This window comes from Nonomuraea sp. NPDC050404, assembly GCF_040655495.1.
In the GTDB taxonomy this organism is placed as follows: Bacteria; Actinomycetota; Actinomycetes; order Streptosporangiales; family Streptosporangiaceae; genus Nonomuraea.
In genome coordinates this window covers 57,672-112,363 of record NZ_JBFAKB010000035.1, presented here as the reverse complement: position 1 = coordinate 112,363, position 54,692 = coordinate 57,672, and the positions used below count along the sequence as shown (strand labels likewise).

Genomic DNA, 54,692 nt, shown 5'->3' with positions numbered 1-54,692 from the left:
GCGGGTCGGACGCATGGCGGGTCGGACGCATGGCGGGTCGGACGCATGGCGGGTCGGACGCATGGCGGGTCGGACGCATAGCCATGAGCGGCGTGGTCATCGGCGAGTGGTGCGCGTCGCGTGACGCTCACCACGAGTGAGTGGTCAGCAGATCGAGGAACAGATCTCAGGCCCGGTGGTGCCGAGCGGCGCTGTGGTGGTACTGGGTGCCGTGGTGGTGGCGACGGCCGCACGAAGAACGGTCGTCGCCACCACGTTGATCGGCCTGTCCGCGGCATTCGAGTGCGCCGCCTCGCGGACCCGGCCGGAAGGGTTCCGTCCCCCTGGCACGGTGTGGTCTGCGTAGTTGTGCCGGCCGCGTGGCCGGTCGCTCCGTTACCGATCTTCTCACCGTATCGGGCATGACGTCGTGGGTTCGTCAAGAGCGGTGTGGGGATATGAGGGCTGGCTTTGCCGTACAAGGTGATCGTACGGCGTGTGGGTGGTGGATGCCGAGAGGGTGGCTGCTCAAATGTGTGCGAACCAGTCAGGGCGGCGGCCCAGATAGGCGAGGAGATGGTCCTGCGCGGGTGCGCCTGCGGGCACGATCACCGGTGCTGCGAACCTGGCGGGACGGTCCTCGCGCGTGACGAACAGGAGGGCGAGGTCGAACAGTTCCTCTGCCAGGAGTGGGGGGATGGGATGGCGCTCGCCGCAGGATCTGGCCACGTCCCAGGCGTGGACGACGATCTCGATAGCGCCGACCGCGGCCACCATCGGGCGGGTCAGGTGGCGGTCGGTCATGGGGGCGTGGTCAGCATGGGTGAGCAAGGCGGTCCACCGCCCGAGCACTTCCAAGGCGCTGTCCCGGAGGGGGAGAGCGGGGTTGCAGCCTCGGGAGGGGTGCTGAGAAGAGCCGCAGTTCGTGGCGGAGTGCTGAACGAAGTTGCCGTCCGGGAAGGGATTCTGAGCACCAGAGGTACGGTTCCGAGAGTGGCTCTGAGCAGGGTCGCCGTCCCGGGAGCGGCCTTGGGCAGGGTGGCCGTCCCGAGAGCGGCTCTGAGCAGGGTCGCCGTCCCGAGAGCAGGCTTGGGCAGGGGTGCGGTCCCCGGTGGGGTCGTGGGCGGGGTTGATGTGCCAGAGGTCTTGAGCGGGGTTGAGCTCGTGGGAAGGGGCCTGAGCAGGGTTGCGGAATTGGGAGGAGGGTTGCGTGGGTGGCTGGGGCGGTCGGGTTTGGGGGGTGGGGATGTGGTTGGTGGTGGCTGCTTCGTTCAGGGTTTGGAGGGAGTCGTTCATGTGTTCCAGCAGGCGCAGGAGGTTCCAGTCCGCGCAGGGGGTGGCGCGGCAGAGTGCGGCCGGGGTGACGATGCGCAGGCTGCCGAGGGCGTAGTCGATCGACCGCTCCAGCAGTGCCACAGCCGCCACCAGCGCCGTATCCGGGCCTGCCACCGGCTCGGAGTTCTCGCCGCCCAGTCCTGTCGTCAACCTCTCGCCCCGGCCCACCACCGACTCCAAACCCCTGCCGTCTCCACCCGCTGACACCGCCCCATCCTGAGCCGCCCGAGCGGGCCCATTCCGGAACTCCCCATCCCAAGCCTCCCGAGCGGGCCCGCCCCGGGACTCCCCATCCCAAGCCTCCCGAGCGGGCCCGCCCCGGAGCTCCCCATCCCGAGCCGCCCGTGCAGTCTCATCCCGAGGCGCCCGAGCAATCCCACCCTGGGCCACCGGATCCCAAGCCGCCCGATACTGAGCCATCGGATCCCGAGCCACACGGCCCCTAACCGCCCGATCCCGGACCACCCCATCCTGGGCCACCGAATCCCAAACCGCCCGATCCTGAGCCGCATGGCCCCGAACCGCCCGATCCCGAACCGCCCCATCCCGAGCCACCCGATCCCGAACCGCCCGATCCAGGACCGTCCCGTCCCGGACCTCCCGGTCCTGAACGGCCCTAGCCCGGACCGTCCCGAGCCCAGGGAGCTGGCCTTGTCCTAGTCCTTCAGGCCAGTTCACCACCGGCTCCGGAGAACCTGCGCCCACAGCCAACGCTCCGTACCGATCCGCCATCGGCTTCAAACCCACATCACCCCCGTCCGCTAACACCGCCCCGGCCCGAGCCGTTGCAAGCGCCGGGCCGTGATCGTGGGTCGGCGTCCGGGTCTGGTTTGCCACCTGCTCCTGGTTCCCCTCCAGCGGGTTCGGGTGCTCAGGCGTCGGCGCCTGATCCCGTTCCTGGCTTGTGGGTGCCGGTGGTGGTTTCTGGTCGTCCATGGCGCCTCCTCAAGGATGCAGACCCAGGGGGAGGTGAGAAATCATCGGCTTGGCCGGGCGTGCTCGGGGAGGTGTCCGGGTATGGGCAAGTTTGTCCGGAAGCGGGGGTCGTACGCTTGGGCGGAGCGAAAGGATCTGCGATGGGCATGCTCAGCAGACTGTTCGATCGATACCTCGGCCTGCCCGAGGCCACGACTCCCGACATCGAGATCACCCACGACCTGCGCGTCACAATGCCCGACGGAGTCGTGCTGCTGGCGGACCGTTACCGGCCGCGCGGGTCGGAGCCGCTGCCCGTGGTGCTGATGCGCACGCCGTACGGAAAGCAGCGGCTTGACGTCAAGGGCACCGCGCGCGTGCTGGCCAGGCGGGGCATGCAGGTCGTCGTGCAGAACGCCAGGGGTACGTTCGGCTCCGGCGGGCAGTTCTCCGCCTTCCACCAGGAGAAGGAGGACGGCCTGGCCACGGCCGCCTGGTTGCGGGGGCAACCGTGGTGTGACGGGAGGCTGGCGATGGCGGGGGCGAGCTACCTCGGGTTCACGCAGTGGGCGGTCGGCCCTTATCTGGACCCGCCGCTGGAGGCGATGTGCCTGGGGGTGACCGCCAGCGAGTTCAGGACCACGTTCTATCCCGGCGATGTGTTCGCCCTGCACAACTCGCTGACCTGGTCGGCCTTCCTCGGTACGCAGGAGTCGGCGCGGCTGGGCGGCCTGCTGCCCGACCCGCGGCAGGCAAGCCGGGTGCGGCGCGCGATGGCGCACGTTCCTGTCGGCACCTCCGACGTGGCCGCGATCGGCAAGCAGGTGCCGTTCCTGCGGGAGGCGTCCGCGCACACCTCGGCGGCCGACGCCTACTGGTCTGACGTCGACAACAGCGCAGCCGCCGTGAAGATGACGACGCCGACCAGCATGGTCACCGGCTGGTGGGATCTGCTGCTGCCCGCCCAACTGCGCGACTACGCCGCGTTGCGGGAGGCCGGGCGGCGCAGCAGGATCGTGATCGGCCCCTGGGGGCACGACTTCGGCGCGATGCGGGCGCTCCTGGCCGAGGAGGTGTCGTGGTTGTCGGCGCACCTGCTCGGCGACTCCGCGCAGCTCCAGCGCTCCCCCGTACGGCTCTACCTGCAGCGGGCCAACCGTTGGCTGGACTTCGAGAAGTGGCCGCCCGCGCAGTCCGCGCCGACCCGGCTGCACCTGCTGCCGTATCAGCGGCTCGGCTGGGACGCGCCCGGCGAGCCCGGAGCCAATCCGTCCGCGTACGCCGCCGACGTCTTCACCTACGATCCCGCGCGGCCCACGCGCTCGCGGGGCGGGCCGCTCCTGGACTCCAGGGAGGCGGGGCAGCGCGACAATCGCGACATCGAGGCCCGCCCCGACGTGCTCGTCTACACCGGGTCGCCGCTCCCCCGCCATCTCGACCTGATCGGGCCGGTCTCGGCCACCGTGTACGTGCGGACCGACACCGGGCACGGCGACCTGTTCGTACGGCTGTGCGACGTCGATCCCGCCGGCGTGTCGCGCAACGTCACCGACGGCATCCTGCGCCTGCCCGAGACCAGCGAGGGGGATGTGGTCAGGGCGGAGGTCGAGTTGCATCCGACGGGGTACCGGTTCATGCGCGGGCACCGGCTCCGGGTGCAGGTGGCGGGCGGGGCCTTTCCCCGGTTCGCGCGCAATCACGGCACCGGGGAGCCGGTGGGGCGGGCCGTGCGGACCCGGTCCACGCGGTTCGAGATCTTCCATGATGCGGAACATCCGTCGTCGCTCACGCTGCCGGTCTTCGGAAGGGAGGGCGGGAACGATCGTGGAGATGTTCCCGGCTCTTAGGACGGCCCGGTGCGCCGGACTCCGCTCGGGCTGACGCCCCGGATCCGCATTGCTAAGCTACGAGATCGACCCGCAACTGCACCTCAACGGCGGCTACTACATCCAGTACGCCGACCATGCGCGCTACGCGTGCGTCCAGGCGGCGGGCATCTCCGTGGAGGAGCTGGTCGGCGGCGGCATCGGTCCCGTCAACCTGGAGACCGTGATCAAGTATCACCGGGAGCTGCGCGGCGGCGACCAGGTCGAGGTCACTTGCGCGTGGGAGTGGGGCGATGGCAAGACCTACCGCGTACACCACCTGCTGCGCCGCCTCGACGGCACGGTGGCCGCCGAGGTCAGCCACGTGAGCGGGCTGCTCGATCTCAGGACCCGCCGCCTGGTCGCGCGTCCCGACCGTGAATGGCGGTCCCGGGCGCGACAGCCCGAGCTGCTGGGGCTGCCCGAGGGCGAGGCCGCTACTTCCTGACGGCGAGTGCGCGGTCGATGAAGGACGTGACGTCGTCCAGGACCTCGTCCTTGTTGGTCTCGTTGAAGACCTCGTGCCTGGCCCCCGGGTAGATCCGTTCGGTCAGGTCGCCGCCCCTGACGGCCTCGATGCCGCCCCTGCTGCCCGGCAGCGGTACGAGCTGGTCGTCGTCCCCGTGCACCCACAGCGTGGGCAGCGCGCCGAACGTGCCGCCCTTGGCGATCGTGTCCAGCGCCGTCGCGAACGCCTCCAGCGTCGGCCGCTTGAACGCCCCGTGCCACACCAGCGGATCGTCGGCGTACGCGGCGCCCACGGACGGGTCGCGGGAGAGCGTGTCCGGGTCGATCGGCACCTCCGGCGGCTCCTCGAAGGCCAGCAACTGGGGCACGACCGCCCATTCACCGATCACGGGTCCGGACAGGACGAGCGCGGCCAGTTCCGAGCCGTACCGCTGGGCGTAGCGGGCCGCGATCATGCCGCCCATCGAGTGGCCGATCAGCACCACCGGTACGCCCGGGTGCCCGGCCGCGGCCTGCTCAGCCATGGTGTGCACGTCGGTGACGACGTCCTCGAAGTCCGTCACGAGCACCCTGTCGCCCTCCGACCTGCCGTGGCCCATGTGGTCGAGGCCGTGCACGGCGGCGCCGTGGCCGACGAGCCGGTCGGCCACGTACTCGTAGCGGCCGATGTGCTCGCCGTACCCGTGGACCAGGAGGGCGAGGTAACGGGGCAGGTCGCGGGGCCATTCGCGGACCGTGTTGCGGCCCTTGACGCCGGTGAAGGTGTGCTCGCGTGAATCCGCCATGTCCGGCTCACTCCTTGCTCATGGGTTGCGGTGAGCGTACGACGTCCATTCTTGATCGTCTCGGGCCGGGCGCAAAAGAGGGTGCCGCGATGTCCGAAAACCGCCGACCTGAACGGGGGCCGCGGTGTTGAAGAGAGTATGGATATCTACACGACGATCGACAGCCCGGTGGGTGAGATCCTGCTCGCCGGGGACGGCACTGCGCTGACGCGCGTCTCGTTCGACGTGGCTTCGGTACGGGCGGGGCAGCGGCGCGAGCCGCTCGCGTTCGCCGAGGCGGAGCGCCAGCTCGGCGAGTACTTCGCGGGCGAGCGCACCGACTTCGACCTGCCCCTGGCCACCCACGGCAGCGCGTTCCAGGAGCGGGTCTGGGCGGAGCTGGCCACGCTCCCGTACGGGACCACGACGAGCTACGGCGCGCTGGCCGCGCGCATCGGCGCGCCCGCCGAGCGGGTCCGCGCCGTCGGCGCCGCCATCGGCGCGAACCCGCTGCTCGTCGTCCTGCCCTGCCACCGCGTCGTCGCCGCCGACGGCGCGCTGACCGGGTACGCGGGCGGCCTCGAACGCAAGCGGGCCCTGCTCACGCTGGAAGGCGTGCTGCAGCCCCAGCTCTGGGACGTGATGTCATGAAGACCGCGACTATGGATCTGGACTGGCCGAAACTCACGGCCGAGCTCGACGCCTACGGGTGCGCGCTGACGCCGCCGGTGCTCACGCCGCAGGAGTGCAAGGAGATCTCCGCCCTGTACGACGAGGTCGACTTCTTCCGCTCCACCATCGACATGGAGCGCTACCGGTTCGGGGCCGGGCAGTACCGGTACTTCGACCACCCGCTCCCGCCCCTGGTGGAGAGGCTGCGGGCGGCGTTCTACCCCCGGCTGCTGCCGATCGCCCGCGATTGGGCGGACCGGCTGGGGCAACCCGCGCCGTGGCCGGACGACTTCGGCGACTGGCTGGACATGTGCCACAAGGCCGGACAGACCAGGCCGACGCCCATCCTGCTGCGATACCGGGAGAACGACTGGAACGCCCTGCACCGCGACCTGTACGGGGACCTGGTGTTCCCGCTACAGGTCGTGATCGGGCTCGACCGGCCGGGCGAGGACTACAGCGGGGGCGAGTTCCTGCTGGTGGAGCAGCGGCCGAGGGCGCAGTCGCGGGGCACGGTGACCCTGTTGCCGCAGGGGCACGGGCTGATCTTCACCACCCGCGACCGGCCCGTGCGGTCCTCGCGCGGCTGGTCGGCCTCGCCCGTGCGGCACGGCGTGAGCACCGTACGCTCCGGGCTGCGGCACACGCTCGGACTCGTGTTCCACGACGCGAAATGAGGTACCGGATCGCATGAGGTACATCCTCGTGGGCGCCGACGGGCGGCCGTACCCGAGCGCCGTGCCGGGCACGCTGGGCGGACACCGGCGGCAACGGTTGTACGGACGGCTCGACTGCCCCTCCGCGCTGCGTGCCATCGCGCGCGGCGGCTACGTCGGCGACCGGGTGTTCTTCCCTGACGCCCGGATCGCGGTGGCGGCGGGGTACCGGCCGTGCGCGGTGTGCCTGCCGGAGGACTACCGGCGCTGGCGGGCGACCGAACCGAGGCAGACCGAACCCAACGCCGAACCCAAGGCCGGACCGAGGCAGGCCGGGCCCAAGGCGGACGGCGCCCGGCCGGAGAGGGTCGCGGAGCTGGAGTTGGCGAAGGTGGTCGAGCTGGTGCGGGCGCAGGGTGCGCGTACCGTCGTCATCGGGCATGGCCGCGACTCCGGCCCGGCCGCCGACGCGTTCGCGCGGGCCTGGGGAGAGGCGGCCGTGCTGGCGACGGTCGACTGGCCCGAGACGGCGGCCTCATGGTTGCGGCAGGCCAGGCGGTTCGTCTCCGGCGAGCCCGACGCCTGGGTGGTGGCGGGCTCGCCGCGCGGCTGGGCCGGGATGAGTGAACGGCTGCGGCGCAGCACGGACTGGGACCCGGCCCGCACGTACGGCTTCGCCGCCACCGCCGGCGCGATCGCCCTGGCCCCGCCTGGGACGCTGGAGGGCATGCGGGGCGCCGACCGCGACGGCAACGCCTGGCGACTCGGACGTAACGTGATTTTTCGGGAAGAATAATGATTCCGCTGCCGATGAGGGAGATCGCGCCCGGCGCGGTCCACGTACCCGGCTGGCTGACGCTCGACGAGCAGCGTCACCTCGTCCGGGCCTGCCGCGAATGGGCGAAGGGCCCCGTGCCGATCCGGCACACGGTGCTGCCCCGTGGCGGCGTCATGTCGGTGCGTACGGTGTGCCTGGGCTGGCACTGGCAGCCGTACAAGTACACCCGGATCGCCCACGACGTGAACGGCCGCCAGGTGGCGGACTTCCCCGGCTGGCTGGCCGACCTCGGCCGCCGCGCGCTGACCGACGCCTACGGGCAGAGCACGCCCTACGACCCCGACGCCTACGGGCAGCGCACGCCCTACGACCCCGACGCCTACGGGGAGAGCACGCCGTACGACCCCGACACCGCGCTGATCAACTTCTACGACGGCGAGGCCAGGATGGGCATGCACCAGGACAAGGACGAGAGGTCCGACGCCCCGGTGGTGTCGCTGAGCGTCGGCGACGCCTGCCTGTTCCGGTTCGGCAACACCGAGACACGCGGCCGGCCGTACACCGACGTTCGGCTCGAATCGGGAGACCTGTTCGTGTTCGGCGGGCCGTCGCGCTTCGCCTACCACGGCGTGCCGAAGGTCTACCCGGGCACCGGCGACCCCGCCACCGGGCTGGCCTCCGGCCGGCTCAACCTCACGATGCGGGTCACCGGCCTGTGATGACGTGCCCGGTCACTGGTCCGCGATGACGTAGTCGAACTCGTCGTCGGAGAGCGTGCGCCGCAGCGTGCGCAGCACCTTGGCCGGGTCGTCGTTGTGCCCCTGCGTGTAGAAGGGCCTGCCGTCGCGGCCGAACGTGATCGCCGACCCGCCCTCCCACTTGCCCAGCAGGTCGGCGCCGGGCCCGAAGGCGTCGTCGGGCTCGAACCCGAGCGTGCGCGCGTAGTCGATCGAGCCCAGGACCAGGTGCCTGACCAGCTCGATCGGAACCTCCTGCCAGCCGGAGTACTCGCCGAAGAAGTACTCGCGGAACTGGCTGAGCTGGCGGTGGTCGATCACGTCGGGGCCGACGGCGCTCTTGACCCCCATGCAGTACGTGTCGGCCAGGTAGCCGCAGACCGAGAGCTTGTCCCAGCCGTGCCGCCGGGCGACCAGCACGGACACCATGCCGCCCTCGCCGGAGCCGGGCGCCTCGTCCACCCAGCCGCGCGCCGCGTCGATGCCCAGGCCCTCGCTCCAGCCGACGTTCATCCAGCAGCCGACGACCTCGGTCTCGCCGGTACCGGCCGTCTCGGTGGCGATGGCGCGGATCAGCGGCGCCACCGCCGACGGCGAGACCTTGAGTGCGCGGGCGATCTCCTTGGGAGACTTGCCCTGCAGGCGCAGCTCGCGTACCTGCTCTTTCAGAGTCATTGCGGCAGCCTAGCTCAACCGACGGACGGGATGACCGTGTCCACGCCCTCCTGCCCGACCGACCGCCCCGACACCAGCACGAGCGCGAGGTTGCGCAGGTCGGCGAGGCGTTCGAGTGGGTCGCCCGCGACCGCGATGAGGTCGGCCCGCTTGCCGGGGTCGAGGCTGCCGGCGACGTCGCCGACCCCGCAGGCGTCGGCGGCCAGCACGGTGGCCAGCTCGATGACCTCGGCGTTGCGGTAGCCGGTCATGGCGAAGACCTCCAGGCCCCCGACGTAACCGTCGGTGGCGTTGGGGATGTCGCCCACGGCGAAGCCCGCGTCGGTGCCCGCGATCTGGCGTACCCCCGCCTCGCGCATGGCGGAGATCGTGGCCAGCCAGGAGTCGAGCATCTCGTCCCCGTGCACCTTGCGCATGCGGTCGAGCACGCCGTGCGCGGTGGGGCAGACGTACGTGCCGCTGGCCGCGACCAGTTCGGCGAGCTTGGGGTCGTAGCGGTGGCCCGAGGGGGTGAAGAACGTACAGTGCTCGATGGTGGTGACGCCGGCCTCGACGCAGCTGCGGATGGACGCGTGCGCGTGGGCGTGCGCCGCGACGCCCTTGCCGCGCACGGCGGCCTCCTCGACGACCACGCGCAACTGCCCGGTGTCGTACTGCGGCGCCCAGCTCGGCGGCGCGGACGGTGTCATCAGGCCGCCGGAGGCCATCACCTTGAGACAGTCGGCGCCGGCCCGCAGGTTCTCCCTGGCCACCCGGCGGATGCCGGCCTCGTCGTCGGCCTCACCGCCCATGTACCAGCAGTGGCCGCCGGTGATGGTGATCGGCCTGGTGGCGGCCACGATGTGCGGGCCGACGGCCAGGCCCTCCTCGACGGCGTCGCGCAGCGCCAGGTCGAGGAAGCCCCGCGCGCCCAGGTCGCGGACGGTGGTGACGCCGGCGGAGACGAGCTTGCGGGCGTTCTCGGCCATGCGCAGCAGCAGGTGGTGGTCGCTCTCGGGGCTGCGCCCCGTCAGCGGATCGACCTGGGCGTCGAAGCCCAGGTGCACGTGCGCGTCGATCAGCCCCGGCAGCACGGTGTGGCCGGGCAGGTCGAGGATCTCGTCGGCCTCGCCCGCGCTGCCGCGCGGCCCGACAGAGACGATCTTCGATCCGTCGATGAGCACCTCACCGTCGGCGATCTCTTCTCCGGGACGACCGGTGAGCACCTTGGCGGCGCGAACGATCTTCATACGCCTCACTCTGCCACCGCCTAAAGCCCGCGAGAAGGGGATCGTAAGCCCGCCCGGTCATCGTAGGAACATCACAAGCCCTCAGGGAGGACAGGACGATGACCCAGACCGCCGAGTACGACCTCACCCGCCTCTTCGACGCCCCCCGCGAGCTGGTGTGGGCCTCCTGGACCGAGCCCGAGCGCTTCTCCCGCTGGTTCGGCCCCGACACGCTGGCCACGCCGGTCGGCCGGATCACGCTCGACACGCGTCCCGGCGGGGTGTGGCGCTGCACGTTCGTCGGCGAGGAGGGGTTCGAGGTGACGCTCGACGGCACGTACCGGGAGGTGACGGCGCCCGAGCGGCTGGTGTTCACCACGGGCGATCCCGACGACCCGGGCGACGGGCCCGCCTCCGTGGTCACGGTCGGCCTGGCCGACGTGGACGGCAAGACCGAACTACGCTTCCACCAGTACGGCGTCAACACCGACCAGGAGCACGCCGAGGGGGCCAAGGAGGGCTGGAACGAGTTCTTCGACCGCCTGGCCGCCTACGTCAGGTGCCCGGAGTGATCAGTTTCGCCGCATCGTCGAGCTTGTACCCGAACCCTTGCGCGTACGCCTTCTCGAACGCCTCCTCCCCGAGCGCGTCACGCGTGCGCGCGGTGACCCGCTCGATGTCCACCAGCTCCGCGACGCCGGGCGTGAGCTGGTGGATCTCCCTGGCGGCGGCCGCCAGCCCGAGCAGCACGGCGGACCTCTCGGTGAACCCCGAGGCGGCGGCCGCGCCCACGACGGCGCCGATCGCCGTCCTGGGGTCGCCGATCTTCAGGGCGGCGGCCAGCGCCTCGGCGTGCAGGTCCATGGCCACTGCCGGGTCGCCGCCCAGCTCCTTGACGAAGCCCAGCTCGATGAGGGTGTCGGGCAACTGCAGGGCGGGTTCGTCGTCGGGGTCGCGCGACAGCCCTTCGAGCAGGTGGTTCAGGTGCCGCTCTGCCAGGTCGGGCCGCCCGGCCCGGCGCGCGGCGTAGGCCAGCCCCATCTCGGCCATGGTCGAGCCCTTCATGTACCCCTGGTCGGTGGCTTGTTTCAGGGCCCGCTCGCTCAGCTCGACGGCGCTCTCGTACTCGCCGCTCTGCAGCGCGACCCAGCCCAGCCAGGCGGTGTGCGTGGCGGCCTCGGCCCACAACCCCAGGTCCTCGGCCATCCGCAGCCCCTGCCCGAACAGCCGGTTGGCCTCGGCGACGTCCTGCCTCATCTCGGCCAGCGACGCCAGCCACTCGGTGGCCCGCAGCAGCCCCCACCGGTCTCCCAGCTCGGTGAACAGCCGGGCGCTCTCCCCCGCGATCCGCTCGATCGCCTCGGTGTCGCGCATGGTGAAGGCGTCCATGGCCTGCGTGGTGAGCGCCGTGGCGATCCCCCACCGGTCGCCGACCTGCCTGAACGTCGCCAGCGCCCGCGCCGTCAGCTCCTGCCCCGTCGGCATGTCCACCGCGTGCAGCCCGGCGAACAGCTCGGCCCTGGCCCTCTCCCCCGGATCCCGCACCGCCGCCAGGACGGGCTCGTAGTCGGTGTGCTCGCCGAGCGCGAGTGCGAACCCGGCCTCCCAGGCCGCCGCCCTGGCCCGCGCGTCGTCGTCGTCCTGCCGCGGTACGGCCAGCGCCGCCGCCAGCGCCCGCCGGCCCTCCGCCAGCCGGCCGCGCAGGAACCAGTACCAGGCCAGCGCGTTCACCAGGCGGACCGCGCCGCCGGCGTCCCCCAGGTCCGCCGCGGTGTCCAGCGCCGCCCGCATGTTGGCGGCCTCGGCGTCCAGGCGCAGCAGCCAGTCACGCTGCTCGGCGCCGTAGAGGGCGGGCTCGGCCTCTACGGCCAGGGCCAGGTAGTGGCGCAGGTGCGCCTGACGTACCCGATCGAACTCGCCGGCGTCGGCCATCCGCGCCCGGCAGTACTCCGAGACCGACTCCAGCAGCCGGTACCTGACCCCGGCAGGAGCCTCCACGACCACCACCAGCGATCGATCGACCAGCCTGGCCAGCAGGTCCAGCACGTCGGCGTCCGCTTCGCCGTCCGTACAGACGGCCTCGGCGGCCTCCAGGGTGCAGCCGTCGGCGTGCACGGCCAGGCGGCGCAGGACGACGCGCTCCTCCTCCTGCAGCAGCTCCCAGCTCCAGTCGATCACCGCGGTGAGCGTCTGCTGGCGGGCGGGCGCGCCGCGCTGCCCGGAGGCCAGCAGCCTGAACCGGTCGTCCAGCCGGGACACCACGCCCTGCACGCCGAGCGCCCGCACCCGGGTCGCGGCCAGCTCCAGCGCCAGCGGGATGCCGTCGAGCCGCCGGCAGAGCTGCGCGACGGCCTGCGCGTTGCCCGCCTCCAGGCGGAACCCGCGGGCGGAGGCGGCGGCCCTGGTCACGAAGAGCCGCACGGCGTCGGAGCGCGCCATGACGGCCAGGTCGGCGCTGGCGGGCACGTCGAGCGGGGGCACGCTCCACAACACCTCGCCCGCCACGGCCAGCGGCTCCCGGCTCGTGGCCAGGATGCGCAGGCCGGGGCAGGCCCGCAGGAGCACCTCGGCCAGCTCGGCGACCTGTTCGACCACGTGCTCGCAGTTGTCCAGCACGAGCAGCGCGCGCCGGGGCTTGAGCACGGCGGCCAGCCGCCCGGCCAGATCTCCGGGAAGTGCCGGGCCGGCCTCCTCCCTGATGTCGAGTGCCGCCATGACGGCCTCGGCCGGGGAGCGGGACGCCTGGTCCAGCGCGACCAGCCAGACGCCGTCCGCGAACTCCGCCAGCAGCCGGTTCGCCACCTCCAGCGCCAGCCTGGTCTTGCCGACCCCGCCGCTGCCGGTGAGCGTCACCAGCCGTTCCTCCCCGGCCAGCCCGCACACCTCGGCCAGGGCCTCGTCCCGGCCGATCAGCTTGCTGACGGAGGCGGGCAGGTTCGTGGTGGGGCGGTCGGCGGGCACGCTCAGCGCCGGGTCCTGCCCGAGTATCGCCTGCTGCAACGTGACGAGTTCCGGCCCCGGGTCAAGGCCGAGTTCGTCGGCCAGCCGTTCGCGCAGCTCGCCGTAGCTGGCCAGCGCCTCGCTCTGGCGTCCTGCCCGGTACAGGGCCCGCATGTGCACGGCGCGCAGCCGTTCCCGCAGCGGGTGCCGGCTCACCAGGTCGCCCAGCTCGCCCACGAGCAGTCCGTGCTCGCCCAGTTCCAGGCGTGCCTCGGCGTGTTGTTCCAGCGCCGACAACCGCTGTTCCTCCAGGCGGTGCACGGCCGACCTGGTGTACTCCTCGTCGGCGAAGTCCGCGTACGCGGGCCCGCGCCATAACGCCAGCGCCTCGCCCAGCAGCCCCGCCCTGGTCCTGGGGCTGTCGGCGGCCTCGGCCCTGGCCAGCAGGTCCGCGAAGCGGGTGGCGTCCAGGGCCCCGTCGTCGGTGCGCAGCAGGTAGCCGGGGGCGCGGGAGACGACGAGGTTCTTGCCGCCGGCCTCGGCGTCCTCGAACGCCTTGCGCAGTTGGGAGACGCGCACCTGCAGCGCGCCCGCCGGGTTGGCCGGGGGTTCCTCGCCCCACAGGTCGTCCACCAGGCGGTCCACCGACACCGGATGCCCCTCGTGCACGAGCAGGTTCACGAGCAGCGCCCGGACCTTCAGACCGGGAACCGTGACGCTCTCCCCGGAGTCCGTCCAGACGGCCAGCGGGCCCAGCACCCCAAATCGCATGCTGGTCACCTTATGCGGTTATGTCCGGCGGAGCCTGCCTCATGTGGCCTTGCGCGGCGGAGCCTGCCTCATGCGGTCTTGTGCGGCGGAGCCTTCCTCGCGGATCCGCGATACAGGTCGGCGTCGTAGCGGCGGTCGTTGTCGTCGAGCTTGTCCCGCGCCGCGGCCAGCAGATCGACTCCCAGGACGTCGGCCAGCCGTACCAGGTAGAGGGTCACGTCGCCCAGCTCGGCACGCATCCTGGCCAGCGTCTCGGGGTCGGGTTTCGCGGATTGTTCGGCGGTCAGCCACTGGAACTCCGCCACCAGCTCCCCGACCTCGCCCGCCAGCGCCATCGCCAGATTCTTCGGCGTGTGGAACTGCTCCCACTCCCTGTCCCGCGCGAACTCGCGCAACCGCCCCGCGAGACCCTCCACATCCGTTGTCACGCCTCAGGACCTTACCGAGCCGCATCGGCACGCGCGCCGACCGCACACGTGTACGCTTCCGCGCGTGTCCGACATATCGGTGCCCGGTTACGAAATCAAGGGCGTACTCGGCCAGGGCGGCTTCGGCGTGGTCTACCTTGCCGTGCAGTCATCCGTCGGCCGCGAGGTCGCGCTCAAGGTCGACAACCGGGTGCTGCTGTCCGACCGCGACAAGCGGCGGTTCCTGCGCGAGGTGACGGCGGCCGGCGCGCTGTCCGGGCATCCGCACGTGGTGCCCGTCTACGACGCGGGCCTGCTGCCGGACGGGCGGCCGTACATGGTGCTGGAGTTGTGCCCCAACGGCTCGCTGAGCAGGCGGATCCTCTCCCCCGCCGAGGCCAGGGACGTGGGCGTGCGCATCGCCGACGCACTGGCCGCCGCGCACGCGCAGGGGGTGCTGCACCGCGACGTCAAGCCCGCCAACATCCTGATCAACCGGTACGGGCAGGTGGCGCTGTCCGACTTCGGCCTGGCCACCATGCCGGAGTCGGGGCCCGACGCGTCGGTCACGCGGGAGTCGCTCACCCCTTCCTACGCGCCGCCCGAGGCGTTCGAGCTGGCCGAGCCGTCGCCGGCGGGCGACGTGTACGCGCTGGCCGCCACCGTCTACGCGCTGCTGTCCGGCCGCCCGCCGCGATTCCCGGAGAGCGGCGTGCCGAACGTGGCGATGATCCTCGCCCTGCACCGCCTGCCCGTGCCGGACCTGCCCGGCGTGCCGCCCGAGCTGACCGCGGTGCTCCGGCATGCCCTGGCCAGCGACCCCCGGCAACGCATGCCCAGCGCGGCGGCCCTGCGCGACGCCCTGGCCGCCATCCCGATCTCCCCCTCCGCGCCCGCCATGGCGGCGCCGCCGCCTTTCGTGGCCCCCTCCGTCCCGTCCTTCCCGGGCCTCGCGTCCGAGCCGAGCACCGGACCGTCGTCAAGGGCGCACGGGGTCAACAGGATCCTGGTGGCGATCATCGCCGTGCTCTCCCTGGTGATCGTGGCGGGCGGAACGTACACCTACACCCAGGTCATCCAGCGGCCCCCGCAGACCACCACCAACACCACCCCGCAGGCCGCGCCGAGCAACGCCACCGGCACCCCGCCCGCCGAGAAGAAACCCAGCGTGTTCGCCGGGCTGGACACCTACACCGACGGTTGCCCGGCCGCGGGCAAGGACGCCGGGGCGGCGTGCCCGCGGAAGGCGGAGTGCTGGGGCGGCCTGGTGATCATCGTGGGTGACGTCAAGGCCCAGCCGCTGAGCTGCGGCAAGCGGCATTCGTTCGAGACGTTCGCGGTCGCCTCGATGCCGAAGGACAAGGAGACGTGGGTGCAGGGGGACCTCGCCCGGCACCGCTCGGTGCAGCGGGTGTGCAGCCGCGCGGTGCTGGCGTCCAGCAGGAACAAGGCCGGCGAGCGGATCGCCGCCGACAACTGGACGATCGCCGTCATGCCGCCCTCGCAGGCCCAGTTCGAGAACGGGGCACGCTACTACCGCTGCATCGCCAGGGCGACCAATCTGACGGCGAGCCAGTCCTACTTCCGGTGACCGCTCGCCTTGACGTACTCGGCCCCGAGGACGCTCAGCAGAGCCAGGGCCTCGGCGTCGGGCGATCCCGGCGGCGCGCTGTAGAGCACGAGGTGCTGGTCGCGGTCGGTGAGGGTGAGCGAGTCGCAATCGACGGTGATGTCCCCGACGACCGGGTGGCGGAAGGTCTTCTTGAGCGTCGGCGGGGCCTCCACGTCGTGCCGCGCCCAGAGCCGGGCGAACTCGGGGCTGCCGTCGCGCAACTCCTCCACGAGGCCGGTCACCTCGGGGTCGGACGGGTAGCGGGCCAGGGCGGATCGCAGCTCCATGACGACGTGCTGCCGGAACTCCGCGACGTCGGACACGCCGTACAGGGTGGGTTTGAGAAAAGCCCGGCGCGCGAGGTTACGGTCGCGCGGGGCGAGGTCGGCGAAATCCTCCATGAGCGCGGCCGTGAGGTCGTTCCACGCGAGCACCTCGAACGTGGCCGACACCACGAAACCGGCCGTCTGCGGCAGCCGTTCGAGTAGCGTGCGGATGCTCGGGCGCACGTCGCGCCGGTGCCGTCCGGTACGGCTCGGCGCCGTGCCCGCCAGGACGTGCAGGTGGCCGGACTCGGCCTCGGTGAGCCGCAGCGCGCCCGCGATCCCGGCCAGGACCTCGGCCGACGGGCGCGGCGCCCTGCCCTGTTCGAGCCGGACGTAGTACTCCGTGGAGATGTGCGCGAGTACCGCCACCTCCTCGCGGCGCAGACCCGGGGTCCGGCGTCGCGGGCCGGTGGGAAGGCCGGCGTCCTGCGGCCGAAGCCGCTCGCGACGGCTGCGGAGGAACGCCCCGAGCTCCTGTCTGTCCATACCCCCAGTCTGCACCCCGCGCCGCGACGCATCCTGGTACCGTCTGTGCCTGCATCCGGCCTGGTGACCGGCCTGACACTGGCGTCATGACGACCAACACCGACATCGCACCCATCGGCCTGCTCACCGGCAAGGTCGTGTTCATCACCGGCGCCAGCCGCGGCATCGGGGCGGCCGCGGCCCGGCTCTTCGCCGCCGAGGGCGCCGCCGTCGTGCTCGCCGCCCGCGGCGCCGACGCCCTCCGGCGGAACGTCGCCGAGATCCGCGCCGCCGGTGGCGTCGCGGACGCCGTGTCGGTGGACCTGGCCGACCGTGCGAGCATCCGCGCGGCGATCGACCGCGTCGAGGAACTGCACGGACGGCTGGACGGCGCGTTCAACAACGGCGCGGCGATCCAGCGGCCAGGACCGCTCGACGAGACGAGCGAGGAGGACGTCGAGGAGCAGTTCGCGGTGAACTTCCGTGGGCACTGGACCGCGATGACGGCCGAGGCCGCGCTCATGCGCCGGAGCGGTGGCGGGGCGATCGTCAACACCTCCAGCATCGGCAGCCGCCGCGCCAACCCGGCGCTGCCCGCGTACGGGGCGATGAAGCGCGCGCTCAACAGCATCACCGAGAGCGCCGCTGTGACCTGGGCGCGGCAGGGGATCCGGGTGAACGGCATCACCCCCGGCGGCACCGCCACGCAGATGATCGACACGTGGGAGTCGGCGTCCCCCGGCGTCGTCGAGCGCATCAGCGCGGCGACCCCGCTCGGCCGCATGGCCGAGCCCCGCGAGGTCGCCGAGGTGGCCGCATGGCTGCTCAGCGACCGGGCCTCGATGGTGACCGGCGCGATCGTGCCGGTGGACGGCGGCGCCGGCGCCTAGCCTTCGCCGATCGTCGGTGGGAGCGTGTAGAACTGACCGGCATGAACGATCAGCGCGACGACGCCATGACCGAGGTGCTGCGGGGCATGGCCGCGAAGATCGCGGCCGGCGCCCCGCAGGGCTGGCGGCGAGGGTGGGTGCACGCCTACCGCGGCCCGTCCTCCTCGGGGCAGCGCGGCATGGGGTACGAGCTGTCGGACGGCACCACCGACGGCATGCGGTTCGGCCTCGGCGACCTGAACCAGCTCTACCAGCTGAGCGACGCCTCACCGGAAGACCTGATGGTGTGGCTTGCCGTCGAGTCCTCGGGCCGGTTCGAGGCGGTGACCAGCCAGGCGATCACCGAGGACCACTCGGGCCGGCTCCTGTACGTTCTGCGCCCGGACACCCTCCCCCGCGAACCCGGCGCCGACCAGGACTCCCCGGCGAACCCGACCCCGGCGGGCGACCCGGAAGAAGCCGTCCGGCTGTTCCGCGAATACGTGCGTAAACGAGCCGACATCCTCGGCGAGGCGGAAATCCTCCCCGCCCCGCTCGACCCGGCCGAACGGACCGCACTGCTCGACGCCTTCCCCGGCGGCCTGCCCCCCGACCTCCTGGCCCTGTACGGCGAGGCCGACGGCGACGACGAGGTCGCGCTCTTCCACGGCCACGAGTGGTTCGGCCTGGAGCTGACGACCACCTTCGTCCACCATCGGCCCGAACGGCGATGGCAGGACGGTCCGCTCTGGTCGACCCACGACCCCGAGCCGTGCGGCACGATCCGGCGGCAGTTCGGCAGCCCGAACTGGATCCCGTTCGCGACCAGCACCGGCGGCGACTACCTGGCCGTCGACATGGACCCGGGACCGGCCGGCCGTCCCGGCCAGGTCATCCGCGTCGGAATCCACTACGACGGCCGGCCCGTCTACGTCGCCGACTCCGTGACGACCATGTTGCGCCGGCTCGTACGGGCACTCGAACGGGGCGACTACGAGACCGACGAGGACTACCTCGACGTGCACGCCACGCTTCCGAGCTACCTGGACGACAGCCGTACGCACTGGCGCGGGCACGCCCCGATCCCCACGAAGAAGGCGCGCAGGCTCCAGTCCCTCGTGGTCGACAAGGCGCGCGACCTCGACCTGGAACCGGTCCGCAGCGCGCCCAACCTGACCATGGTGACGTTGTTCGGCGAGGGCCCCGTGGACCTGCGTCCCCTGCGCGACGCGCCGGTCGAGGCGCTGCGGCTCGAACTGGACGCGGTCGATCTGAGCCCGCTGACCGGACACCCGACCCTGCGGACGCTGACCCTCCGCACCCGCGAACCCGTCGATCTCGCCGTGCTGCCTACCTTCCCGCGCCTGGAAGGGCTCGAACTGGCGGAGGCCGCCGTCGAGAACCTCGCCGTGGTCGGCGAGCTGAACGGGCTGCTCTCCCTCACCCTCTCACCCGACCAGTGGCGGCTCCTGGGCGAACCGCCGCCCCTCGCGGCGGCCGGGCTGGGCGGCGACTCCACTCCGGCGCAGGTGAATGAGTGGACGGCCCGCTTCGACCCCACCGCCTGCCGGTACTTCACGGGACGGTACGACTCTGGTTGTTGAGGTAGGCCAGGACCGCCAGGACCCGGCGGTGGCCGCCGCTGTCGTCGGCGGACAGGCCGAGCTTGGCGAAGACGTTGCCCACGTGCTTGTTGACCGAGCTCTCCACGATGAACAGCAGCCGGGCGATGGCCGTGTTGTCATGCCCCTGGGCCATCAGCCCCAGCACTTCGCGCTCCCTGGGACTGAGGGTGTCGATGGGGTCGTTGTGCCGGTGGGCGAGCAGCTGGGCCACCACCTCTGGATCCATGACCGTGCCACCGGCGGCCACCCGGCGCAGCGCGTCCAGGAACTCCTCCACCCTGCCGACCCGATCCTTGAGCAGGTAGCCGACGCTGCCCTGGCCACCTGCTAAGAGCTGGGTGGCATAGACCAGCTCCACGTACTGGGACAACACCAGCACCGGCAGGTCGGGCCGGTCCCGGCGGGCGGCCAGGGCGGCGCGGATGCCCTCGTGGCGGTAGGTCGGCGGCAGCCGCACATCGACGATGGTGACGTCGGGACGGTGCCGGGCGACGGCGGCCACGAACTCGTCCCCGTCGGCGACCGTGGCGGCCACCTCCATGCCCGCACGGGTCAGCAACAACTGCAGGCCCTCGGCCAGCAGCACGTTGTCCTCCGCGATCACAATCCGCACGACAACCTCCCGCTGTCCTCCGCGATCACAACCCGCACGACAACCTCCCGCTGTCCTCGGCGATCAAGACCCGCATGGCAGGCTCACGGTGATCGAGGTCGGCCCGTCCGGCGGGCTGATGACCTGCACGGTGCCGTCCAGCGCCGCGATGCGCTGGCGGATGCCGGTGATGCCGCTGCCCCCGGACTCGTCGGCCCCGCCACGGCCGTCGTCGGTGATGCTGGTACGCAACCAGCCGCCGGCCTGCCGGATCGAGACCGTGGCGGTGCCGGCGTCGCTGTGCTTGGCGACGTTGGTCAGCGCTTCGGAGATGGCGTAGTAGGCCGCGGCCTCCACGGCGGCGGGCAACGTGCCGAGCCGGCCGAGATCGAGATGGGTGGGCACCGGGGACTGGGCGGCCAGCGCGTGAACCGCGCCGGCCAGCCCGAGGTCGGCCAGGACCGGCGGGTACATGGTGCGGATGATCGTGCGCAGCTCGTGCATGGCCGTCTCGGCGCTGTCGTGGGCCTCGTCGATGAGACGCGCGAGCAGGCCGGGCTCACCGGCCAGCTCCTGCTTGGCGATGCCCAGGCGCATGGCAATGGCGACCAGGCGGGCCTGGGTGCCATCGTGCAGGTCGCGTTCGATCCGGGCGAGTTCGGCACCGTGGGCGTCGATGGCGTCGGCCCGCGTCTGGGTGAGTGTCTCGACCCGTTCGGCGAGTTGCTGCGCGGCCGGACGTGCCAGCAGCGCCCGGGTCAGGTGGGCGTGGCCCCGGGCCAGCGGCGGCACCGCCACCAGCCCCAGCGCCACCATCAGGGCAAGGTTGAGCAGGCCGAACCCGATCGCGCTGGGCCAGTTGTCCAGCGGAACCCCGGTGAGCAGGTGCACCGGCTCGTCCGGAACCCACCAGAACAACATCGAGACCACGGTGAGCGGCGGGCCGACCGCGACCACCAGCGCCAGGGCGGCGAGCGGCAGGCCGATCAGCATCTGGATCAGGCTCCACGCCAGGTCACGCCAGGTGGTGCGGTCGGTGAGCATCTGCCGCAGCCGCTGACCGGCGCTCCCACTCAATGGCTGGTAGCGGGTGGGAATCGTGGTGGCCAGAAGGCCGCCGGCCAGCCGCCGATGCCAGTCGGTCCAACGACGTAAGGCCAGCAGCACCCACGGCAGCGCCAGCAGCCCCAGCCCGGCGATGATCGTGCTGCCCGCCGCCAGCAGCACCACCGACAACAGCACGAACGTCCCCGCCGCCGAGGGGATCGTCCAGAGCAGATACCCCAGAGCCCGCCCTCTCGGCGCCCACCGCTGCCATCGCTGCCGTCGAAGTCCCACAGTCGCCGTTCCCTGGGTCGGTGTGCCTTCGGTCGCCGTGCCTTGATCAACGCTCTGGTGACAGTGTGCCGCTCGACGACGGACCTGCGTAGTGCAGCCAACTGCACCTTTCCGGCGGGCACCAGCACGCTGTCCACCCCTCACCAGGCGGCCGTAGCGTCCCGCCCAGCACTTCACCGTCACAGGAAGGTGGCCCTGTCCAATGGACCGACCCCGTGTTCACCCCGCACCCCCCGACCCGACCGCCGGCAGCTCCGAACCGCCGGATCCAGCCGTCCCGCCGCGCGTGCCATGGCGAGAGGTCATGATCTTCCTTGCGATCGCCTTCGGCGTCTCCTGGCTGCTGAAGGCACCACTCGTCTTCGGCTGGCTCGACCCCGGCCCCGGGCTGGCAGGCACCGACGCCGGCCCGAACGCGCTGGCAGTGGCGGCCGGCTCGATGCTGGCACCAGCCCTCGGCGTGCTGGTCGTGACCCGCTGGCTGCACCGTCCTCCAAGCATCCCCCTGGCCACCGGCCTGGCACCACTACGCCCACACGGCCGGCTGCTGGGCTACTGCCTGCTGGCGCTGGTGCTGTTCCCCGCACTCAGCCTGCTGACGCTGTTAGTGGCCGCCCCGCTGGGCCTTTACCACTTCGACCTGGCCAACCTGTCAGGCATGCGCGAGAGTCTGGGACTCGGCCCGACCGTCCCGGTGGCCGGAACGGCACTGCTGGCCGCGCTCCTGATGTTCCTCCCCGGCCTGCCGCTGATGTTCGGCGAGGAATGGGGCTGGCGCGGCTACCTGGAACCCCGCCTGCAATCGCTGGGCCTGCTGCCAATGGTCGCCATCAGCGGATTCGTCTGGGGCATCTGGCACCTGCCGGCCGCCTTCGTCGCCGACCGCGACCCGCTGATCTGGGTGACCGCGTACCTGATCGACTGCACCCTGCACGGCGCCCTGCTCTGCTGGCTACGACTACGCACCCGCACGATCTGGCCCGCCGTACTGGGCCACGGCGTCATCTCCGGCTTCCCCGGCCCCGTGCTGGCCATCTGGCTGTCCGACGCCGACCGGCCCTATGACGCCTTCGCGGTGGAGTCCCTCGGAGGCTGGATCAGCTGGATTCTCAAAGCCGCGTTGATCGCCCTGCTGTTCCTGGCGGGCCGCTTCCGGCCGGTCCGTGATCACGAACGCGCTCCCTGACGACTGGTCGGGCGGGTCAACTGCTCCTTCCTGCGGTGTACGGCCGTCGCCGCCGCGAGGGCGAGGGCGGCATATCCGCAGGTCACGGCCAAACCTGCCCATGGCGGGAGCGGGTAGTAGCCTCCGAGCAGCGACGGGATCACGTCCACATGCGCGAACGTGGGGACGCTCTGCGTGATCGCGAACCCGGCGGCGGGAGTGATCGTCAGCAGCCACGGCGCCAGGCCCGCCATCGCCAGCAGGTGGGGCACGACGACCAGCGCGATGGCCAGCCCGATGGCGATGACGGCCCGCTTGACGAGCGCGGCGAGACCCAGGGCAAGCACGGCGGCGGCCCCGGTCAGCGCCGCGTAGCCAACGATCACCCGCAGCTCGGTAGCCCAGGTGATCGGCTGGATCGGGTTCTGGTTGGCCCGCAGGATCGCCAGGCCGACGGGCACCACGACCCCGGAGGCCACCAGCCCCGCCACGAACGCCACCGCCCCGACCACCACGGCCTTGGCCGCCGGTGACCGCGGCTCGTCCGGCGGATTGGTCCCGGTCGGCCCGTGCCGGCGTTCCGAGGTGTGGAACAGGACCCCCGCCACGAGCACCGGGATCAGCCCCAGAGCCCCGCCGATCAGCATGAGGTCGGCGCGCAGACCGCCCTCCACCGTGGCGGGCCCGATGTCCCCGGCCCCGGTCACGATGAGCTTGCCGTCAGACTCGACGACCCCGCCCGGATGATGCGGTGTCCTGCCGTCGGACTCCATCTTGACGCCGACGTCGTCACGCCGCCACGAACCGTTCGCGCCTTGCAGCGTGATCTGGTCGAAAGTGGCGGTGACCTGGGCGAATGCCTTCGCCATCTGCCACAAGGAGCCTGGCGAGGCGGCGAACAGCCCGATCTCGACCGTCTGCGGCAGCCCGGCCAGCCCGACCGTGCCGACCTCGGTCCACGTCTTGCCGTCGTCCGACTCGTAGCCGGTGATGGTGTCGCCCGACCTAGTCAGCCGCAGCCACTGCGGGCCGTTGTGCGGGCCACCGGCCACGTCGTGGGTGAAGTTGTGCTGCATCCGCACACCGTGATCTCCGGTGAGCATGACGGCGGCGTACGGTGTCCCCTGCGCGAGGCTCTGCCTGACCAGAAGCCCGGCCTTCGCCCACGGCACCACCCCCTCCTGGACGTTGCGCGCCCCGGGCACGACGTCCGGCAGCCGCATTTGCCCGGTTATGTCCGACACGCGGGCGGTGATGCTGCCGTTCCCCTTGAGCGGCTGATGTACGAAGTAGTACCTGTCGCTCACCGCCGTACCATCGGGACCCACCAGAGGCGCGGGGCAGGGGCCCTCGCCCTCCCCGGTCACGCAGGTGCTGCGGGCGCCTCCGGCGACCAGCAAGCCGAGCGACACGGTGACCAGCACGGAGGCCGCCATGGCGACCGTTCGGCCCCGCGCGGCACGGAACGTCGCCCACTCCGCGCGCAGCGCCTGTAAGAAACCGGCCCGCCGGCCGGATCTGTAAGCCGTTGATGGACTCATGCCGACGGTTGTACGCGACCCTCGGTTCCGGCACGGTCGCAGCCGCTGCGACCTGGCTGGAACCTGGGATCTGGCATTGTTGCCGGCATGGCACCTCGACCCGGCGGCCGGTCGGACCATCGTCCCGCCCGCACGACGACCGGTGGTGAGTGGCGGTGAGAGTCCTCGTCGTCGAGGACTTCGAGGTCCTCGCCCGCTCCATCGGAACCGGGCTGCGCCGCGAGGGCATGGCCGTGGACGTCGTACTGGACGGCACCGCCGCCCTCGACCGCCTCGCTGCCACCCGCTACGACGTGGTGCTCCTCGACCGTGACCTGCCCGGCGTCCACGGGGACGAGATCTGCCGGCGACTCGCGCACGACCGCCGCGAGACCCGCGTCCTGATGCTCACCGCCTCCGGCACCATCGAGGACCGCGTGGACGGGCTCAGCCTCGGCGCCGACGACTACCTGCCCAAGCCGTTCGCGTTCGCCGAACTGGTCGCCCGCGTCCGCGCCCTGGCCCGCCGCGCCTCCCCGCCGCTGCCGCCCACCCTGACCTGCGGGGACATCACTCTCGATCCGGCCCGCCGGATCGCCTCCCGGGCCGGTCGGCGCCTTGAGCTGAGTCCCAGGGAGTTCGCCCTGCTCGAATGCCTGCTCGCCGTGCCCGGCCTGGTCATCTCCGCCGAGGAACTGCTTGAACGGGTCTGGGACGAGGCCGCCGACCCCTTCAGCAGCGCCGTCAAGCACACGATGCACCGCCTACGGGCCAAACTCGGCGACCCACCGGTGATCGAGACCATCCGCGAAGCCGGCTACCGCATCGGGCCATCATGACCTCCCGGCAACCCACCAGAAGGTCCCTGCGGGCGCGGCTCGCACTCGCCTACGCGGCGGGCATCTACGCCGCCGGAGTCTTCGTGGTCGTCTTCGTCGACCTCCCGCTCGCCAGCATCCAGGCGACCATCCCCGCGGACCGCCCCGCCGCCAGCACGATCACCGCAACCGACCCCGGCCCCGGACCCGGGATCAGCCTCCACCAACTCCTCACCGGATCCGCCATCGCCCTGGCCATCCTGATCCCCATCGCCCTGGCTCTCGGCTGGTACGTCGCCGGCCGTTTCCTGCACCCCCTGCGCACCATCAACGCCACCGCACAGACCATCTCCGCCGGAAACCTCCACCAGCGCCTGGGCCTCGGCAACCCCACGGACGAGCTGACCGAACTCGGCCACACCCTCGACGACCTGTTCGCCCGCCTGCAAGCCTCCTTCGACGCCCAGCGCCACTTCGTCGCCAACGCCTCCCATGAACTGCGCACCCCGATCGCCGGCCTGCGTACCCTGCTAGAGGTAGCCCTCGCCGACCCCGACGCCGACGCGGACACCCTCCGCTCGGTCTGCCAGGAGGCCCTCACGCTCGGCGGGCATCAGGAACGACTCGTCCAGGCACTGCTCGCCCTGGCCACCAGCGAACGCGGCATCACCCGCCGGGACCCCCTCGACCTCGCCCGCGTCGCCAACGATGTCCTCACCTCCCGCCGTAACCAAGCAGCGGAAACCGGCATCGACCTAACCGAGCACCTGACGCCCGCGGTCACGACCGGAGACCCGAAACTACTCGAAAGCCTCGTCGCCAACCTCATCGACAACGCCCTCCGCCACAACCACCCACCCGGGCAGGCCGAGGTCACCACCCAGACCACCGGCACGCAGGCGACCCTCACAGTCACCAACAGCGGCCCACTCATCCCCGACGACCAGATCCAGCGCCTCTTCCAGCCCTTCCAGAAACTGACGCCCGACCGCCACGGCCACCGCGACGGCCACCGCGACGGCCACCGCGACGGTTACGGCCTCGGCCTCGCCATCGTCCAGGCCGTCACGCAAGCCCACCACGCCACCCTCACCGCCGCCGCACGCCCCGAAGGCGGCCTGTCCATCACCGTACGGTTCGCATCCGCACAGGTCAGACGTCGCGCCTGATCGGGTAGCGAACCTCGAAGCGGCTCGCGTCCCGGCGGGTGACGTTCACTTCGACGACCCGCCCCTCAGCGCTACCAGCGGTGGCGATGGCGGTACGCGTGACAGTGAGCACCGGCACTCCCGGCCCCAGCCGGAGCAGCCGCGCTTCGTCAGCGCTCGCGGCCCTGGCTGCGATCACGCCATGCCAGTCGAGCGGACCCCAGCCGAGTTCACCTTCCATGCGGTCGTAAATGCCACCAGAACCGGTGTCGGCCTCGGCCAGCACGGTCCCGGCGGCCAGGTCGGCAGGCAGGTAGGAAGTGGCCAATTGGACGACACGGCCGGTCTCAGGTTCTCCCATCACCCGATCGCGGATGATCACGAGCTCGCCGGTCTGCAGCCCCAGCAGAGCAACGACATCGGGCGGACACGGCCCTTGACCCACTGTGGGAGGTTGCACGGGGCGTAGATCTTGCACGGTGCGGCTGAAGTAGTAACCAAGCTCGTCGCGGTACACGTGCGTGTCAAGGGCGAAGGGCTGCCGCTCGGGATGCTCCCGGACAGTGGTGCCGCCCCTGCGAACCGGGAGCACAAGACCCTCGGCAGTGAGCTGAGCGACCGCACGGCGAATGGTGGTCCGGCTACAGGCGAATTGCTCCTCTAGCTGGTCCTCAGTCGGGATCTTGGTGCCGGGCGGATAGGTGCCTGCGGTGACGGCCTCGCGCAGGGCTTGAGCAACTTCATGCCAGCGCGCCATTTCTCCTCCTTTGCGTAGGGGCCATTACATCACTATCTATTGAAGGTTAGGTCCGTCCAGTGGACACTCCAGATTAGGTAGCTACCTATTCCAGAGGAGGCACTGTGCTAGAGGACTTCGAGCGAGGGCGCGTCACCGCGTTCTTCCGCCGGGTCGCTGACGCCATCCCCGTCATCGACCGGCCCTCAAGCCTGGCCATCACGCACCTGCTCGCCGAACGACCGGCATTTCTGGAAGGGGTGGCCCGCCTCTCCAACATCGCGGCCGTCCTGCCCAAGCCGCGGTCCGTCAACGAGGCCGCACTTCGTGAGGTCCGCGTCAGCCTGCAAGTGGACGCCCTCAACCGCGGGCTGTTCGCCGACCCCGAATCGGCCCTGGCCTACGTCGAGTCCCGCGCCCCCGGAAGAGACCTGGTCCTGCTCGATGTCGGCGGCTACTTCGCCCCGACGTTGCAGCATCTGCACACTCATTTCACCGGCCGGCTCATCGGCGTGGTGGAAGACACCGAGAACGGGCACCAGCGTTACGCCGACCTCGACAAACTGCCCTGTCCCGTCTTCAGCGTCGCCCGCTCCCCGTTGAAGGACCCCGAAGACTATCTGGTCGGCCAATCCGTGGTCTTCTCCACCGAAGCCCTCGTCCGCAGTCGCGACGACATCCTCAACGGCCGTCCTGCCTGCGTCATCGGATACGGGAAGCTGGGCCGCAGCATCGCCGCCATGCTGCACGCCAAACACGTGGGCGTCACCGTCTACGACATCGACCCCGTGCGTCGCGTGCAAGCCCTGTCCCAGGGCTATCGAACCGCCGCCACACTGGCAGAAGCGCTGGCCGGGGCCGGAATCGTGGTCTGCGCCACCGGCAATTTCGCCCTGCGGGAAGACGACTTCGCCCGCGTCGCCAACGGCGCCTACATCGCGTCCGTAACCAGCAGCGACGACGAACTGGAACTGTCAGCACTCAACGGTCTTCACGCGCGAACCCAGATAGAACCGCACGTCACCCGCTACGCCCGGACCGGTCACTACTTCTACGTCCTGGCCGACGGCAATGCCGTGAACTTCCTTCACGGTGCGTCGGTCGGGTCATTCATCCTGCTGGTACAGGCGGAAATCCTCGCCGGGCTCGCCCTTCTGGCCAGTGCGAGCCACGATCCGGGCATGTGGGAAGTTCCGCGAGAAGTCCGGCAGTCGATTGCGGGGACCTGGCTGACGTACTTCCATGAGGGGTCATGACCGTAACCCGCCAGGAGATCAGCGTCGTCCTGGAGCGCTACCTCGCCACGTACCCTGACCGCACCCCCGACGTTGCTCGCTTGACGGCAGCGCTCGGCTCAGCTCAGGACCTGGCCTCGCGGAAAACCTTCCCGCTGCACGTCACCTGTAGTGCCGCCGCCATCGACGCCACCGGACAGGTTCTCATGATCCACCACCGGGCGCTGGAGCGCTGGCTGCTCCCAGGCGGGCATGTCGAACCCGAGGACCGCAGCCTGTACGGCGCAGCCCTGCGGGAGCTGGAGGAAGAGACAGGCATCCCATGGCAACACGCCGTCTCCCCACCCACGCACGATGTCATCCCCGTAGACATCGACGTCCACGAGATCCCCGTCAACCCAGCCAAAGACGAGCCGGAACATCTGCACGCCGACTTCCGGTATGCCTTCTGGGTCAAGGACAGCCAGATCTCCATCCAGTTGGACGAGGTGACCGCCTTCGCCTGGCGTTCCCCTGCCGATCTGCCAACCCCACGACTGGCGGCCAGCGTCGCGGCCATTTAGGGCAAGGAAGCCCTAAGGCCCGAGAAGAACGGCACCCGCGGCGGAAAGCACCGCTGACCCCGCAGAATTCAAGCGGCCAACACTTCGGCCAGCAACAGTCGGATGAGGCATGGCGGGCCGCCTGGCTCGCCGTGCTCCCGCCAATCCATTTCTCATTGGCGTGCTGGGAGTTATGTACGACGGCGTCCTCATACCAGCCGGCCGACGAGCAGAACCGCGCAGGACCCGACGGTCAGCAGTCCGCCTGCGAGGAAGGTGCCCCGTACATCGGCCAGTGGCAGGACCAGCCCCCCAAGGGCGGCGCCCGCCGCGATGCCGGCGTTGTAGGCGCCGGAGTTCGCCGCGAAGGCGAGGTCAGTGCGGCCCGGCGCGCAGTGCAGCATCGCGTTCTGCGTGGTCATGAACACCGGCCCGAGTGCGCCGCCCATCAGGATCAGGAACGCCACCACCGCCACCGGATGGGGCGCGGTGGTGAAGAGCACCGTTCGGGACAGGCTTGGCTTGCCAGCTGACGGGTCGGTCGGATAGGAAGCTTGCGTGCTAAAAGGCAACACGGTCGGGCTCAGGGCCCGGCACGAGGACGACATCCCGGTTCTGCTGGCCGAGCTCTACGACGACGTGGTCACCGGTTCACGGGCCGAGGGCCGGCCGTGGCGGCCGATCACGCCCGGGTCGAAGGATCCGCGGCTCGTGGTGGACGACACGGAGCAGGGGCTCGTCCCGTTCTCGGTCGTGGAGTTGGACGGCGGCACGCTGATCGGCACCGCGACGCTGTGGGGCATCGACAACCACAACCGGTCCGCGCACGTCGGGCTGGGGCTGCTGCCCTCGGCGCGCGGCAAGGGCTACGGCACCGACGTGGTCGCGGTGCTGTGTCACTACGGTTTCGTCGTACGCGGCCTTCAGCGGCTGCAGATCGAGACGCTGGCGGACAATGTCGGGATGTTGCGGTCCGCCGAACGCAACGGCTTCGTCCGCGAGGGCGTGCTGCGCTCCTCGACCTGGGTCATGGGCGAGTTCCTGGACCAGGTGCTGCTCGGACTCCTCGTCCAGGACTGGAAGCCGACCTCGTAGGCCCACCCCGGGTCAAGTGGTGCGGCGAGATTTCGCGGGAGCCGTCGGAGCCTCGGGCGGCCGGGGTGCGGTAGTAACACCTGATCAGTAAGGCACCACTTCGGCGCGCACGCCGGGAAGGCCATAGAATCCGGCCGAGGCGTCCATCGTGACGATGGTTCTCGCCGTCGCCGCCGCCGTCGCGGCGATCAGCAGGTCGTACGCCCTCCGCTTCCTGCCTTCTTTCCGGGCATGCGCCATCAGACGCGCATGGACTCTGGCGACATCGGTGGTGTATTCCTCGACCGGGATCAACGCGAGCGCCTCATCGACGAAGGCCTGCCGATCCGGACGACGGGCGTCGTCCGCCATCTCCACTCCCATGAGCAACTCCGCGACCGTGATCGCGGCGATGGCCACATCGTCGGCGTCTGCGATCACGTCGTTCACTGCCGCCTTGCCGCGTTCCGCGGCGATGAGCACACCGGTATCCAGGATCAGGCGTCGGGCCACGTGGTCCTCATCTCGTCATCGGCCACTTCCCTGGCCGCGGCGACATCGGCCGCGAAGTCAGCGTCCACCTTCTCCGCGCTTCTGGTCAGGAATGCCTTGACCATGCGGCCTGGCGCGGTGGGAGCAGGCGCGATCACGGCGATCTGCTTCCCGCCCCGAGTAACCACGATGGTTTCGCCCCGCTCGGCCTCGTCGAGCACCGCCGCGAAACTCCGCGACGCTTCCGTGGCAGTCATCACCTTCATAGAATCAGATTATCTGATTGACGCCAAGATCGGGTGGCGTCAAGGGCGCCGTCGCACCTGTCAAGATCGCACTGGATGAGTGAGACGCGGTCTGGCCGACTCCGCGATGTGGTCGCCGCCGGTCAGGCGCCGAGCGAGGACAGGACGCGGCCCACGTCCCAGTAGGCGTGCAACGAGGAGATCCGCTCGTCCTCGATCCGGTAGACGAAGACGCCGTCGTAGCGAGCGGAGGCGCCGGTGGGGAAGCGGATGGAGACCGAGGCGACGACCGCGGCCTCGTCGCCGGCGGGGTGCACCGCGGCGACCTCGAAACGCACCTCGTTGGGGGCGACGGCGAGCTCCCAGAACCGTTCGAGGGCGGCCCTCCCCCGCAGACCGGCGCCGTGGGGATCCAGCGGGGAGCCGCCGACCGGGTCATGGAGCACGGCGTCCGGCGCGTAGCAGGCGAGCCAAGCTTCCCGGTCACCGGCACTGACCGCGCTCATCGCGGTGAGCGCGGCGACGGCCGCCGGGTGGGTGGTGTCCATCGGGTGCCTCCTCGGGAGCCCTGGTGCTTGACACGTGTCAAGCTAGAACTACGCTTGACACGTGTCAAGCACGCGATCCCGCATCCTGGAAACCGCCCGGCGGCTCATCATCGAGCAGGGCCCACGCGTCTCGATGGCCGACGTGGCCCGCGCGGCAGGAATCTCCCGGCAGGCGCTCTACCTCCACTTCGGCTCCCGGGCCAGCCTGCTCGTGGCCGTCGTACGGGACATGGACGAGCAGGACGGGATCCGCACGCGCTGCGAGAAGGCGCTGACCGGGGAGGAACCCCTTGAGGCGTTCGAGGCCTTCCTGCGCGTCTGGCTGCGCTACGCGGCGACGATCCATCCGGTGGCCTCGGTGCTGCTGGCCTGCCGCCGCGACGACCCCGACGCCGCCGCGGCCTGGAAAGATCGCATGGACGAGCTCCACGGGGGGTTCCTCGCCGCCGCCCGCCGCCTGGGAGCCGCCGGGCAGTTGCGGCCCGGTCTGGCGGCGGACGTCGCCGCCGACCTGGCGTGGGCGATGACCTCGGTCTCCGTCTGGGAGCAGCTGACGGCCGACCGTGGCATGCGCGCCGGCGACGTCGAGGAGCACCTGATCGGCGCCGTGACCGCCGCCCTCACCGGCAACCCGTCACCGCAGCCCGTACGCACCTGAGCGCCTGGCCCAGCACCAGCTCCATCGACCTGGACCCCTTGAGTACCGTCACACTCTGTCGCCACAAGCTTCGATCCAGAACCGTATGTCGTGGCTGCTGTCACTGTGGTTGATGATGGCGCTTGCGGCTTGCGGCTCGGCCTGGGTGCGCCGTATTGATCACACATCACGCCTGCAGCGGCAGCGGGTCATGCAGGGGAAGTCCTTAGGGGAACGAATAGTCGAGATGCTCCTGAACGAGTCGCTGCCGTTCCGTCGGTAGAGGGCGTGCATTCATGGCCTGTTCCAAGAGTTGGGCATCGTACCCGTGCACGCTCATATGGCCGAGGAGAGGTTCGTAGCGATCAGGGCGATCTCGCAGGAGTTCTGTGACCAGCCGTAGTTCCAGGCGGACCACGGGGACACGGTGAGAGCCACACGTGACTAGGACGTAGTGCCGCCATGGGCCGTGGCCGACGCATTCCATTCCGTCTGAGTCGGCTTGCTTCTCAACGGTGCTCATACTTACGGCAACCCCGTCCACGTCGTAATTGACGAAGTACTGGGAGGCTTTGGGGAGCAAAGACGCAGGATAGAGGCAGGGAAATGATGAGAGAGCGGTGGCGAAGGTGTCCACGTTTTCGCGTTGAGCCGCCAAGAGATCGATGTCTCCGACCGGTAGATGGACGCCCTGTAGAAGAGCAGCGCTCGTGCCGACCACGCGATATTCCGTACTGGGATCCACGGCTTTCAGAGCGGTGAGCGCCGTGTTTAATGCTGTGGTCACGTCCGCCAGTTGCAGAGATGGTTCGCCGTCACCCATATCGATCATGGTATGCACGAACAGGCGTCCAAGATGCAAAGATTGATAATGACGCCAGGGTCAGCCCGAGGGGGCCTAACGCGACTTTCGTACCGATGAGTTGGGCGGCGGGTGCTGCTCCTCGGCCAGGCACGTACCGGTCCACAACGGGTCTCCGCGCCCGCCGGCGAGGTGTTCCTCGTACATCGCCACCTTGCGTGAGACCAGGTCGAGGCAGTGATGCAACTCCTGGATGTGCTCGGTGACGCGTTCGCGGTGACGGCGCAGGAGGTAGAGCCGTGGGGCGGCGGACGTACGGTCGCCACCCCGTGGCTGTGGCACCCCCGGACGGACGGACGACCGGGCTCTTGCCGGGGCGGAACGCTGCAGGCCGTCACGGGGGAATGGCCCACAGGGGGAGGCTGCCGGTGTGGGGCCTTTACCGGACGATGGTCGCCGTCCAGTTCCCGCGCTTGAGTGTGATCACCCCGTCCGGCGTGATGGTCACCGCCGCGCCGCGGATGGGCAGTTCGCCGCGCTGGAGCCAGTGTTCGCGTACCTGGTCCAGGTAGCTGTGGAGACGGCGTGGCCCGCCCTGGTGGATCGTCACCTTGCCGCCGGTCTCCTCGGCACGGCACCATGACCCGTCCTCGTGGGCCATGAGGGCGACCCGATCAGGTGTGTCGTCGTAGGTGATGTAGCGGTGTTCGATGCCGGGGGCGATGATGTCCAGCATCGAGCTCACGTCCCATGCGTTGACGACATCCATCACCGGGTACTGGCTGGACTCGACCTGCTCGCCCTCCTCGGCGCGGGCGCGTTCGAGTGCCGTCCGGTTCTGGGCTGGGTAGTCGGGGCCGGTGCGGGTGCGCATGAACCCGGCCCGGCTGTGGTCGACCACGCCGGCTGCGCCGCCGTCCGGCTGTTTGTCGGCGACGATGATCAGGCTCGTCCCGGTGACCGTGGTCACCAGCCGGCCGCCCGGCTGCAGCGCGGCCAGCCACGACGCAGGGATCGGCCGGACCGCCACCGTGGCGACGATCCTGTCCCCCTCCCAGTCGATCGGGCCGGTGGCGTCGGCGGTCAGGAGCCGGGGCCGCCAGCCGCGTTCATCGAGCCGCTGTTCGGCGGCGCCGGTGAGGTATGGGTCCACGTCGATCGCGGTCACGCGGTGGTGGCCGAGCCGGTAGCACAGCAGGGCGGTGCCGTAGCCGGTTCCGGTGCCGACGTCCAGGACGGTGGAGCGGTTGTCGATGGAGGCGTGCCGGTACATCTTCACGAGCAGACTGGGGTGCGTGGACGACGACGTGGGCGAGCCCTGCGACAGGCAGACGCCGGGGGTAGCATGGTCGGCGTGCACGTCGCCGACCCGGGTGACCAGCGTCCGGTCGCGGTAGGCGGCCCTCTGCCACTTCTCGGGGTCGTCCTCGCCGATGCGAAGCTTCCACCCCTCAGGGGTTGCCGTCCACCAGCGGGGCACGAACAGGTGACGCTTGGTGTGCTCGACCGCGCTCCGCCACCGGGACGCGGGCGGGGCCACCTCGGCAGCGAGCCGGCGCGCGGGCTCCTTCCAGTCCACGGCGTCTTCGCCGCGGTCACTCATTGGTCACCGCCCACGGTCAGGTTGCGGACAGAGGGGATGGGGCGGGTGGTGATGGCCTGGTCAGCCGTCATGGTGGTGCTCTTTCGTGAGGCGGTGGTCACTTCAGCGAAACCGGCGCGGGTCCAACTCCTGAAGGAGAGTGTCAGCGGCCGTGCGCATCGCCCGCGGCACGTCACGCCCGGTGCGGCGCGCGGCCCGCGTGACGTTCGCGCACAGCATCAGGCGGGTCAGCTGACCCGACCGGGTCGCCAGCACGTCCGCGAAGGTGTCGGCAACGCGGTCGGCCACGTGGGGAACCGGGAGCGACGCCATCCACAAGCCGGCCGCATCCCACCCGACCGGAGCTCGCCCCCAACTCTCCCAGTCCAAAATCGTCAAGTCTGGGCCGCACAGGTTGGCGTATCCGAGGTCGCCGTGGGCGACCGCCCAATCGGTGATGGTCGTGTCCAACGGCCCGTACACCTCCTGAATGCGGGCCGTCAGATGGGCCTGCCCGAGGGTGACACGGTCAGTGGCGTGCGCTGCCAGACGGTCCAGCGCCGTCCGCAGATCGCCCCACCATCGGGTGGGTAGCTGCGGGTCGTCGCTGATTTCGGCCGTCTGCGACAACACTGGTGTGGTCGCCAGCGTCATCTCATCGGCCCGCCACACCGCGTCACGAACGGGGTCGGGCCAGGTGGCCGTGGCGATCCAACGCGGGCGCGGTATCCGCTCGTCCAGCACCTGCGACGCCTCGTACCCGGTCCATGCGTGCGCGTCGAGTCGGCCGGGGCGCCGCCAGCCGAGCCGAACCCAGGTGCCGGCGTCGGTGGGGAAGCCTGCGGTGCCGTTGACACGGCTGTAGCGGCCCGCCTCAAGGGCGAGCCGCCGATCGAGCCGCCGCTGCACGGTGTCCAAGACGTCGTCGATCGGCACGGTGGACAGGTCGTCCATACGGAGCGTCACTGACGCACCGTAGCGCGCTGCCGCAGCAGCGTCCCGGTAGTCGTTCACCCTCTTCGCGTCAACGTTGAGGGTGCTCGCCTCGATCACCTCTTTCAGATGGTCAACACGGGAGGTACCAACTGCGGCGTCGTCACGACGGGCGGCTCGAAGGCGGCAGCGACGCCGATCTGTAGCGGCGTTGCGGTCTGCCCGGCTGCCAGGAATATCGACAGCTGCCCTGACCGTCAGACTGGCACCCTCCATGTCGGGCCGGCGGGGTGGTCGAGCCACAGCCAGATGCCTTGCGGGTCGACTGTCATCCCGAACCTGTCGGAGCTGGGGCTGCCGAGCGACACCCATTGGCGGTAGGCGGATGACAGCTCGTCCCACAGCCGGCGCGGGCCGTACTGCGTCACCCGGGCTTCGTCGCCTCCCAGCTCGTGGTCGCAGGCCGCCCAGGAGCCTGTGCGGTCGTGGTCGTCCAGCTCGTAGAGGTGCAGCGAGTATCCGGTGTCCTCCTGTACGGCGTGCCAGGCGATGCGGGGAGCGAGCGCGGCCGCCATCAGGTGCGCGCCCGGGTCCGTCGCCGCGATGGTGCGCGGGTTGATCCTGGTCTTCGTCTCGGTGGCCTCCTCGTGGCGGTGGCTGGACCAGCGGGTGTTGTACCGCTGCTCGCGCAGCATCATGTAGCCGGCTGTGCCGTGGAAGCGGCCGGTCGCGGTGGCGTCGTCGGCGACGACGAGCCGTAGCCGGTGGCCGAGCATGCCGTTGCCGTGCCACGGCATGACGATCACCCCGCCTGGCCGGGTCTGCTCGATCCAGGCCATGGGGATGTCGGTCACGCCCGCCGTGACGTGCATTCCGTCGTACGGGGCCCGCTCGGGCCAGCCCTTGACGCCGTCTCCGATGACCACCTTCGGGCTGAATCCAGTCACGGCGAGATTGGCCACGGCGCGGGCCCCGACCTCCGGATCGATCTCGATCGAGGTGACGCCGCCGTCCCCGGCTGCCCACGACAGCAGGGCCGCCGTCCAGCCGGATCCGGCCCCGATTTCCAGGATGCGTTCCCCCTCGCGTGGATCGAGCAGTTCCAGGAAGGGGAACACGATGCCGGGCGCCGACACCGAGGAGGAGAACGTGCCCGTCCCGCTGGTCGGGTCGCCGGCCCCGTCGTCGGTTTGGATGATCACGGAGGTGTCCGAGTAGACCGCCTCCAACCAGGCCGCGGGGTCGTCGCCAATGGCGAACCGGCCCCTTGGTGCTCTGGCGTCGCTGGCCGTGAACCACGCCGCGTCGGGCACGAACAGGTGCCGCGGCACCTCATGCAAGGCCCGCTCCCACCGAGGATCGGTGAGTGCACCGCGGGCTCGCAGGTCTTCGGCCAGCCGGACGATCAGGCGTTCCACCGATCGGCCGTTCCTGGTGCTCAGCGTGCCCATGCGGGCCCTTTCTGCAGTACGTCGGCCATGGCCTTGTGCACGGGCAGACCCGTCTTCAGGTTGAGCCACCCCCACTCTCCGGACTGGTTCGTTTCCAGGAAGTGCCACTGTCCATCGGCGGACTGGATCAGGTCCACGGCGCCGTAGACGAGGTTGAGCCGCTTGTGCAGCTCCACCAGGCGGTCCTGGAACGCGCGGGGCAGGTCGATCCTCTCGTAGCTGAGCGAGTCGTAGTCGCTGCGCCAGTCGATCTCGCCTTGTTCGCTGCCGGCGTCGATCCGTACCGTGAGCACTTCGTTGCCGACGACGACGGCCCGCGCCTCGCACGCCTTGTCGATCCGCTCCTGGAACATCTGGGCGGTACGGCCCAGGGCGGGATCGCGCAGTTCGGTCAGGTCGCTGATGGGAGTGGTGTAGACGACGCGAACCTTGCCCTCGTCGGCATGCCAGATTCCGCCGAGCGGCTTGTAGATGATGGGCTTACCGATGTCCTTCGCCCAGGCGAACGCCTCCTCGGGGCTGGAGGTGATGATGGTCTTGGGGATCTTCAGCCCGATGCGCGCGGCCGTGACGAGCTGGACGGGCTTGTACTCGGCCCGCATCGCGGCCATCGGGTCGTTGACCCACAGGCAGCCGCTCTGCCGCAGGGCGGTCAGTACGCCGCCGAAGCCGTAACGCGCTTCGGAGTAGGCGAAGGCTCGTTCGGGGGCCGACATCCCCTCGTCCATGGTGAACTGCGTCGGTCTGCGGTGGTAGATCGCGCCCACCTGGGCGAGGTTCACCTCCCCGTGCGGGGTGTTGATGACGCCGGCCCATCCATCGCTGCCGCTCTCGATGTGCGCCGCGATCGAGATCAGCAACGGGAACTGGCTGGTGTCCATGGTGATGACGGGTACTTCCCGATCGATCAGTTCGACCGCGACGCGCTCGGCCACGGAGTCGGTGTCGTCGGTGAGGATCAGTACGGTGTGGGTCACGGCTAATCCTTGGTGACTTCTTCGTTGGCGCTGTTGCCGTCCGAACTGGTCTCCGAGGTTTCTTGTGAGCCGCCTTCGTGCTTGCCCGCGGTGACGGGCGCGATGACCAGGAACCGCAGGCCCCACGGCCGTACGTCGGTGGCCGGCGTGGCGGGAGCCGACAGAATGTGGCGGCTCGGCGACATGGGGAAGAAGTCACCGGCGCGGAAGATCTTTCCTCTCGATTCGCCGTCTGGAGAGTGCGTGATGAGATCGAAGGGCGGCTGGTGCTGCTGGTCTTGCATGGTGCTCGAAAGCATGGTGATCTCTTTCTGCCTGTTCACCTTGTGGGTGCAGGCCGCTGGTGCGAGCTGGCGCTTTTCGCCCTTTAGGAGTGATCGGCTTTTTCTGATGCCGAAAGGTGGGCAGCATCAGAAGGAGGGGTTGATCCCGCCGATGGTCGCCAGCGCCTCGCGGTCTCCTCTCGCTGTGTCATGAAGGCGGCGTAGTACAACGCGTTCGGTATCATCGGCGGACCTTTGCGCAGCTTGGGGGGCGTTGTGCGCCCGCTGGAAGGGCAGAAGGGCGGGCAGGGTGTGCTCCTGGCCTCGTTCTCCTCGCGTCCGGCCGCTGTCTCGTCTTGTCGCCCGTGTCAGCTCCTGTCATGAGGGCCGGGCGGCGTCGGCCGGCTCGGCGCGGATGAGGGCCGCCACAAGGGCTGGATCGCCTCGGCCATACGCCGCAGGAGCACATCGGGGTGAGGGGCCGTCACGAAGACTCCGGGGGACGGGCAGGAGCCGAGGTAGAACGCGAGCAGGCCACGGTCGTGGGGCGAGTAGAAAAGCAGCCAGTCAGGGAACCGCTGCTGGTGGTCGCGCACGTACCGTCTGCCGCGGCGGTCGGCTTCGGCATCGCTCTCGGTGGTCGCCCGCATGTTCTTCACGCCTTGGCCTCTGCCATGACGGCGTAGAAATGCGGCAGGACCTCCAACGGGATCCGGACACCCGGCTCCGGCAGGAAGTCCACCGTCCGCACAACGCCGGGGTCAGGCACATGGAAGTCCCGTACCAGGCCCATGACCTCATGCTCAGTGCGGACGTACATCGGGATACCGTGCAGTTCCTCGTACCGGGCCTGGCCCTTCTTGACCACGTCCGCATCCAGGCCGTCGCCGGTCACATGTGTGACCACGATCTTGCTATGGGACTTGAGCCGAGATCGCAGGGCGAACCGCAGATTGGTGCCCTGCTCGTCGGTCAGGAAGTGCAGCACCGCGCCCATGAGGACCACAACGGGCGTGTCCGTACCGAGGTGCCAGTTGATGGCGTCCAACACCTTGGCGCTGTGCGTCAGGTTCTGCTGCGGCACCTTCGCGGCTTCCCGATCAGCAGCGAACCCGTCCCTTTTCGCCCCGTGCAGAACGGCGTGGGTACGGGCCGGAGCCGGCGTGCTCGGGTCGAAGGTGTGGCCCGGCGGCTTCGGTAGGAGGGAGTCGGTCATGCCTGTTCACCTTCCGCCGTGTCCTTGCCGGGGGCGACGCTGGCGCTCGGGTGACAACTATCCAGCGGAGCGGGTGGATCTGCGTGATAGCGGATCCGGGTGGCTTTAGGTTTCTGCATGGCTCAGGACCTCGATTCCTGATCAAGACCCGGAACTTCCCCCGATGTTCGCGCGCCGGGGGCCGGGGCCGTGTGTGCGAGGGCGCCGGTAGATGCAGCCCGTAGGAGTAGCGTTGTCATTACCGCCAGTCATGGGCTAGGGGTTGACTGTCCGCTAGGTGTCCGGAGCAACTCCGGGCGGGCAGCGGACACTCGGCAACGCGGTGAGGAGCACCTCATGGACACGGAATCGTTCGGCGGGGCACTTCGACGTCTTCGCCTGAGCGCCGGTATGTCCATCCGTGATCTTGCCCGCCTGGCCAACTGCGGCAAGAGTTACATTTCCGATCTCGAACACGTACGAAGCTCACCCAGCTTGGCGGTTGCGACCGCGCTCGATAAGGCGCTCGGGGTGGGCGGCGAACTGGTGGCTCTTGCGCTGTCTCCTCCCATGTGGCGAGCGGCTCTCAGTACGTCTGACGACCAGGAGCGCCTTGTTCTAGCCGCGCACCGCTCCTCCCGTCTCGACCTGGTCGCTGTCGCCCACCTGCGGCACCAGGTCCACCAACTCGATGACCGGTACGTCTGCGAACCATCAACGGCGCTCCTGGCGAATGCTGGGCAGTACCTCGCCCAGATTCGCTTCCTAAGCACGCACGCCCCGAACGGGCGCGTACGGCGCGAACTGTCCGCCGTGGAGGCTGAAGTTGCCACTCTCATGGGCCAACTCGTCTGGGACGCCTCCCAACGGCGTGACCATGCGACGGCCCACCTCTACCTTGACCAGGCACTACGCGCCGCGCGCCAGTGCTGTGACCCAGTAGCTGAAGGGCTTGCCCTGCTGCGAAAGACGATCGTGGTGTTGTACGGCGAACAAAACCCGCGCACCGCGCTCAACCTCGCCCAGCAGACAGCGGAGACCACCATGCACGCCAGCGAGGTACTGCGCGGCCTGGCCCTGCTGCACCTGGCGGAGGCACATGCCATGCTCGGCGCGCGAGCAGCATGCGAAGCGGCGCTCACTGAAGCCGATACCTGCTTCGGCCGGGTAGACGACACAGATGCTGCGATCGATCTCTTCTCGTCCAGTCAGTTCGGCCGTATGGCTGGCTCGTGCTACCTGTTCTTGAAGGATCACCGGCGCGCGCAGTCATTGCTTGAGGGCACGGCGCTGACGCTGAATGACCGGTCCAAGGCGCAGGCGATCGTGCTTGGCAATCTGGCGCTGACCGCGATTCGGCAGGGCAATCTGGATGATGCAGCCGCACGATTGCATCAGGCCATCGACGTGATCGAGGTCAACTGGGGCGGCGGCGGCTTGAACATCGTGTTCGGAGCCAGTCGCGAAATGCGTTCCTGGCCAGACGTACCGGTAGTGCAGGACGTGCAGGACAGGCTCTTGAGTCTGATGACTATGGGTTAGGGACGACGTGGCGGATATTGACCGGGCGAAGTGGGCGGTACGCGAGCGGGTGTGGGCGCTGCTTGAGCAATCCGGGGCGGCCGAGGCTGGAGGACGCGGCTACATCCCGGCCTTCAGCGGTGCCGATGAGGCCGCCGAGCGGTTGACGACGCTCCCAGCGTGGCAGCGCGGCCAGGTCGTGAAGGCTGTACCTGACCGAGCGCAGCTTCCCGTGCGGGTGCGCGCCCTCAAGGCAGGCAAGATCGTCTACATGGCTGTGCCGAAGCTGGCGGAGACACCGCCGTTCTACCTCCTCGACCCGCACAATCTCCCCGTGCCAGCCGAGGAAGTCGCTGACCGAGTTGTCGCGGCGCGCATAGCCCGAAGGGTCGATGTGGATGAGATGAGGCCAGTTGACCTCGTGGTGTGTGGCAGCGTTGCCGTGAACCGGGCCGGAGTCCGACTGGGTAAGGGTGCCGGCTATTCCGATATCGAGATCGCATTGCTGGCAGAGGCGGGTCTGCTGAGCAGCCAGACCATCATCGTGACGACGGTCGATGAGCTGCAGGTGCTCGATGAGGACTTGCCCGAGGATGAGCATGATTTCCGTGCGGACTTCATCGTCACGCCGGAGCGAGTCATTGAATGCGGCTCACCGAAGCGGCCAACGGGTCTGTCGTGGGAGCGCCTGAGCCCTGAGAAGATCGCCGCCATTCCACTGCTGGCGAAGCGGGCGTCGTGCCGCGATGGCTAGGAGTTCAGGAGAGGTGGGAGGAGCGTCAGCATCTCTGGTACTGCGCGCCCGCGCACGCGTAGGGCACGCCGTTGTGTCCAGGGTGCCTTCAGACCCAGGTGTAGTTCGCATCGGTGATCGTCGGCAGATAAGGGTTGCCGGGGTGAGCGTGCGAGGTGGCCAGGGCGCTGAGGGCGGCCCCGATGAGCGGGAACAGCGGCAGGGCTTCGGCCTTCTTGTAGTTGAGCCATTCGATGATCCCCGGCTCGGTGGTGCCGTCGGGCAGTTCCTCGTGCTCGACGGTGGCGAGCTGTGCGCGCACGTCCGGGGTGATGTGGAGGCGGAAGATCAGGTGGATCTTGCGGGGTGGTGGGGTGGGGCCGGGCCGGGTGACCATCTGGTCCTGGACCCAGCACAGTTCGGGTGAGGTGGCGTCGGCGAGGTCGAGCCGGAGTTCCTCGGCGAGTTCGCGACCGAGGGCGTCGAGCAGGTCTTCGCCGGTGTTCACGTTGCCGCCGGGCGGGGTGTAGTGCGAGCCGGATGGCCGGTCGCGGCGGATCAGCGCGACCTCGTCGCCGCAGAACACGAGAGCGCCGGTGCGGATCTTGACGCGGGAGAACGCAGGGGCCGGGTCGGTCATGCAGGCAGTATTGCCCTGTGTACGCGGGGATATCTGGTGAACGGGTGAGCTTCCCGGTCACCGGATATCCACCGGTGGGCGGAGTTGGGGTTAAGCAGGGCGGCCCCTGTGTTCGAGGCCGAACAATGTCCGGTCCCACGGGGGGGTTGCCCTCGTGACTTCGTACCCGCTCATGCCTGTTCGACGTGCTTCTGACGTGCCGACGCGAAAAGCGCGCGTGCTTCGTCGCCGTACACCGCCGACTCGGACAACGTCTGGAACGCCTTCTCGTACAGGGCGACGTCCCCGGTAGCCTTGACCCGGACCTGGCCCGGGACCGTGTCCACGCGCACTTGTTCGGTGTCATAGATCCAGAAGTTCTCCGGCGGCCAGATCCCGGTGTCGAATCGCCAGATGACCACGCCGAGGCTGACGTTCGCACGCCGCGTCAACTCCGTAAGCGCATCGATCTGCTCCGCCATGCCTGCCGGATCGCAGTAGGGCGTGTGCAGCGCCTGCTCGCCGATCAGCAGGGCGAAGCGGCGCGCGCCGGTGGTGATGACCTCCTGTTGCTTCATGCGTGCCTCGACCGCGGTGTCCAGGTCATCAGGGATGCCGCGAAACGCGATGATCTTCGACAGATGGCCACGTGCGTACGCCGGTGTCTGCGCGAGTCCGGGGATCGCGCTGTGCTGGAAGATCCGGAAATGGTTCGTCCGCTCGTACAGCGGGAGGAAGGATCGTTGCACCTGACCGATGCCGGTCTCCTCAAGGCGTCGCCACTGGGTGTAGAACACGTTGACGTTCCTGACGCTGGCGATGAGATCTGTTGTCTGGGACTCGGCATCGCAGATCCGGCACCATTCGCGGACGTCGGTCTCGGTCGGGAGTTGCTTGTTGTTCTCCAGCTTCGACACCTTGCTGAAATGCCATCCGGCCTGTTGGGCCAGTTCGCGGCCGGTCAGTCCGGCCGCGCTCCGGATTTCGCGCAGGCGGGCCGCGAGTATTCCCCGGGCCTCGTCCAGACGTCGCTGGGGACTCAACATGTTCGAGACCTCCATGTCTGTGGGTGGCCCCGGGGCCTGCGGCAACCATAAGCCTGGATATTGCTTCTTGTTCCTTGCCGGGAGGCGATGCCTTGGTGTCGCTGAGTATCCGTGGACAGGTCTCTCAGCTGGTCCATGGGGTGGCAGTCACATCCAGTCACTTCGCGGAAGGGACGTTCTAGACGACAGCCAAGGAACATCACGCAACACCGTGGTCACTCGCGAACGGACCAGAACGGCTCCCGGAAACCCATAGTGACGGAGATCGGCCGCAGCATGGCACGGATGGACGTGCTGGACCTCTGGGGCTTGATCGTCAGCGAGGAACTGGAGGATCCGCAGGCTGGAGGTGTGACCGGGCTCCCATCGCCAGCGGAAGAGTCCGTCGTGTAGTCAGTGACGGTCGCGTCCGGTGGCGCCGAAGGCGTGGGGGGTGCGCCGTAAGGCGCCTGATCAAAAGCGTCTGAGCGCCATGGCGCGAAGCGCCCCCTGCGAAGCCCTTTGTTCGGGGCGGGGTCCCGCACGCCCACCCGGTAACCGGGCAACGGGCGGGCGGGAGGCCGATGCCGGAGGCGAGGCCCGCTCGGGGCGGGCATTCGCCGGTCCACCCGGTAACCAGGCAACGGGTGGGTGCTCGTAAAGCCCACCTACTCGTATCGGGCAGTGCTGTCGCGGACGATCAATTCGGTGGCCAGTTCTACTCGTTTGGTTTCTGGGACCTCGCCGTGGCCCATTGCCAGGACCGTACGGGTGGCCAGGGCGGCCATTTCCTGCAAGGGCTGGCGGACGGTGGTCAGAGGGGGCCAGGCGGACTTGGCCAGGGGGAGGTCGTCGAAGCCGACCACGCTCAAATCCTCGGGTACGCGCAGCCCGCGCTGCCTCGCCGCCTCAAAGACGCCGAAGGCCATCAGGTCGCTGCCCGCGAAGATCGCGGTGGGTGGTTCGGGGAGGGAGAGCAGGGCGTGGCCCTGGTCGTGGCCGGACTCCACCAGGAACGTGCCGCGCCTGATCAGGACGGGCACCACCGGTACGCCGGCCGTCTCCAGCGCCGCCCGGTAGCCGTCTATCCGGGCCTGGCTGCACAACATGTCGGCGGGGCCGCTGATCATGCCGATCCGGCGGTGGCCGAGTTCGAGCAGGTGGCGGGTCGCCGCCAGGCCGCCGTTCCAGTTGGTGGCGCCGACCGAGACGACGCCCGGCGCGGGCTCGCCTTCGGGGTCGACCACGGCGAACGGCAGCGAGCGCGCGCTGAGCTGGGCCTGGATGCCGGTGGAAAGCTGGGAGGCCACTATGACCACCCCGTCCGTACGCCGGGCCGCCAGGCGTTCCAGCCAGTCGCGGCCGGGACCCGCGTGGGTGTGCAGGACCGAGATGACGACGCTGGCGCCCGCCTCGTGGGCCGCGCTCTCCGCGCCTCGGACGATCTCCATGGCCCACGGTGACTCGATCTCCGCGAAGACCAGGTCCACCAGGCCGGCGGGGGTGTCGTCCTGGCTGATGCGCCGCTGGTAGCCGTGCTCCTGCAGCAGTCGTTCGACCCTATGGCGGGTCGCCGGGGCGACCTCCGGGCGCCCGTTGATGACCTTGGAGACCGTCGGGATGGAGACTCCGGCCTCCTCCGCGATCAGTGCGATCGTCACCCGCCTCTTCGCTGACACAAATCGGGAGTGTATCCGAAAGTTTCGGTTTGGGATCGCTCCCAGCCGAGGTGTTGACGCTTAACATCGCGTTTACCTACGATCACGCCAAAGAAAATATCGGGGGGTTCACGAAAGTTTCGTCTTCGCGCTGAGGAAGGGACCCCAATGAAACGCAGTCTGGTGTTGGTCGCCGCGGCTGTGCTCCTGGCCGGATGCGGCGGTGGCGGCGGCGGGGAACCCGCTCCTCAGCAGAGCGGCGGCGCTCCCGCCAAGGTCACGCTGGAGTGGTGGCACCTGTCGACCGGCGAGCCGCTGAAGTCGCTCTGGGCGCAGCGCGCCAAGGAGTTCGAGGCCAAGAACCCGCACGTCACCATCAAGGCCACCGTCCTGGAGAACGAGGCGTACAAGGCCAAGCTGACCACGATCACCCAGTCGGGCAACGCCCCCGACCTGTTCGCCTCGTGGGGCGGCGGCGTGCTGAAGCAGCAGATCGACGCGGGGCTGGTCAAGGACATCTCCGCCGACGTCGCCGACGTACTGCCGAACTTCACGCCCGCGGCGCTGAGCGCGTACCAGCTGGACGGCAAGACCTACGGTCTGCCGACCGACATCGGCATGGTCGGTTTCTGGTACAACAAGAAACTTTTCGAGAAGGCCGGCATCACCGAGCCGCCGACCACCTGGGCGGCCTACCTGGAGGACGTCAAGAAGCTCAAGGCGGCGGGCATCGTCCCGATCGCCCTGGCGGGCAAGGAGAAGTGGCCGGGGCACTACTACTGGGCCTACCTCGCCATGCGCATCGCCGGCCTGGACGCGCTCAAGCAGGCCGCGACCGACCACGACTTCACCAAGCCCGACTTCGTGGCAGCAGGGCAGCAGCTCAAGGCGCTGGCCGACCTGCAGCCGTTCCAGAAGGGCTTCCTCGGCGCGGCCTACTCCACCCCCGACGGCCAGTCCGCCACCGTCTCCAACGGCAAGGCGGCCATGGAGCTGATGGGCCAGTGGGCGCCGAGCGTGCAGAAGGACTCGGGCAAGGGCCTCGGCGACGACCTCGGCTTCTTCCCGTTCCCGGCCGTCGAGGGCGGCAAGGGGCAGGCCGGTGACGCGTTCGGCGGCGGCGGCGGGCTCGCGGTGGGCGCGGACGCGCCGAAGGAGGCCGTGGACTTCGTCAAGTTCATGACCGAGATGGGCAACCACACCAAGGCCGTGGAGTCCGGCGGCGTGCTGCCGGTGCTCAAGGGCGAGGAGAGCGCGGTCAAGGACGCCAACCTCAAGCAGGTCGCCACGATGCTGGCCGGGGCCACCGGTTACCAGCTCTACCTGGACCAGGCCTACCCGCCGGCCGTCGGCCAGCAGGTCAACGACAGCACGGCCGAGCTGATCGCCGGTACGAAGACACCGGAAGAGGTCGGCGCGGACATCTCCGAAGTGGCCAAGACGGAAGGATGACGACTCTCACGAAAGGGCCGGAGGCGGTGCGGCTTCCGGCCCCTGCCCCTGCCGCCGTCCGTCGCGGGCGCGCCGTGACCATCGCGCTGTTCCTGCTGCCCGCCCTGGTGCTCTTCCTCCTGCTGGTCGTGGCCCCCATGGTGGTGGCCCTGTACGCGAGCGTCTTCAGGTGGAACGGCTTCGGCGGCCTGCCGACCAACTTCATCGGCCCGGACAACTTCACCCGGCTGTTCACCAGCGAGATCTTCGCCCAGGACCTGTGGCACCTGCTGGTCCTGGTGGTGTTGTCGATCTGCGTGCAACTGCCGTTCTCGCTGGCCGTGGCGATGTTGCTGAACCAGCGCATGCGCGGCCGGGCGCTCTACCGGGTGTTGTTCTTCGCGCCGTACGTGTTGTCCGAGGTCATCACGGGGGTGTTGTTCTCGCTGATCCTCTCCCCGGGCTCGGGCATGGCGAACCAGGTCCTGCGGGTGTTCGGGTGGGAGTCGGAGTGGCTGGCCGACCCCGGCACGGTGATGCCGTCGCTCTTCCTGGTGATGACCTGGAAGTACTTCGGCTTCCACATGATGATCTACCTGGCCGGACGCCAGAACATTCCGAACGAGCTGATCGAGGCCGCCCAGATCGACGGCGCCACGGGCTGGAAGACGTTCAGGCACGTCACGCTGCCGCTGCTCGGGCCGACCATCCGGATCAGCATCTTCCTGTCGGTCATCTACACCATCCAGCTCTTCGACCTGGTCTGGATCCTGACCGGCGGCGGGCCCTCGCACTCCTCGGAGACGATGGCCGTCACCATGATGGACTGGGGCTTCAAGCGCTCCCAGGTCGGCTACGCCAGCGCGATCAGCGTCGTGATGTTCGCGCTCAGCCTCGTCTTCGCCCTCGTCTACCAGCGGTTCGTGATGCGCCGCGACCTGGAGGGCGCGATGACCTCCCAGGGGGGCCGCACATGAACCACGGCACGAAGAAGCGCCGCCGCAACACGCTGCCCCTGCACGTCATCGCGATCATCGTCGGCGTATTCATGGTCGTCCCGGTCGTGTACGCGCTGCTGGGCGGCTTCAAGGACAACAGTGAGCTGTCGGAGAACCCGTTCGGCCTGCCGGCGCAGTGGATCACCGCCAACTACACCGACGTGCTCGGCTCGGGATCGTTCTGGCAGCAGGTCTGGAACAGCACGTTCATCGCCGTCGTGACGACCGTGGTGACCGTCGGGCTGTCGGCGCTGGCGGCGTTCGTCTTCGCCAGGTTCGCCTTCCGTGGCAGGGAGTTGTACTTCACGCTGTTCACGGCGGGACTGATGTTCCCGTTCGCGGTGGCCATCCTGCCCATCTTCGTGCTGCTGCGCACGCTGGGCCTGCTGGACAACCCGCTCGGCGTGATCCTGACGCAGGCCGCGTTCGGACTGCCGCTGACGATCATCATCCTGCGCGGCTTCTTCCGCAGCATCCCCGGAGAGATCGAGGAGGCGGCCACGATCGACGGGTGCACCCCGTTCGGGTTCTTCTGGCGGATCCTGCTGCCGATGGCCCGGCCCGCGATCGCCACCGTCTCGGTGCTGGCCATCGTGGGGAGCTGGAACAACTTCATGTTGCCGCTGGTGGTCTTCAGCGAGGAGGCGAGCTGGACGCTGCCGCTGGGCATCCAGCAGTTCCAGGGTCAGTACGCCTCTGACACCGCCCGCATCCTGGCCTATCTCATCCTGGCCATGGTCCCGGCGCTCGGGTTCTACGCCATTGCCGAACGTCACCTGGTCGGTGGTCTCACCGCCGGTGCCACGAAGGGGTGAGTCGATGTTGCGTGTGTCCGGCACCCGTCTCGTCGCGGACGACGGCTCTGCGGTACGCCTGCGGGGGGTGGGTCTCGGGGGCTGGATGAACATGGAGAACTTCGTCACCGGCTATCCGGCGAACGAGTCCGCCATGCGCGCCGCCGTACGCGCCGTGCTGGGCGACGATCGGGCGGAGTTGTTCTTCGACCGGCTGCTGACCTCGTTCTTCACCGAGCGGGACGCCGCCCTGCTGGCCGGGCTGGGCATGAACTGCGTGCGCATCCCGGTCAACTACCGTCACTGGGAGTCCGACGACCGGCCGATGGAGATCGACGAGCGCGGTTCCCGTCACCTGGACCGGGTGATCGGCCTGCTGATCGAGACGGAGTTCCAGGGCTGGAACCCCTACCCGTGGGGCGCGCGGTACCAGTCCGACGACCTGATCAGGCACATCCTGATCGCACAGGCGCTGCTGCCCGAGTACGCGGAGCTGTTCCGCGGGCTCGGCGACGACGAGCTGACGGCCCTGGCGGACTCGTTCTCGCTGGAGCAGTGTGTACGCCGCCGCCCCCTGCTCGACCTGCTGGCCGCCAACCTGTCCCTCCAAGGGCTTGCCTGACCCGGCTTCCCCTGACCTAATTTAGGTAAGGCTTTCCTCAGCGTGCTGGGTGGTGAGCAACGGTGTTCGCCAGTTACCTCATCGGGCTGCGCGAAGGGCTGGAGGCGACACTCGTCGTCACGGTCCTGGTCGCCTTCCTCGTCAAGAGCGAGCGCAGGGACAGGCTCGCGCACGTCTGGATCGGGGTCGGCACGGCCGTCGCACTGTCGGTGGCCTTCGGGGCGCTGCTCACCTTCACCGCCGCGCGGCTGGACTACACCGGGCAGGAGCTGTTCGAGGCCATCACCTCGCTGCTCGCGGTCGTGTTCGTCACCTGGATGATCTTCTGGATGCGCCGGGCCGCCCGCGTGCTCTCCAAGGAGCTGCGCGGCAAGCTCTCCGAGGCCCTGGAGCTGGGCTCTCTCGCGGTCGCCGTGATGGCGTTCCTGGCCGTCGCCCGCGAAGGGCTGGAAACGGCGCTGCTGTTCTTCGCCTCCGTGCAGGGCGCCACCGCCTCGGCGCAGCCGCTGATCGGCATCTGCCTGGGGCTGCTCACCGCCGTGCTGATCGGTTTCGGGCTCTACCACAGCGCCGTACGGATCAATCTGACCAGGTTCTTCACCTGGACGGGAGTGCTGCTCATCCTGGTGGCGGCCGGGATTCTCAAGTACGCCGTGCACGACTTCCAGGAGGCCGGTGTACTGCCCGGCCTGAACGCGCACGCCTTCGACATCAGCGCCGTCCTGCCGGCCGACTCCTGGTACGGCAACCTGCTGGCCGGGATGCTCAACCTCACCCCGCAGCCCAGCATCCTGGAGGTGGTGGCCTGGGCCGCCTACCTCCTGCCCACCCTCTTCCTCTTCCTGCGCCCGCAGCGGGCCGCCACGCCCGCCTCCTCAGCGGCCTGAACAGGAGCGCCATGCGTACCGCAATCCGCCTGTCCGCCGGCGCGTCGGCCCTGACGGCGCTGGTCGCCTGCGGCTCGGGCACCGCCCCGGCCCCGTCGGGCCCCGCCTCCCCCGGCAAGGTCGCCGTGGCCGCGAACGACACCGAGTGCAAGGTCGCCTCCGCCCAGGTCGCGGCGGGCACCACCACCTTCGCGATCACGAACGGCGGCACCAAGGTCACAGAGTTCTACGTGTACGCGCCGGGCGACCGCGTCATGGCGGAGGTCGAGAACATCGTGCCGGGGCTGACGCGTGAGCTGATCGCCGAGCTGCCGGCCGGCTCGTACGAGACCGCGTGCAAGCCCGGCATGGTCGGCAAGGGCATCCGCGGCCCGCTCAAGGTGACCGGCGAGCACAGACCGCTCAACGCCGACGCCAAGCTGGCCGAGGCCACCAGAAGCTACCAGCGCTACGTCAAGTCGCAGACCGGCACGCTGCTGATCAAGACGCAGGAGTTCGTGGACGCGGTCAAGGCCGGCGACATCGCCAAGGGCAAGGAGCTCTACCCGATCTCGCGTACGTACTGGGAGCGCATCGAGCCCGTCGCGGAGATCTTCGGCGACCTCGACCCGGCCATCGACGGACGTGAGGCGGACATGGCCGAGGGCGAGAAGTGGACCGGATTCCACGCGATCGAGAAGGACCTGTGGATCCACAAGGACGTCAGCAAGAGCGGCCCCATGGCCGACAAGCTGATCGCGGACGTCAAGACCATCGTGGACAAGGCCAACTCCACCCCGCTGACCCCGCTGAACCTGGCCAACGGCGCCAAGGAACTGCTCGACGAGGTGGCCACCGGGAAGATCACCGGCGAGGAGGACATCTGGTCGCACACCGACCTGTGGGACTTCGACGCCAACCTCGAAGGCTCCAAGGCGGCCGTGCAGGCGCTGCGGCCGGTGCTCGAAGAGCGGGCTCCCGACCTGGTCAAGACGCTGGATGAGAAGTTCGCCGCGGCCGAGGCGGCGCTGGCGGTGCACCAGAAGGGCGATGGCTGGCGGCTGCACGACGAGTTGTCGGAGGCCGAGCTGAAGACGCTGTCCGACTCGATCAACGCGCTGGGCGAGCCGATCAGCGAGATCGCCCCGATCGTCGCGAAGTAGGTGACCCATGAGCAAGAGGTTGAGCCGCAGGAGCGTGCTCGGGCTGGGGGCGGCGGGCGCGGCGGCGGTGGGTGCCGGGGCGATGGCGGCGAAGTCGCTGCTTGAGGAGCCGCCCCGGGCGCACGCCGCCGCCACCTCCGACCCGTTCCCCTTCTACGGCGAGCACCAGGCGGGGATCATCACGCCCGCGCAGGACCGGCTGCACTTCGTGGCCTTCGACGTCACCACCTCCGAGCGGGCCGAGCTGGTGGAGCTGCTGCAGGAGTGGACGGCCGCGGCGGCGCGGCTGACGCAGGGCAAGGAGGCCGGGTCGTACGGGGCGGTGGGCGGCGCCCCCGAGGCCGCGCCCGACGACACGGGAGAGGCGCTCGGGCTGCCGGCCTCGGGGCTGACGCTGACGGCCGGGTTCGGGACGTCGCTGTTCGATGACCGCTTCGGCCTGGCCGCCAAGCGCCCCGCCGCCCTGGCCGATTTACCGAAATTTCCGGGAGAGCAGCTGAAACCGGAAATATCCGGAGGTGACCTTTGCGTGCAGGCGTGCGCCCACGACCCCCAGGTCGCCGTGCACGCCATCCGCAACCTGGCCAGGATCGGCTTCGGCCGGGTCACCGTGCGCTGGTCGCAGCTCGGCTTCGGCCGCACCTCCTCCACCTCCCGCGCCCAGGCCACCCCGCGCAACCTGATGGGCTTCAAGGACGGCACGAACAACCTCAAACTGGAGGACGCGGCCCTGGTGCGCGACCAGCTCTGGGCGGCGGCCCGGGACGGCAGCCCGTGGATGGCGGGCGGCAGCTACCTGGTGACCAGGAAGATCAGGATGACGGTCGAGACCTGGGACCGCACGTCGCTCGCCGAACAGGAGCAGATCATCGGCCGGGACAAGGGCGTGGGCGCGCCGCTGGGCGGCAAGGCGGAGTTCGACCTGCTGGACTTCGCGGCCAAGGGGGCGGACGGGGAGCCGTACATCAAGGCCGACGCCCACATCCGGCTGGCACATCCGAGCTTCCACGGCGACGCCCGCCTGCTGCGGCGCGGCTACAACTTCGTGGACGGCTCCGACGGGCTCGGCCGGCTCGACGCCGGGCTGTTCTTCATCGCCTACCAGCGGGATCCGCGCAGGCAGTTCGTGCCGGTGCAGATGAGCCTGGCGCGTACGGACCCGCTCAACGAGTACATCAGGCACATTTCCAGCGGGCTGTTCGCCTGCCCGCCGGGGGTGCGGGACGCGGGCGACCACTGGGGCCGCGCCCTCTTCGAGGGGTGATCTTCAATCCCACGAGTTGAAGAGCGTCGCGCCGATGGTCTCCGGCTGCCAGTACTTGATCTGGTTCAACTCCGCGGTGGACAGAGCCGCGGTGTCCTCCTCCCGCAGCGGTGACCTGAGCAGCGACGCGCTCAGGACGGTGAAGCCGAAGTCGTTGAGCGAGACCGCCCAGGCAGGCGCGTCCCGGAACTCGTCGGTGTAGTAGTGGCGTCGATCGTCGACGAAGGCGACCAGTGGGCTTTGGGCGTGGAACAGCGCGACATGCGTTCCGTCCCGGTTGGTGAGCGTGGCGCTGTGGAAGTTCTGCGGGTACCGGCGTTCCGTGAAGTCCGTGACCCGCCCGCCGGCGGCCCGGGCTGCGGCATACCACGCGGTACGGCATGACCGGGGATCGGCCTCCGGCGTCGGTGCGTCGCCGATGTAGTGGAATCCCGTCGATCCTCGCTCCAGCCGGAAGGCGGCGTGCGAGTCGTCCACTTCTATCCCCCTCCGGGGAGTACGCCGGCCCTGGCGAGGATCGACTCCACGACCTCGCCCTTGGCGTCGGCGTAGTTCTGCACGTACTTCCAGGTGCGCCGGGCCAGGTCCCGCTTGGTACGGGCGTACAGGTCGCGGTCCTCGTCGTGCTGCCGCAGCCGGTCACGGAAGCCCAGCATGCGCGGCACCTCCAGGCAGCCGTCCGGCAGCACGTGCAGGTGCACCGGCATCTCGCCGCCCGGCACCTTCAGCACCCGGTGCTCGTACCAGTCGGGCTCGCGAATGTGCAGGACATAACCGACCGCTTCCAGAGGCGGCACGTAGGCGGCCTCGTCGGCCGGGTCGGCGACGGTCAGCAGGATGTCGAGGATGGGCTTGGCACACAGGCCGGGCACCGACGTGGAGCCCACATGCTCCAACCGCAGGACCACCCCACCGAGCGCCCGGCGGATGCCGGCGGCCAGGCGCTCGTAGCGAGCGGGCCAGGCGGGATCGTAGTCGGCCAGGTGGACCGGGGCGTTGTGGAGGGTGGGGGGCGTGACGTGCGCGCGGGCGATGTCCTCGTCCGACATGGTCTGTTCGCTCACGGACCACATCCTGCCCTATGCGAAACTCCCGGACCGATCGCCGAAACTTTCGTTTTTCCCAAGGACCGAACCTTTCGACTCGTCATCGGCGTCGGTAACGGTCGAGAGGAGTCTCCTTGGACCGTAATGACGACTTCCGCGAGTTCGTCGCCGCGCACCAGCAGTCGCTGATGCGTACCGCGTACCTGCTCACGGGAGACCCGCACCAGGCCGAGGACCTACTGCAGACCGTCCTGCTGAAGGTGCTCGGCCGCTGGAACAGGCTGACGCGCCTGGAACGCCCCGAGGCGTACGCGCGCAAGGCGCTGGTCAACCAGCACATCTCGTGGCGGCGACGCCGGGTGAGGAACGAACTGCCGACCGCCGAGCCGCCCGACCGCCCTTATGCGAGCGAGGACCCCCTGCTCGTACGGCTCGTCATGCGCCAGGCCCTGATGCGACTGGCACCCCGGCAGCGGGCGGTGATCGTGCTGCGCTTCTACGAGGACCGGACCGAACGGGAGACGGCCGAGTTGCTGAACTGCTCGATCGGCACGGTGAAGAGCCAGACCCACTACGCGCTGGCCCGCCTGCGCGACCTGGCGCCCGACCTGGCGCCGAAGCTCGCCGGACTTGAGCCCGAGGAGGCAAACCGATGACCTGGCTGCGCGATGTACTGGTCGACCTGGCCGACGACTCCCCCCGGGTGGACCTGGCCGAACGCACGATCATGTTGCGGGAGCGCCGGCGGCGTACCACGATCTCGCTCGTCGCGGCGGCGATGGTGGTGATCACGGCGCTCGGCGCGACGCTGACCGTCCGGCTGCTGCCCCCGGGACCGCAGGACGTGGCCACCAGACCGGACGAGTTGCCGGCGCGCGGGGTGGGGCCGCTGAGCCACGCGCGCAAGATCTTCTGCCCGGCCGGCGCGGAGAACTGCCGGGACGGCAGCTGGCTGCTGGTCACGCGTGCGGGCAGGAAGTACTACCTGAGGCAGGCGCTGCCGAGTCTCCGTCCGGGCCGCGACAGCCCGCTGGCGATCAGCCGCGACGGCCGCAAGATCGCTTACTACAGCGCGGAGGAGAACACCTTCCAGGTTCGCGACCTGGCCTCGGGCCAGACGACGACCGCGCCCCAGGAGATCCCGAGTAAGCGGTTGGGCAGCGTCTCGCGCCTGATGTTGTCCGACGACGGCCGCTTCGTGGCTTTCAGCAAGGTGCCCGATCTCAAGGATCCGGCCCTGCTCATCGATATGCGCGAGGGCAGGACGCGCGAACTGCCGAACCGATGGGTCCCCGTCGGGCTGTCGGCGGACGGCGGGTTCATCACGCTGGCGGAGTACTCCCCCAAGGCGCGGTTGCGGACGATGTCGAATCTGTGGACGCCTTCGAAGAGCGACCACACCACGACGGTCACCCTGCCGCAGCACTACCATTTCAGCCCGCTCGCCCCCGACGGCGCGACCGTCGCGGCCATCGAGAACCACAGCACCGCCAAACGGCCCTGCCGCATCGGCGACCTCGTCCTCCTGGACACCCGCACGGGCAAGAAGCGCACGACCACCGTCATGCGCGGACTGCCGCCCGGCGTCACCGGGGTCTCGCTGCGCACCTGGCTCAACGCGGACGAGGTGACGGTCCTGACCACCACGGTGCGGTGCCGCCCGGCCTCCGACACGCCGACCGACAAGCCCACCCAGACGAACCCACCCAACCGCACCATCCACGCCTACGCGCTGAACGTCAGGACGGGCAAGACCCGAAAGCTGGCGACCCACATCACACAGGACTTCTCCAGCATCGCCCTACCCGGCCCTCCCGGGGCACAGTGAACATGTTGACAGGGGCCGGCCGCACTCCCTCGCCCTCACACAAGGTGCGGCCGGCCGGCTGTCAGCCCTGCGGGAGCGTGTCCGCGCCGGGGATCCCCGCGCCGGCGGCGGGCGGGGTGGAGGATGCGTTGCCTGCGGAGTAGGAGTACGGCGGGGGGCCGACCGTGCCGTCGATGCGCAGCCAGTCGTCCATGGTCTTGCCGCTGCTGTTGGCCCGGGTGATGGTGGCCTTGTCGTAGAAGTTGCTGTTCGTCCAGGTCAGCCTCGTGTCGCCGAAGTCCTGGGTGATGGTCTTCGCGCCCTTGACGTGGTTGCTCTCGGCGTAGATCTGCCCGCCCACGCCCAGGCCGAGGAAGTAGTCGTCGACGCTGACGTAGTTGGCGAACACGTGGGCGTAGCCGAAGCGGACGCGCGGATGGCGGGTGTTGGACCCGTCGAACCAGTTGTGGTGGTACGTGGCCCGCAGGTACCCCCTGTCCTGGGCGCCGTTGTTGTCGCTGTGGCCCAGCAACATCGACTTGTCCGTGCCGGCGTAACGGTTGTGGGAGACGGTCACCAGGTCCGATCCGCGCTTGACGTCCACCGAGCCGTCGGAGGCGGAGCGGAAGGTGTTGTGGTCGATCCACACGTGGTGCGAGTAGCACTGCACGTTGACCGAGTCGTCCGCCGAGTTCGTGAAGGTCAGGTTGCGGATGATCACGTTCTGGACGTGGGTGAACCGGTCCTTCTCGGCCGGGTCGCACACGTCGCCGCCCCACGCCACC

General features: G+C 69.6%; 58 protein-coding genes (1 of these 58 only partly in view). 28 read left to right on the top strand and 30 right to left on the bottom strand.

Annotated elements, in window-relative coordinates; genetic code table 11:
- Nucleotides 1-507: 507 nt before the first annotated feature.
- On the bottom strand, nucleotides 508-1,521 hold the full coding sequence (locus tag AB0I81_RS54775) for a hypothetical protein (RefSeq protein ID WP_360676633.1): 1,014 nt from the start codon (nucleotides 1,519-1,521) through the stop codon (nucleotides 508-510).
- A gap of 875 nt (nucleotides 1,522-2,396) precedes the next feature.
- Between AB0I81_RS54775 and AB0I81_RS54770 the strand changes: the two genes are divergently transcribed.
- Together AB0I81_RS54770 and AB0I81_RS54765 are read left to right on the top strand one after the other, a co-directional pair.
- Nucleotides 2,397-4,076, top strand: a complete 1,680-nt coding sequence (locus AB0I81_RS54770) for a CocE/NonD family hydrolase (RefSeq protein WP_360676630.1) — start codon at nucleotides 2,397-2,399, stop codon at nucleotides 4,074-4,076.
- A gap of 49 nt (nucleotides 4,077-4,125) precedes the next feature.
- Complete coding sequence (locus AB0I81_RS54765) at nucleotides 4,126-4,542, top strand: thioesterase family protein (protein ID WP_360676627.1); 417 nt, start codon at nucleotides 4,126-4,128, stop codon at nucleotides 4,540-4,542.
- Here AB0I81_RS54765 and AB0I81_RS54760 read toward each other — a convergent pair.
- A complete protein-coding gene (locus AB0I81_RS54760; RefSeq protein WP_360676624.1) occupies nucleotides 4,532-5,347 on the bottom strand; it encodes a lysophospholipase in 816 nt (271 codons plus the stop codon). The genes AB0I81_RS54765 and AB0I81_RS54760 overlap by 11 nt on opposite strands.
- Before the next feature lie 138 nt (nucleotides 5,348-5,485).
- Between AB0I81_RS54760 and AB0I81_RS54755 the strand changes: the two genes are divergently transcribed.
- From AB0I81_RS54755 to AB0I81_RS54740, 4 genes are read left to right on the top strand one after another with little or no spacing between them, the layout of a single operon-like run.
- On the top strand, nucleotides 5,486-5,977 hold the full coding sequence (locus AB0I81_RS54755) for a methylated-DNA--[protein]-cysteine S-methyltransferase (protein WP_360676621.1): 492 nt from the start codon (nucleotides 5,486-5,488) through the stop codon (nucleotides 5,975-5,977).
- Nucleotides 5,974-6,675, top strand: coding sequence for a 2OG-Fe(II) oxygenase (locus AB0I81_RS54750; protein WP_360676618.1), 702 nt, complete (start codon nucleotides 5,974-5,976; stop codon nucleotides 6,673-6,675). Before AB0I81_RS54755 ends, AB0I81_RS54750 begins: the two co-directional genes overlap by 4 nt.
- 13 nt (nucleotides 6,676-6,688) lie before the next feature.
- Nucleotides 6,689-7,450 carry a hypothetical protein gene (locus AB0I81_RS54745; protein WP_360676615.1) on the top strand — a complete coding sequence of 254 codons (762 nt, stop codon included), beginning with the start codon at nucleotides 6,689-6,691 and terminating at the stop codon, nucleotides 7,448-7,450.
- Between the two features lie 14 nt (nucleotides 7,451-7,464).
- Complete coding sequence (locus tag AB0I81_RS54740; RefSeq protein ID WP_360676612.1) at nucleotides 7,465-8,151, top strand: alpha-ketoglutarate-dependent dioxygenase AlkB; 687 nt, start codon at nucleotides 7,465-7,467, stop codon at nucleotides 8,149-8,151.
- 12 nt (nucleotides 8,152-8,163) lie between these two features.
- Here the strand turns inward: AB0I81_RS54740 and AB0I81_RS54735 are convergent, their stop codons facing one another.
- Complete coding sequence (locus AB0I81_RS54735) at nucleotides 8,164-8,844, bottom strand: helix-turn-helix domain-containing protein (RefSeq protein ID WP_360676610.1); 681 nt, start codon at nucleotides 8,842-8,844, stop codon at nucleotides 8,164-8,166.
- Nucleotides 8,845-8,858: 14 nt separating this feature from the next.
- Nucleotides 8,859-10,073: an amidohydrolase family protein gene (locus AB0I81_RS54730; protein WP_360676607.1), complete on the bottom strand. Its 1,215-nt coding sequence runs from the start codon at nucleotides 10,071-10,073 to the stop codon at nucleotides 8,859-8,861.
- Between the two features lie 98 nt (nucleotides 10,074-10,171).
- On the opposite strand from AB0I81_RS54730, the gene AB0I81_RS54725 reads away from it, so the two are divergent.
- Complete coding sequence (locus AB0I81_RS54725; RefSeq protein ID WP_360676604.1) at nucleotides 10,172-10,624, top strand: SRPBCC domain-containing protein; 453 nt, start codon at nucleotides 10,172-10,174, stop codon at nucleotides 10,622-10,624.
- Here the strand turns inward: AB0I81_RS54725 and AB0I81_RS54720 are convergent.
- Both AB0I81_RS54720 and AB0I81_RS54715 read right to left on the bottom strand, forming a co-directional pair.
- Nucleotides 10,608-13,763, bottom strand: coding sequence for a BTAD domain-containing putative transcriptional regulator (locus tag AB0I81_RS54720; RefSeq protein WP_360676601.1), 3,156 nt, complete (start codon nucleotides 13,761-13,763; stop codon nucleotides 10,608-10,610). The two genes, AB0I81_RS54725 and AB0I81_RS54720, sit on opposite strands and share 17 nt — an antisense overlap.
- Nucleotides 13,764-13,831: 68 nt before the next feature.
- Nucleotides 13,832-14,191: a nucleotide pyrophosphohydrolase gene (locus AB0I81_RS54715; RefSeq protein ID WP_360676598.1), complete on the bottom strand. Its 360-nt coding sequence runs from the start codon at nucleotides 14,189-14,191 to the stop codon at nucleotides 13,832-13,834.
- A gap of 64 nt (nucleotides 14,192-14,255) precedes the next feature.
- Between AB0I81_RS54715 and AB0I81_RS54710 the strand changes: the two genes are divergently transcribed.
- Nucleotides 14,256-15,761, top strand: coding sequence for a serine/threonine-protein kinase (locus AB0I81_RS54710; protein WP_360676595.1), 1,506 nt, complete (start codon nucleotides 14,256-14,258; stop codon nucleotides 15,759-15,761).
- Here the strand turns inward: AB0I81_RS54710 and AB0I81_RS54705 are convergent.
- A complete protein-coding gene (locus AB0I81_RS54705) occupies nucleotides 15,749-16,594 on the bottom strand; it encodes a helix-turn-helix transcriptional regulator (protein WP_360676592.1) in 846 nt (281 codons plus the stop codon). The genes AB0I81_RS54710 and AB0I81_RS54705 overlap by 13 nt on opposite strands.
- An 86-nt stretch (nucleotides 16,595-16,680) precedes the next feature.
- Between AB0I81_RS54705 and AB0I81_RS54700 the strand changes: the two genes are divergently transcribed.
- Both AB0I81_RS54700 and AB0I81_RS54695 read left to right on the top strand, forming a co-directional pair.
- Nucleotides 16,681-17,463 carry an SDR family oxidoreductase gene (locus tag AB0I81_RS54700; protein WP_360676589.1) on the top strand — a complete coding sequence of 261 codons (783 nt, stop codon included), beginning with the start codon at nucleotides 16,681-16,683 and terminating at the stop codon, nucleotides 17,461-17,463.
- Between the two features lie 41 nt (nucleotides 17,464-17,504).
- Complete coding sequence (locus AB0I81_RS54695; protein ID WP_360676586.1) at nucleotides 17,505-19,046, top strand: SMI1/KNR4 family protein; 1,542 nt, start codon at nucleotides 17,505-17,507, stop codon at nucleotides 19,044-19,046.
- Here AB0I81_RS54695 and AB0I81_RS54690 read toward each other — a convergent pair.
- Together AB0I81_RS54690 and AB0I81_RS54685 are read right to left on the bottom strand one after the other, a co-directional pair.
- Nucleotides 19,018-19,680 (bottom strand): response regulator transcription factor, encoded by a 663-nt coding sequence (locus AB0I81_RS54690; protein WP_360676583.1) that lies wholly within the window; start codon nucleotides 19,678-19,680, stop codon nucleotides 19,018-19,020. The genes AB0I81_RS54695 and AB0I81_RS54690 overlap by 29 nt on opposite strands.
- Before the next feature lie 63 nt (nucleotides 19,681-19,743).
- Complete coding sequence (locus tag AB0I81_RS54685; RefSeq protein ID WP_360676580.1) at nucleotides 19,744-20,997, bottom strand: sensor domain-containing protein; 1,254 nt, start codon at nucleotides 20,995-20,997, stop codon at nucleotides 19,744-19,746.
- A 304-nt stretch (nucleotides 20,998-21,301) separates the two neighbouring features.
- Here AB0I81_RS54685 and AB0I81_RS54680 point away from each other — a divergent pair, with 304 nt between their 5' ends.
- Complete coding sequence (locus tag AB0I81_RS54680) at nucleotides 21,302-22,183, top strand: CPBP family intramembrane glutamic endopeptidase (RefSeq protein WP_360676577.1); 882 nt, start codon at nucleotides 21,302-21,304, stop codon at nucleotides 22,181-22,183.
- Here the strand turns inward: AB0I81_RS54680 and AB0I81_RS54675 are convergent.
- Nucleotides 22,165-23,703 (bottom strand): hypothetical protein, encoded by a 1,539-nt coding sequence (locus AB0I81_RS54675; RefSeq protein ID WP_360676575.1) that lies wholly within the window; start codon nucleotides 23,701-23,703, stop codon nucleotides 22,165-22,167. The two genes, AB0I81_RS54680 and AB0I81_RS54675, sit on opposite strands and share 19 nt — an antisense overlap.
- 155 nt (nucleotides 23,704-23,858) lie before the next feature.
- Here AB0I81_RS54675 and AB0I81_RS54670 point away from each other — a divergent pair, with 155 nt between their 5' ends.
- A complete protein-coding gene (locus tag AB0I81_RS54670; protein ID WP_360676572.1) occupies nucleotides 23,859-24,521 on the top strand; it encodes a response regulator transcription factor in 663 nt (220 codons plus the stop codon).
- A complete protein-coding gene (locus AB0I81_RS54665) occupies nucleotides 24,518-25,669 on the top strand; it encodes a HAMP domain-containing sensor histidine kinase (RefSeq protein ID WP_360676569.1) in 1,152 nt (383 codons plus the stop codon). The genes AB0I81_RS54670 and AB0I81_RS54665 overlap by 4 nt, the downstream gene beginning before the upstream one ends.
- Here the strand turns inward: AB0I81_RS54665 and AB0I81_RS54660 are convergent.
- Nucleotides 25,653-26,405, bottom strand: a complete 753-nt coding sequence (locus AB0I81_RS54660) for a GntR family transcriptional regulator (protein WP_360676566.1) — start codon at nucleotides 26,403-26,405, stop codon at nucleotides 25,653-25,655. The two genes, AB0I81_RS54665 and AB0I81_RS54660, sit on opposite strands and share 17 nt — an antisense overlap.
- Before the next feature lie 104 nt (nucleotides 26,406-26,509).
- Between AB0I81_RS54660 and AB0I81_RS54655 the strand changes: the two genes are divergently transcribed.
- Together AB0I81_RS54655 and AB0I81_RS54650 are read left to right on the top strand one after the other, a co-directional pair.
- The gene (locus AB0I81_RS54655) at nucleotides 26,510-27,640 is read left to right on the top strand and encodes an adenosylhomocysteinase (RefSeq protein WP_360676563.1); all 1,131 of its coding nucleotides are present in this window, start codon (nucleotides 26,510-26,512) and stop codon (nucleotides 27,638-27,640) included.
- Entirely contained in the window at nucleotides 27,637-28,182 is a 546-nt protein-coding gene (locus AB0I81_RS54650) for an NUDIX domain-containing protein (RefSeq protein ID WP_360676560.1), read from the top strand. The genes AB0I81_RS54655 and AB0I81_RS54650 overlap by 4 nt, the downstream gene beginning before the upstream one ends.
- 188 nt (nucleotides 28,183-28,370) lie before the next feature.
- Here AB0I81_RS54650 and AB0I81_RS54645 read toward each other — a convergent pair whose 3' ends face one another.
- On the bottom strand, nucleotides 28,371-28,664 hold the full coding sequence (locus AB0I81_RS54645; RefSeq protein ID WP_360676557.1) for a hypothetical protein: 294 nt from the start codon (nucleotides 28,662-28,664) through the stop codon (nucleotides 28,371-28,373).
- A 55-nt stretch (nucleotides 28,665-28,719) separates the two neighbouring features.
- Between AB0I81_RS54645 and AB0I81_RS54640 the strand changes: the two genes are divergently transcribed.
- Entirely contained in the window at nucleotides 28,720-29,256 is a 537-nt protein-coding gene (locus AB0I81_RS54640) for a GNAT family protein (protein WP_360676554.1), read from the top strand.
- Nucleotides 29,257-29,340: 84 nt separating this feature from the next.
- Here the strand turns inward: AB0I81_RS54640 and AB0I81_RS54635 are convergent, their stop codons facing one another.
- From AB0I81_RS54635 to AB0I81_RS54625, 3 genes are all read right to left on the bottom strand, one after another.
- A complete protein-coding gene (locus AB0I81_RS54635; RefSeq protein WP_360676552.1) occupies nucleotides 29,341-29,748 on the bottom strand; it encodes a PIN domain-containing protein in 408 nt (135 codons plus the stop codon).
- Complete coding sequence (locus AB0I81_RS54630) at nucleotides 29,733-29,993, bottom strand: type II toxin-antitoxin system prevent-host-death family antitoxin (protein WP_360676549.1); 261 nt, start codon at nucleotides 29,991-29,993, stop codon at nucleotides 29,733-29,735. Before AB0I81_RS54630 ends, AB0I81_RS54635 begins: the two co-directional genes overlap by 16 nt.
- Before the next feature lie 122 nt (nucleotides 29,994-30,115).
- Nucleotides 30,116-30,520, bottom strand: a complete 405-nt coding sequence (locus AB0I81_RS54625) for a nuclear transport factor 2 family protein (protein WP_360676546.1) — start codon at nucleotides 30,518-30,520, stop codon at nucleotides 30,116-30,118.
- Between the two features lie 61 nt (nucleotides 30,521-30,581).
- On the opposite strand from AB0I81_RS54625, the gene AB0I81_RS54620 reads away from it, so the two are divergent.
- Nucleotides 30,582-31,178, top strand: coding sequence for a helix-turn-helix domain-containing protein (locus tag AB0I81_RS54620; protein WP_360676543.1), 597 nt, complete (start codon nucleotides 30,582-30,584; stop codon nucleotides 31,176-31,178).
- 205 nt (nucleotides 31,179-31,383) lie between these two features.
- On the opposite strand, the gene AB0I81_RS54615 is transcribed toward AB0I81_RS54620, so the two are convergent.
- From AB0I81_RS54615 to AB0I81_RS54575, 9 genes are all read right to left on the bottom strand, one after another.
- A complete protein-coding gene (locus tag AB0I81_RS54615) occupies nucleotides 31,384-31,980 on the bottom strand; it encodes a hypothetical protein (RefSeq protein WP_360676540.1) in 597 nt (198 codons plus the stop codon).
- Nucleotides 31,981-32,055: 75 nt separating this feature from the next.
- Nucleotides 32,056-32,301: a hypothetical protein gene (locus AB0I81_RS54610; RefSeq protein ID WP_360676537.1), complete on the bottom strand. Its 246-nt coding sequence runs from the start codon at nucleotides 32,299-32,301 to the stop codon at nucleotides 32,056-32,058.
- Nucleotides 32,302-32,398: 97 nt separating this feature from the next.
- Nucleotides 32,399-33,562, bottom strand: coding sequence for a methyltransferase domain-containing protein (locus AB0I81_RS54605; RefSeq protein WP_360676534.1), 1,164 nt, complete (start codon nucleotides 33,560-33,562; stop codon nucleotides 32,399-32,401).
- Nucleotides 33,563-33,664: 102 nt separating this feature from the next.
- Complete coding sequence (locus tag AB0I81_RS54600) at nucleotides 33,665-34,594, bottom strand: aminoglycoside phosphotransferase (RefSeq protein WP_360676531.1); 930 nt, start codon at nucleotides 34,592-34,594, stop codon at nucleotides 33,665-33,667.
- A 137-nt stretch (nucleotides 34,595-34,731) separates the two neighbouring features.
- Complete coding sequence (locus AB0I81_RS54595; RefSeq protein WP_360676529.1) at nucleotides 34,732-35,925, bottom strand: protein-L-isoaspartate(D-aspartate) O-methyltransferase; 1,194 nt, start codon at nucleotides 35,923-35,925, stop codon at nucleotides 34,732-34,734.
- Nucleotides 35,913-36,902: an MvdC/MvdD family ATP grasp protein gene (locus AB0I81_RS54590; protein ID WP_360676526.1), complete on the bottom strand. Its 990-nt coding sequence runs from the start codon at nucleotides 36,900-36,902 to the stop codon at nucleotides 35,913-35,915. The genes AB0I81_RS54595 and AB0I81_RS54590 overlap by 13 nt, the downstream gene beginning before the upstream one ends.
- Before the next feature lie 2 nt (nucleotides 36,903-36,904).
- Nucleotides 36,905-37,201, bottom strand: coding sequence for a hypothetical protein (locus AB0I81_RS54585; protein WP_360676523.1), 297 nt, complete (start codon nucleotides 37,199-37,201; stop codon nucleotides 36,905-36,907).
- A 332-nt stretch (nucleotides 37,202-37,533) separates the two neighbouring features.
- Nucleotides 37,534-37,815 (bottom strand): hypothetical protein, encoded by a 282-nt coding sequence (locus tag AB0I81_RS54580; protein WP_360676520.1) that lies wholly within the window; start codon nucleotides 37,813-37,815, stop codon nucleotides 37,534-37,536.
- Nucleotides 37,816-37,820: 5 nt separating this feature from the next.
- Nucleotides 37,821-38,381 (bottom strand): SAM-dependent methyltransferase, encoded by a 561-nt coding sequence (locus tag AB0I81_RS54575; protein WP_360676517.1) that lies wholly within the window; start codon nucleotides 38,379-38,381, stop codon nucleotides 37,821-37,823.
- 336 nt (nucleotides 38,382-38,717) lie between these two features.
- On the opposite strand from AB0I81_RS54575, the gene AB0I81_RS54570 reads away from it, so the two are divergent.
- Together AB0I81_RS54570 and AB0I81_RS54565 are read left to right on the top strand one after the other, a co-directional pair.
- Complete coding sequence (locus AB0I81_RS54570; protein ID WP_360676514.1) at nucleotides 38,718-39,902, top strand: helix-turn-helix transcriptional regulator; 1,185 nt, start codon at nucleotides 38,718-38,720, stop codon at nucleotides 39,900-39,902.
- Nucleotides 39,903-39,909: 7 nt separating this feature from the next.
- Entirely contained in the window at nucleotides 39,910-40,635 is a 726-nt protein-coding gene (locus AB0I81_RS54565; RefSeq protein ID WP_360676511.1) for a 5-formyltetrahydrofolate cyclo-ligase, read from the top strand.
- Between the two features lie 88 nt (nucleotides 40,636-40,723).
- Here AB0I81_RS54565 and AB0I81_RS54560 read toward each other — a convergent pair whose 3' ends face one another.
- The 3 genes from AB0I81_RS54560 to AB0I81_RS54550 form a co-directional block, all read right to left on the bottom strand.
- Nucleotides 40,724-41,254 (bottom strand): NUDIX domain-containing protein, encoded by a 531-nt coding sequence (locus tag AB0I81_RS54560; RefSeq protein ID WP_360676508.1) that lies wholly within the window; start codon nucleotides 41,252-41,254, stop codon nucleotides 40,724-40,726.
- A 170-nt stretch (nucleotides 41,255-41,424) separates the two neighbouring features.
- Nucleotides 41,425-42,279 carry a helix-turn-helix transcriptional regulator gene (locus AB0I81_RS54555; RefSeq protein ID WP_360676505.1) on the bottom strand — a complete coding sequence of 285 codons (855 nt, stop codon included), beginning with the start codon at nucleotides 42,277-42,279 and terminating at the stop codon, nucleotides 41,425-41,427.
- Nucleotides 42,280-42,926: 647 nt separating this feature from the next.
- Nucleotides 42,927-43,937 (bottom strand): LacI family DNA-binding transcriptional regulator, encoded by a 1,011-nt coding sequence (locus AB0I81_RS54550; protein WP_360676502.1) that lies wholly within the window; start codon nucleotides 43,935-43,937, stop codon nucleotides 42,927-42,929.
- A gap of 147 nt (nucleotides 43,938-44,084) precedes the next feature.
- On the opposite strand from AB0I81_RS54550, the gene AB0I81_RS54545 reads away from it, so the two are divergent.
- The 7 genes from AB0I81_RS54545 (at nucleotide 44,085) to efeB (ending at nucleotide 51,054) form a co-directional block, all read left to right on the top strand.
- The gene (locus AB0I81_RS54545; protein WP_360676499.1) at nucleotides 44,085-45,368 is read left to right on the top strand and encodes an extracellular solute-binding protein; all 1,284 of its coding nucleotides are present in this window, start codon (nucleotides 44,085-44,087) and stop codon (nucleotides 45,366-45,368) included.
- Nucleotides 45,365-46,324 carry a sugar ABC transporter permease gene (locus AB0I81_RS54540; RefSeq protein WP_360676496.1) on the top strand — a complete coding sequence of 320 codons (960 nt, stop codon included), beginning with the start codon at nucleotides 45,365-45,367 and terminating at the stop codon, nucleotides 46,322-46,324. The genes AB0I81_RS54545 and AB0I81_RS54540 overlap by 4 nt, the downstream gene beginning before the upstream one ends.
- Complete coding sequence (locus tag AB0I81_RS54535) at nucleotides 46,321-47,160, top strand: carbohydrate ABC transporter permease (protein ID WP_360676493.1); 840 nt, start codon at nucleotides 46,321-46,323, stop codon at nucleotides 47,158-47,160. Before AB0I81_RS54540 ends, AB0I81_RS54535 begins: the two co-directional genes overlap by 4 nt.
- 4 nt (nucleotides 47,161-47,164) lie before the next feature.
- Entirely contained in the window at nucleotides 47,165-47,761 is a 597-nt protein-coding gene (locus AB0I81_RS54530; protein ID WP_360676490.1) for a hypothetical protein, read from the top strand.
- A gap of 62 nt (nucleotides 47,762-47,823) precedes the next feature.
- Entirely contained in the window at nucleotides 47,824-48,648 is an 825-nt protein-coding gene (efeU, locus tag AB0I81_RS54525; RefSeq protein ID WP_360676488.1) for an iron uptake transporter permease EfeU, read from the top strand.
- A gap of 11 nt (nucleotides 48,649-48,659) precedes the next feature.
- Entirely contained in the window at nucleotides 48,660-49,790 is a 1,131-nt protein-coding gene (gene efeO, locus AB0I81_RS54520; RefSeq protein ID WP_360676485.1) for an iron uptake system protein EfeO, read from the top strand.
- A gap of 7 nt (nucleotides 49,791-49,797) precedes the next feature.
- Entirely contained in the window at nucleotides 49,798-51,054 is a 1,257-nt protein-coding gene (efeB, locus tag AB0I81_RS54515; protein WP_360676482.1) for an iron uptake transporter deferrochelatase/peroxidase subunit, read from the top strand.
- Between the two features lie 3 nt (nucleotides 51,055-51,057).
- On the opposite strand, the gene AB0I81_RS54510 is transcribed toward efeB, so the two are convergent.
- Nucleotides 51,058-51,531, bottom strand: coding sequence for a hypothetical protein (locus AB0I81_RS54510; protein ID WP_360676479.1), 474 nt, complete (start codon nucleotides 51,529-51,531; stop codon nucleotides 51,058-51,060).
- A 2-nt stretch (nucleotides 51,532-51,533) separates the two neighbouring features.
- The gene (locus tag AB0I81_RS54505) at nucleotides 51,534-52,118 is read right to left on the bottom strand and encodes a GrpB family protein (RefSeq protein WP_360676477.1); all 585 of its coding nucleotides are present in this window, start codon (nucleotides 52,116-52,118) and stop codon (nucleotides 51,534-51,536) included.
- Nucleotides 52,119-52,234: 116 nt separating this feature from the next.
- Here AB0I81_RS54505 and AB0I81_RS54500 point away from each other — a divergent pair, with 116 nt between their 5' ends.
- On the top strand, nucleotides 52,235-52,756 hold the full coding sequence (locus tag AB0I81_RS54500; RefSeq protein ID WP_360676474.1) for a SigE family RNA polymerase sigma factor: 522 nt from the start codon (nucleotides 52,235-52,237) through the stop codon (nucleotides 52,754-52,756).
- A complete protein-coding gene (locus AB0I81_RS54495; protein ID WP_360676471.1) occupies nucleotides 52,753-53,928 on the top strand; it encodes a hypothetical protein in 1,176 nt (391 codons plus the stop codon). The genes AB0I81_RS54500 and AB0I81_RS54495 overlap by 4 nt, the downstream gene beginning before the upstream one ends.
- 61 nt (nucleotides 53,929-53,989) lie before the next feature.
- Here AB0I81_RS54495 and AB0I81_RS54490 read toward each other — a convergent pair whose 3' ends face one another.
- Nucleotides 53,990-54,692, bottom strand: partial view of a pectate lyase gene (locus tag AB0I81_RS54490; protein WP_360676469.1) — the 3' portion only. 365 nt of this gene lie beyond the right edge of the window; the window shows 703 of its 1,068 coding nt (coding positions 366-1,068); its start codon lies beyond the right edge, outside the window; its stop codon occupies nucleotides 53,990-53,992.

Bases quoted from the DNA above. Each gene is read 5' to 3' on its own strand.
- AB0I81_RS54555 (WP_360676505.1), bottom strand. From the start codon at position 42,279: ATGTTGAGTCCCCAGCGACGTCTGGACGAGGCCCGGGGAATACTCGCG.
- AB0I81_RS54675 (WP_360676575.1), bottom strand. From the start codon at position 23,703: ATGAGTCCATCAACGGCTTACAGATCCGGCCGGCGGGCCGGTTTCTTA.
- AB0I81_RS54570 (WP_360676514.1), top strand. From the start codon at position 38,718: ATGGACACGGAATCGTTCGGCGGGGCACTTCGACGTCTTCGCCTGAGC.
- AB0I81_RS54720 (WP_360676601.1), bottom strand. From the start codon at position 13,763: ATGCGATTTGGGGTGCTGGGCCCGCTGGCCGTCTGGACGGACTCCGGG.
- AB0I81_RS54705 (WP_360676592.1), bottom strand. From the start codon at position 16,594: ATGGACAGACAGGAGCTCGGGGCGTTCCTCCGCAGCCGTCGCGAGCGG.
- AB0I81_RS54745 (WP_360676615.1), top strand. From the start codon at position 6,689: ATGAGGTACATCCTCGTGGGCGCCGACGGGCGGCCGTACCCGAGCGCC.
- AB0I81_RS54695 (WP_360676586.1), top strand. From the start codon at position 17,505: ATGAACGATCAGCGCGACGACGCCATGACCGAGGTGCTGCGGGGCATG.
- AB0I81_RS54760 (WP_360676624.1), bottom strand. From the start codon at position 5,347: ATGGCGGATTCACGCGAGCACACCTTCACCGGCGTCAAGGGCCGCAAC.
- AB0I81_RS54660 (WP_360676566.1), bottom strand. From the start codon at position 26,405: ATGGCGCGCTGGCATGAAGTTGCTCAAGCCCTGCGCGAGGCCGTCACC.
- AB0I81_RS54630 (WP_360676549.1), bottom strand. From the start codon at position 29,993: ATGAAGGTGATGACTGCCACGGAAGCGTCGCGGAGTTTCGCGGCGGTG.
- AB0I81_RS54625 (WP_360676546.1), bottom strand. From the start codon at position 30,520: ATGGACACCACCCACCCGGCGGCCGTCGCCGCGCTCACCGCGATGAGC.
- AB0I81_RS54740 (WP_360676612.1), top strand. From the start codon at position 7,465: ATGAGGGAGATCGCGCCCGGCGCGGTCCACGTACCCGGCTGGCTGACG.
- AB0I81_RS54595 (WP_360676529.1), bottom strand. From the start codon at position 35,925: ATGGGCACGCTGAGCACCAGGAACGGCCGATCGGTGGAACGCCTGATC.
- AB0I81_RS54605 (WP_360676534.1), bottom strand. From the start codon at position 33,562: ATGAGTGACCGCGGCGAAGACGCCGTGGACTGGAAGGAGCCCGCGCGC.
- AB0I81_RS54750 (WP_360676618.1), top strand. From the start codon at position 5,974: ATGAAGACCGCGACTATGGATCTGGACTGGCCGAAACTCACGGCCGAG.
- AB0I81_RS54530 (WP_360676490.1), top strand. From the start codon at position 47,165: ATGTTGCGTGTGTCCGGCACCCGTCTCGTCGCGGACGACGGCTCTGCG.
- AB0I81_RS54725 (WP_360676604.1), top strand. From the start codon at position 10,172: ATGACCCAGACCGCCGAGTACGACCTCACCCGCCTCTTCGACGCCCCC.
- AB0I81_RS54545 (WP_360676499.1), top strand. From the start codon at position 44,085: ATGAAACGCAGTCTGGTGTTGGTCGCCGCGGCTGTGCTCCTGGCCGGA.
- AB0I81_RS54575 (WP_360676517.1), bottom strand. From the start codon at position 38,381: ATGACCGACTCCCTCCTACCGAAGCCGCCGGGCCACACCTTCGACCCG.
- AB0I81_RS54580 (WP_360676520.1), bottom strand. From the start codon at position 37,815: ATGCGGGCGACCACCGAGAGCGATGCCGAAGCCGACCGCCGCGGCAGA.
- AB0I81_RS54770 (WP_360676630.1), top strand. From the start codon at position 2,397: ATGCTCAGCAGACTGTTCGATCGATACCTCGGCCTGCCCGAGGCCACG.
- AB0I81_RS54495 (WP_360676471.1), top strand. From the start codon at position 52,753: ATGACCTGGCTGCGCGATGTACTGGTCGACCTGGCCGACGACTCCCCC.
- AB0I81_RS54560 (WP_360676508.1), bottom strand. From the start codon at position 41,254: ATGACCGACCCGGCCCCTGCGTTCTCCCGCGTCAAGATCCGCACCGGC.
- AB0I81_RS54735 (WP_360676610.1), bottom strand. From the start codon at position 8,844: ATGACTCTGAAAGAGCAGGTACGCGAGCTGCGCCTGCAGGGCAAGTCT.
- efeO (WP_360676485.1), top strand. From the start codon at position 48,660: ATGCGTACCGCAATCCGCCTGTCCGCCGGCGCGTCGGCCCTGACGGCG.
- efeB (WP_360676482.1), top strand. From the start codon at position 49,798: ATGAGCAAGAGGTTGAGCCGCAGGAGCGTGCTCGGGCTGGGGGCGGCG.
- AB0I81_RS54730 (WP_360676607.1), bottom strand. From the start codon at position 10,073: ATGAAGATCGTTCGCGCCGCCAAGGTGCTCACCGGTCGTCCCGGAGAA.
- AB0I81_RS54680 (WP_360676577.1), top strand. From the start codon at position 21,302: ATGATCTTCCTTGCGATCGCCTTCGGCGTCTCCTGGCTGCTGAAGGCA.
- AB0I81_RS54535 (WP_360676493.1), top strand. From the start codon at position 46,321: ATGAACCACGGCACGAAGAAGCGCCGCCGCAACACGCTGCCCCTGCAC.
- AB0I81_RS54615 (WP_360676540.1), bottom strand. From the start codon at position 31,980: ATGGGTGACGGCGAACCATCTCTGCAACTGGCGGACGTGACCACAGCA.
- AB0I81_RS54540 (WP_360676496.1), top strand. From the start codon at position 45,365: ATGACGACTCTCACGAAAGGGCCGGAGGCGGTGCGGCTTCCGGCCCCT.
- AB0I81_RS54585 (WP_360676523.1), bottom strand. From the start codon at position 37,201: ATGCTTTCGAGCACCATGCAAGACCAGCAGCACCAGCCGCCCTTCGAT.
- AB0I81_RS54700 (WP_360676589.1), top strand. From the start codon at position 16,681: ATGACGACCAACACCGACATCGCACCCATCGGCCTGCTCACCGGCAAG.
- AB0I81_RS54650 (WP_360676560.1), top strand. From the start codon at position 27,637: ATGACCGTAACCCGCCAGGAGATCAGCGTCGTCCTGGAGCGCTACCTC.
- AB0I81_RS54665 (WP_360676569.1), top strand. From the start codon at position 24,518: ATGACCTCCCGGCAACCCACCAGAAGGTCCCTGCGGGCGCGGCTCGCA.
- AB0I81_RS54755 (WP_360676621.1), top strand. From the start codon at position 5,486: ATGGATATCTACACGACGATCGACAGCCCGGTGGGTGAGATCCTGCTC.